The sequence below is a fragment of the Arthrobacter sp. D1-17 genome (genome assembly GCF_054130535.1).
This window is the reverse complement of the sequence record NZ_CP096382.1, coordinates 1,367,869-1,425,539: the sequence shown is the minus strand read 5'-3', so window position 1 is coordinate 1,425,539 and position 57,671 is coordinate 1,367,869. Positions and strand designations below refer to the sequence as shown.

The 57,671-nt window shown below is 65.8% G+C and carries 46 protein-coding genes, 2 tRNA genes and 1 riboswitch (2 of these 49 only partly in view); of the genes, 19 read left to right on the top strand and 29 right to left on the bottom strand.

The annotated features are described in order from the left end of the window. The 3 genes from M1E01_RS06670 to M1E01_RS06660 form a co-directional block, all read left to right on the top strand. On the top strand, positions 1-1,252 hold the 3' portion of the coding sequence (locus M1E01_RS06670; RefSeq protein ID WP_457974284.1) for a TPM domain-containing protein. Its footprint begins 821 nt before the window's first position; 1,252 of the gene's 2,073 nt are visible here — the last part of the coding sequence; its start codon lies off the left edge, out of view; the stop codon is at positions 1,250-1,252. Between the two features lie 111 nt (positions 1,253-1,363). After that, entirely contained in the window at positions 1,364-2,155 is a 792-nt protein-coding gene (locus M1E01_RS06665) for a PspA/IM30 family protein (protein ID WP_457974283.1), read from the top strand. A 123-nt stretch (positions 2,156-2,278) separates the two neighbouring features. Next, positions 2,279-3,703, top strand: coding sequence for a cryptochrome/photolyase family protein (locus M1E01_RS06660; RefSeq protein WP_457974282.1), 1,425 nt, complete (start codon positions 2,279-2,281; stop codon positions 3,701-3,703). A gap of 38 nt (positions 3,704-3,741) precedes the next feature. Here M1E01_RS06660 and M1E01_RS06655 read toward each other — a convergent pair whose 3' ends face one another. The 5 genes from M1E01_RS06655 to M1E01_RS06635 form a co-directional block, all read right to left on the bottom strand. Continuing rightward, positions 3,742-4,677, bottom strand: coding sequence for a cytochrome b/b6 domain-containing protein (locus M1E01_RS06655; RefSeq protein ID WP_457974281.1), 936 nt, complete (start codon positions 4,675-4,677; stop codon positions 3,742-3,744). 166 nt (positions 4,678-4,843) lie between these two features. Further along, positions 4,844-4,917 (bottom strand) — tRNA-Met (locus M1E01_RS06650). A 113-nt stretch (positions 4,918-5,030) separates the two neighbouring features. Next, positions 5,031-5,104 (bottom strand) — tRNA-Met (locus tag M1E01_RS06645). 224 nt (positions 5,105-5,328) lie between these two features. After that, positions 5,329-8,316, bottom strand: a complete 2,988-nt coding sequence (locus M1E01_RS06640) for a UPF0182 family membrane protein (RefSeq protein ID WP_457974280.1) — start codon at positions 8,314-8,316, stop codon at positions 5,329-5,331. Positions 8,317-8,428: 112 nt separating this feature from the next. After that, entirely contained in the window at positions 8,429-9,577 is a 1,149-nt protein-coding gene (locus tag M1E01_RS06635) for a YlbL family protein (RefSeq protein ID WP_457974279.1), read from the bottom strand. Between the two features lie 221 nt (positions 9,578-9,798). Here M1E01_RS06635 and M1E01_RS06630 point away from each other — a divergent pair, with 221 nt between their 5' ends. Continuing rightward, entirely contained in the window at positions 9,799-11,301 is a 1,503-nt protein-coding gene (locus M1E01_RS06630) for a zinc-dependent metalloprotease (RefSeq protein ID WP_457974278.1), read from the top strand. A gap of 12 nt (positions 11,302-11,313) precedes the next feature. On the opposite strand, the gene M1E01_RS06625 is transcribed toward M1E01_RS06630, so the two are convergent. From M1E01_RS06625 to nudC, 3 genes are all read right to left on the bottom strand, one after another. Beyond that, entirely contained in the window at positions 11,314-11,889 is a 576-nt protein-coding gene (locus M1E01_RS06625; protein ID WP_457974277.1) for a M48 metallopeptidase family protein, read from the bottom strand. Then, positions 11,889-14,021, bottom strand: a complete 2,133-nt coding sequence (locus M1E01_RS06620) for an ATP-dependent DNA helicase UvrD2 (RefSeq protein WP_457974276.1) — start codon at positions 14,019-14,021, stop codon at positions 11,889-11,891. Before M1E01_RS06620 ends, M1E01_RS06625 begins: the two co-directional genes overlap by 1 nt. An 88-nt stretch (positions 14,022-14,109) precedes the next feature. After that, the gene (gene nudC, locus M1E01_RS06615) at positions 14,110-15,159 is read right to left on the bottom strand and encodes an NAD(+) diphosphatase (protein WP_457974275.1); all 1,050 of its coding nucleotides are present in this window, start codon (positions 15,157-15,159) and stop codon (positions 14,110-14,112) included. A gap of 179 nt (positions 15,160-15,338) precedes the next feature. Between nudC and M1E01_RS06610 the strand changes: the two genes are divergently transcribed. Beyond that, positions 15,339-16,634, top strand: coding sequence for a phosphotransferase (locus tag M1E01_RS06610; RefSeq protein ID WP_457974274.1), 1,296 nt, complete (start codon positions 15,339-15,341; stop codon positions 16,632-16,634). A gap of 12 nt (positions 16,635-16,646) precedes the next feature. Here the strand turns inward: M1E01_RS06610 and M1E01_RS06605 are convergent, their stop codons facing one another. From M1E01_RS06605 to M1E01_RS06595, 3 genes are read right to left on the bottom strand one after another with little or no spacing between them, the layout of a single operon-like run. Beyond that, a complete protein-coding gene (locus tag M1E01_RS06605; RefSeq protein WP_457974273.1) occupies positions 16,647-20,258 on the bottom strand; it encodes an ATP-dependent helicase in 3,612 nt (1,203 codons plus the stop codon). Then, positions 20,255-23,689, bottom strand: coding sequence for an ATP-dependent helicase (locus tag M1E01_RS06600; protein WP_457974885.1), 3,435 nt, complete (start codon positions 23,687-23,689; stop codon positions 20,255-20,257). The genes M1E01_RS06605 and M1E01_RS06600 overlap by 4 nt, the downstream gene beginning before the upstream one ends. Positions 23,690-23,733: 44 nt before the next feature. After that, positions 23,734-24,150 (bottom strand): MGMT family protein, encoded by a 417-nt coding sequence (locus tag M1E01_RS06595; RefSeq protein WP_457974272.1) that lies wholly within the window; start codon positions 24,148-24,150, stop codon positions 23,734-23,736. Positions 24,151-24,267: 117 nt separating this feature from the next. Here M1E01_RS06595 and M1E01_RS06590 point away from each other — a divergent pair, with 117 nt between their 5' ends. From M1E01_RS06590 to M1E01_RS06575, 4 genes are all read left to right on the top strand, one after another. Beyond that, complete coding sequence (locus M1E01_RS06590) at positions 24,268-24,978, top strand: exonuclease domain-containing protein (RefSeq protein WP_457974271.1); 711 nt, start codon at positions 24,268-24,270, stop codon at positions 24,976-24,978. 287 nt (positions 24,979-25,265) lie between these two features. Continuing rightward, positions 25,266-26,333: a methionine ABC transporter ATP-binding protein gene (locus tag M1E01_RS06585; RefSeq protein ID WP_457974270.1), complete on the top strand. Its 1,068-nt coding sequence runs from the start codon at positions 25,266-25,268 to the stop codon at positions 26,331-26,333. Then, complete coding sequence (locus M1E01_RS06580; protein ID WP_457974269.1) at positions 26,330-27,001, top strand: methionine ABC transporter permease; 672 nt, start codon at positions 26,330-26,332, stop codon at positions 26,999-27,001. Before M1E01_RS06585 ends, M1E01_RS06580 begins: the two co-directional genes overlap by 4 nt. Before the next feature lie 202 nt (positions 27,002-27,203). Beyond that, positions 27,204-28,049 (top strand): MetQ/NlpA family ABC transporter substrate-binding protein, encoded by an 846-nt coding sequence (locus tag M1E01_RS06575; RefSeq protein ID WP_457974268.1) that lies wholly within the window; start codon positions 27,204-27,206, stop codon positions 28,047-28,049. Positions 28,050-28,176: 127 nt separating this feature from the next. Here the strand turns inward: M1E01_RS06575 and hemL are convergent, their stop codons facing one another. The 10 genes from hemL to hemE all read right to left on the bottom strand — a co-directional run bounded on the left by hemL (position 28,177) and on the right by hemE (position 39,547). Further along, the gene (gene hemL / locus M1E01_RS06570; protein ID WP_457974267.1) at positions 28,177-29,508 is read right to left on the bottom strand and encodes a glutamate-1-semialdehyde 2,1-aminomutase; all 1,332 of its coding nucleotides are present in this window, start codon (positions 29,506-29,508) and stop codon (positions 28,177-28,179) included. Between the two features lie 5 nt (positions 29,509-29,513). Next, entirely contained in the window at positions 29,514-30,632 is a 1,119-nt protein-coding gene (locus M1E01_RS06565) for an LLM class flavin-dependent oxidoreductase (protein WP_457974266.1), read from the bottom strand. Continuing rightward, complete coding sequence (gene hemB, locus M1E01_RS06560; protein WP_457974265.1) at positions 30,632-31,612, bottom strand: porphobilinogen synthase; 981 nt, start codon at positions 31,610-31,612, stop codon at positions 30,632-30,634. The genes M1E01_RS06565 and hemB overlap by 1 nt, the downstream gene beginning before the upstream one ends. Positions 31,613-31,622: 10 nt before the next feature. Further along, complete coding sequence (locus M1E01_RS06555) at positions 31,623-32,660, bottom strand: uroporphyrinogen-III synthase (RefSeq protein WP_457974264.1); 1,038 nt, start codon at positions 32,658-32,660, stop codon at positions 31,623-31,625. 22 nt (positions 32,661-32,682) lie between these two features. Next, positions 32,683-33,681, bottom strand: a complete 999-nt coding sequence (gene hemC / locus M1E01_RS06550; protein ID WP_457974263.1) for a hydroxymethylbilane synthase — start codon at positions 33,679-33,681, stop codon at positions 32,683-32,685. Next, the gene (locus M1E01_RS06545; protein ID WP_457974262.1) at positions 33,678-34,919 is read right to left on the bottom strand and encodes a ferrochelatase; all 1,242 of its coding nucleotides are present in this window, start codon (positions 34,917-34,919) and stop codon (positions 33,678-33,680) included. The genes hemC and M1E01_RS06545 overlap by 4 nt, the downstream gene beginning before the upstream one ends. Continuing rightward, entirely contained in the window at positions 34,916-35,617 is a 702-nt protein-coding gene (gene hemQ, locus M1E01_RS06540) for a hydrogen peroxide-dependent heme synthase (protein ID WP_457974261.1), read from the bottom strand. Before hemQ ends, M1E01_RS06545 begins: the two co-directional genes overlap by 4 nt. 94 nt (positions 35,618-35,711) lie before the next feature. After that, on the bottom strand, positions 35,712-36,698 hold the full coding sequence (locus M1E01_RS06535) for a hypothetical protein (protein WP_457974260.1): 987 nt from the start codon (positions 36,696-36,698) through the stop codon (positions 35,712-35,714). Positions 36,699-36,912: 214 nt separating this feature from the next. Beyond that, positions 36,913-38,391 carry a protoporphyrinogen/coproporphyrinogen oxidase gene (locus M1E01_RS06530; RefSeq protein ID WP_457974884.1) on the bottom strand — a complete coding sequence of 493 codons (1,479 nt, stop codon included), beginning with the start codon at positions 38,389-38,391 and terminating at the stop codon, positions 36,913-36,915. A 61-nt stretch (positions 38,392-38,452) separates the two neighbouring features. Further along, complete coding sequence (gene hemE / locus M1E01_RS06525) at positions 38,453-39,547, bottom strand: uroporphyrinogen decarboxylase (protein WP_457974259.1); 1,095 nt, start codon at positions 39,545-39,547, stop codon at positions 38,453-38,455. Between the two features lie 157 nt (positions 39,548-39,704). Here hemE and M1E01_RS06520 point away from each other — a divergent pair, with 157 nt between their 5' ends. Continuing rightward, positions 39,705-41,072, top strand: a complete 1,368-nt coding sequence (locus M1E01_RS06520) for a glutamyl-tRNA reductase (protein WP_457974258.1) — start codon at positions 39,705-39,707, stop codon at positions 41,070-41,072. Between the two features lie 209 nt (positions 41,073-41,281). Further along, the gene (locus tag M1E01_RS06515; protein ID WP_457974257.1) at positions 41,282-41,989 is read left to right on the top strand and encodes a hypothetical protein; all 708 of its coding nucleotides are present in this window, start codon (positions 41,282-41,284) and stop codon (positions 41,987-41,989) included. Positions 41,990-42,085: 96 nt separating this feature from the next. Here M1E01_RS06515 and moeB read toward each other — a convergent pair whose 3' ends face one another. Further along, positions 42,086-43,285 carry a molybdopterin-synthase adenylyltransferase MoeB gene (gene moeB, locus M1E01_RS06510; RefSeq protein ID WP_457974256.1) on the bottom strand — a complete coding sequence of 400 codons (1,200 nt, stop codon included), beginning with the start codon at positions 43,283-43,285 and terminating at the stop codon, positions 42,086-42,088. 84 nt (positions 43,286-43,369) lie between these two features. Between moeB and M1E01_RS06505 the strand changes: the two genes are divergently transcribed. From M1E01_RS06505 to M1E01_RS06495, 3 genes are all read left to right on the top strand, one after another. Then, positions 43,370-44,035 (top strand): TetR/AcrR family transcriptional regulator, encoded by a 666-nt coding sequence (locus tag M1E01_RS06505; protein ID WP_457974255.1) that lies wholly within the window; start codon positions 43,370-43,372, stop codon positions 44,033-44,035. A 61-nt stretch (positions 44,036-44,096) separates the two neighbouring features. Next, a complete protein-coding gene (locus tag M1E01_RS06500; protein WP_457974254.1) occupies positions 44,097-44,321 on the top strand; it encodes a DUF3107 domain-containing protein in 225 nt (74 codons plus the stop codon). A gap of 8 nt (positions 44,322-44,329) precedes the next feature. After that, complete coding sequence (locus M1E01_RS06495) at positions 44,330-44,632, top strand: hypothetical protein (RefSeq protein WP_457974253.1); 303 nt, start codon at positions 44,330-44,332, stop codon at positions 44,630-44,632. 48 nt (positions 44,633-44,680) lie between these two features. Here the strand turns inward: M1E01_RS06495 and M1E01_RS06490 are convergent, their stop codons facing one another. From M1E01_RS06490 to M1E01_RS06475, 4 genes are all read right to left on the bottom strand, one after another. Next, positions 44,681-45,346: a 4a-hydroxytetrahydrobiopterin dehydratase gene (locus M1E01_RS06490; protein ID WP_457974252.1), complete on the bottom strand. Its 666-nt coding sequence runs from the start codon at positions 45,344-45,346 to the stop codon at positions 44,681-44,683. Positions 45,347-45,413: 67 nt separating this feature from the next. Continuing rightward, positions 45,414-46,226 carry a thiazole synthase gene (locus M1E01_RS06485; protein WP_457974251.1) on the bottom strand — a complete coding sequence of 271 codons (813 nt, stop codon included), beginning with the start codon at positions 46,224-46,226 and terminating at the stop codon, positions 45,414-45,416. Between the two features lie 5 nt (positions 46,227-46,231). After that, the gene (gene thiS / locus M1E01_RS06480; RefSeq protein WP_457974250.1) at positions 46,232-46,468 is read right to left on the bottom strand and encodes a sulfur carrier protein ThiS; all 237 of its coding nucleotides are present in this window, start codon (positions 46,466-46,468) and stop codon (positions 46,232-46,234) included. Further along, positions 46,465-47,949 carry an FAD-dependent oxidoreductase gene (locus tag M1E01_RS06475; protein WP_457974249.1) on the bottom strand — a complete coding sequence of 495 codons (1,485 nt, stop codon included), beginning with the start codon at positions 47,947-47,949 and terminating at the stop codon, positions 46,465-46,467. Before M1E01_RS06475 ends, thiS begins: the two co-directional genes overlap by 4 nt. After that, positions 47,941-48,062: riboswitch (TPP riboswitch) on the bottom strand. (Overlaps the previous gene by 9 nt.) Before the next feature lie 27 nt (positions 48,063-48,089). Between M1E01_RS06475 and thiE the strand changes: the two genes are divergently transcribed. Continuing rightward, a complete protein-coding gene (gene thiE, locus M1E01_RS06470; RefSeq protein WP_457974248.1) occupies positions 48,090-48,818 on the top strand; it encodes a thiamine phosphate synthase in 729 nt (242 codons plus the stop codon). Between the two features lie 58 nt (positions 48,819-48,876). On the opposite strand, the gene M1E01_RS06465 is transcribed toward thiE, so the two are convergent. Further along, a complete protein-coding gene (locus M1E01_RS06465; protein WP_457974247.1) occupies positions 48,877-49,563 on the bottom strand; it encodes a ferritin-like fold-containing protein in 687 nt (228 codons plus the stop codon). A 41-nt stretch (positions 49,564-49,604) separates the two neighbouring features. Here M1E01_RS06465 and M1E01_RS06460 point away from each other — a divergent pair, with 41 nt between their 5' ends. The 3 genes from M1E01_RS06460 (at position 49,605) to M1E01_RS06450 (ending at position 54,026) form a co-directional block, all read left to right on the top strand. Further along, entirely contained in the window at positions 49,605-51,218 is a 1,614-nt protein-coding gene (locus tag M1E01_RS06460) for an RNB domain-containing ribonuclease (RefSeq protein WP_457974246.1), read from the top strand. Positions 51,219-51,453: 235 nt separating this feature from the next. Next, positions 51,454-53,145, top strand: coding sequence for a DEAD/DEAH box helicase (locus M1E01_RS06455; RefSeq protein WP_457974245.1), 1,692 nt, complete (start codon positions 51,454-51,456; stop codon positions 53,143-53,145). A gap of 8 nt (positions 53,146-53,153) precedes the next feature. Further along, positions 53,154-54,026 (top strand): DNA-methyltransferase, encoded by an 873-nt coding sequence (locus M1E01_RS06450; RefSeq protein WP_457974244.1) that lies wholly within the window; start codon positions 53,154-53,156, stop codon positions 54,024-54,026. A 61-nt stretch (positions 54,027-54,087) separates the two neighbouring features. On the opposite strand, the gene M1E01_RS06445 is transcribed toward M1E01_RS06450, so the two are convergent. Further along, complete coding sequence (locus M1E01_RS06445; protein ID WP_457974243.1) at positions 54,088-54,933, bottom strand: PHP domain-containing protein; 846 nt, start codon at positions 54,931-54,933, stop codon at positions 54,088-54,090. A gap of 138 nt (positions 54,934-55,071) precedes the next feature. On the opposite strand from M1E01_RS06445, the gene M1E01_RS06440 reads away from it, so the two are divergent. Further along, entirely contained in the window at positions 55,072-56,661 is a 1,590-nt protein-coding gene (locus tag M1E01_RS06440; protein WP_457974242.1) for an aminopeptidase P family protein, read from the top strand. Between the two features lie 132 nt (positions 56,662-56,793). Here M1E01_RS06440 and M1E01_RS06435 read toward each other — a convergent pair whose 3' ends face one another. Next, positions 56,794-57,671, bottom strand: partial view of a general stress protein gene (locus M1E01_RS06435; RefSeq protein WP_457974241.1) — the 3' portion only. It continues 91 nt past the right edge of the window; 878 of the gene's 969 nt are visible here — the last part of the coding sequence; its start codon lies beyond the right edge, outside the window; the stop codon is at positions 56,794-56,796.

Below are 57,671 nucleotides of genomic sequence, written 5' to 3'. Positions count from 1 at the left end.
CATGGCCGAATCGTTCAAGCTGCAGCAGCAGCTGGACGACCACATCCCGGACACGGAAGAGCAGCAGCGCACCTGGCTGGGCGAAATCATCCGCCGGTCGGAAGCGGCCCTGGCATCCCTGCAGGAGCAGAAGGCGGACTTTGACTCCCTGCGTGAGCTCGAAAAGAATGCTCCTCAGGCCCTCGCAGCGGTCGAATCCGGAGCGGCAGCTGCCGACGCGAAGATCACCAACGCCGACCGTACCCTCGATGAGCTGCGCGGCAAGTACGCCGAAAGCGCGCTCATCCAGGTGGCGGACAACATCACGCAGGCGAAGGAGCGGCTGGCTTTCGTGCAGAACGCGGGCAACACCGCGCGGGAGAAGCTTGCCTCTGGCGAAGGAAGCTTGGCCGCTGTTGCCGTCCGCGCTGCCGAAGAGAGCCTGCACCAGACCAACGTGCTGCTCGACGCGATATCGAAGGTCGCGAGCAACCTCGACAAGGCCCGGCAGGGCCTTGAGACGGCGGTGGTGGATACGTCGCAGGATCTCGCCCAGGCCAAGGCCATGATCCAGTCCGGCGCCCACCCGGAGCTTGCCGGTCCCGTGGCAGGCGTCGAGACGGTGCTCGCCCAGGTAAAAGGTGAGATCCAGGACGGCCGGATTGACCCGATCGCCACCCTGGAACGGGTGGAAGCGGCTCACCAGGCTTTGGACCGTGCGCTCAGCGGGATCCGCGACCAGCAGGAACAGGCGCGCCGCGCTCAGGCGTCGCTGCAGCAGACCATCATGGCAGCGCAGGCCCAGATCAGTGCGACATCGGACTACATCACCGCCCGGCGCGGCGGCGTGGGAACAGAGGCCAGAACCCGCCTGGCCGAGGCGCAGCGCAATCTCGATTACGCCCTCTCCATCTCCCGCAACGATCCCGTCACCGCCCTGACCTATGCCCAGCAGTCGCATGCGTTGGCAACGCAGGCAGCCCACCTGGCACAGTCCGACGTCGATAACTTCGGCGGTTACGCCAACCAGGGTTACGGCCGGGGCGGCATGTTCGGAGGCGGCGGAGGCGGCGGCCTCGGAGGCGCAATCCTGGGCGGGATCCTGATCAACTCCATCCTGAACGGCGGTAGCGGTGGAGGCTGGGGCGGCGGCCACAGCGACGGTGGAGGCTGGGGCGGCGGCCACAGCGACGGTGGTGGCTGGGGCGGCGACTCCGGCGGCGACTCCGGCGGAGATTGGGGCGGCGACTTCGGCGGAGGCGGAGACTTCTAGCCGACAGGAAAGACTAGCGCCGGCCGGTACCTTTCGGCGGGCGGGTAGAAGCGGTACATCAACTGATCACCGGATTCAGTGGGAAAACTGAGCAGGACGAAAGGTATCACCATGGTTAAGCAGTCCATTTTCGGCCGCATGGCACAGCTCGCGAAGGCGAACATCAACTCCTTGCTCGATCAGGCCGAGGACCCGCAGAAGATGCTCGACCAGATGGTGCGGGACTACACCAACAACATTGCCGAGGCCGAGTCGGCTGTGGCCCAAACCATCGGCAACCTTCGCATGCTGCAGGCGGACTATAACGAAGATGTGAAAAACGCGCAGGACTGGGGCAACAAGGCACTGGCAGCATCCCGCAAGGCCGATGAATACCGCAGCGCCGGCGACCTGGCCGACGCCCAGAAATTCGACAACTTGGCCAAGGTGGCGCTGCAGCGCCAGATCGCTTCTGAGAACGAAGCGAAGGCCGCTGAGCCGAGCATTGCCTCCCAGACTGAGGTTGTGGAACGTCTGAAGTCCGGCTTGGACCAGATGAAGGGCAAGTTGAACCAGCTCACTAGCAAGCGCAACGAGCTTGTTGCCCGCTCCAAGACAGCGGCCGCTCAGTCCCAGGTTCACGACGCCCTCAAGAGCATCGACATCATGGATCCCACCAGCGAAGTGGGCCGCTTTGAAGAGAAGATCCGGCGCGAGGAAGCAAAGGTGCTCGGCCAGCAGGAGCTTGCGGCGTCGAGCCTCGACGCGCAGTTCAACCAGCTGGAAGACCTCGGCGAGCAGACGGAGATCGAGGCCCGCCTGGCCGCGCTGAAGTCCGGCGGGAGCCCCCGCCCGGCCCTTGGGACCTCCGGTTCCGCAGCCTCGGAGTCCACGGTGGACGAAGCGGACTTTGACAAGCTCTAGCAGGTCATAGCTTCAGGAGGCGGGACTACCCGAGCAGACGGCGCTACCAGAACCGGCGCCAGACAGACAGGGCCGGGATCCGAGGGGTCCCGGCCCTGTCTGTGCGGCCTGTAGCGTGGCATCATGCCCTCAACGATTGTCTGGCTCCGGGATGACCTACGCCTCGACGATAACCCAGCCCTTGCGGCTGCAGCCTCCGGGCCTGATCCGGTGACTGTGGTGTACATCCTTGATGAGGACTCCCCCGGCATGCGTCCGTTGGGCGGAGCTGCCAGATGGTGGCTGCACCATTCACTGGCCGCACTTTCGGCCGACCTCGAATCCCGCGGATCGCGCCTGCTGCTGCGCCGGGGTGCCGCCCAGGACGTCCTCCGCGGCCTCGCGGAGGAAACAGCGGCCGGGTCAATCCTCTGGAACAGGCGCTACGCGCTGCCCGAACGGACGGTCGACGCCAAGATCAAGGAATGGGCCACGGAACACGGCATCGATGCGGCCAGCTTCCAGGCAAACCTTCTTTTCGAACCGTGGACGGTCCGGACTGGCTCGGGCGGGCTGTACAAGGTCTTCACTCCCTTCTGGCGGACGTGTCTGGCCGGCACGGAGCCGAGAATGCCCCCCGATACTCCGGTGGATCTCCCGCGGCCGGCAAGTGCTTCCGGCGGGTCATTGCCGGCCAGTGACAACCTCGACAGCTGGGGACTGCTCCCCCGCCGGCCCGATTGGAGCAGCGGGCTCGCGGGCAGCTGGACGCCCGGCGAACGCGGCGGGAACCGGCGGCTCGAAGAATTCCTGGACGGACCAATCGAGGAGTACGGGACGGGCCGGGATCTGCCTGCAGTGGAAGGCACCAGCAGGCTCTCCCCGCACCTTCGCTTTGGCGAGATCAGCCCGTTCCGGGTCTGGCACGCACTCCGGGAACGCTTTCCGCAAAACGCTCCTGCCGACGTCGGGATTTTCCGCAGCGAGCTCGGCTGGCGGGAATTCTGCTGGCACCTGCTGTACGGGAACCCGGAACTTGCCACAGTCAATTACCGCCGTGAATTCGACCGGTTCGCCTGGCAGAGTCCGTCGCGCACAGAACTGGAGGCGTGGCGGCGGGGCCGCACGGGCTATCCGCTTGTGGATGCCGGTATGCGCCAGCTATGGCAGACCGGATGGATGCACAACCGCGTGCGCATGGCCGCCGCATCGTTCCTGGTGAAAAACCTGCTCGCAGACTGGCGGCTGGGCGAGGCATGGTTTTGGGACACGCTGGTGGACGCCGACGCCGCCAGCAACCCGGCCAACTGGCAGTGGGTGGCAGGCTCAGGAGCAGATGCATCCCCCTACTTCAGAATCTTCAATCCAGTAACCCAGAGCAAGAAGTTCGATGCAGCAGGACATTACCTGCGGCGCTTCATCCCTGAACTCGCCGGGCTGGACGGCAAGACAGTCCATGAGCCCTGGAAGAAGTCCTCTGCCGCGCCTGCGTACCCTGCTCCCCTCGTAGGGCTGCAGGAGTCACGTGAACGTGCCCTGGATGCGTACCGGCAGCTGAAGGACGGCTGAGAGTTGCCGCTGCCGTAGGCGCGCGCCGGACGGGAGGGTCAGCGGCTCGTGACCTTGCCCATCAGGGAGGCGATGGGGCGCAGGAACAGCGGCCGGGCCAGGAACCAGGCGGCCACCATGACGCCCACCGAAGCAGCGAAGATCCAGAACCCGGCCCAACCTGCGTCGTCGCTTGCCGCGTACATGTGGTTGAGGTTCCGCAAGGCACCGGTGGCCAGTACCAGGAACACGTGGACCACGATGAACGCAACGAAGTAGATCATCACGGGAAAGTGGATGGCACGGGCTGCTTCAATCGGGAACGCCCGGTTCAGCGCGGAGGCTTTTTTGGGCCACGCCGCAGACATGCGCAGCCCTGTGATGAAGGACAGCGGGCCGGCAATGAAGACCGTTGCGAAATACGCCAGCAGCTGCAGGGCGTTGTAGTTCACCCAGCCGTTCTCGGTGGGCCAGTTCAGCGACGCGTACTGCAGCGCGGCCGAAAGGGCATTCGGGAAGACGTCCCAGCTCGTCGGAACGATGCGCATCCACTGGCCGGTGGCGAAGATCAGGACCGCGAAGACCAGACCGTTCAAAACCCAGAGAGCGTCAAGGGTGAGGTGGAACCAAAGCTCGAGGGAAATTTTCGTCGGCGGAGTCTTGGTTTTGATGAGGCCCTTGTTGTTCCGCGTCCAGTAGCCGCCCGGGCGGGTGGTTGTCCGCACCTGCCAGCCCGTGCGGATGATGAGCAGCAGCAGGAAGGCATTGAGGAAGTGCTGCCAGCCCAGCCACGCCGGGAAACCGACGGGCGCGCCTTCAGGCAGCTCGGAATGTCCCGGGTACTCCTTCAGGAACGACTGGATGCCCGGGAGCCCCACAGCCCACTTCGCGAGCAGAACCACCAGCACCGCAGCCACGAGGACCGCAGGCACCGCCCAGTAGAGCCTGGACCGCTTGCCTTTCGCAGTGCCGGATTTGTTCTTCGTTGTGGACATCGAAACTACATTCCTCTCGAGAATGACGGAGACGGGCAACTGCCCCGGGCCGAACACTCCGGGGGCCCTGCGAAGAGAATACTAGGAAGAGCCACAACGTGAACAAAAGCTACCGGGAATGCAAGAGGCCCCGGCCGGTTTATCACCGGCCGGGGCCTCTTCTCAGTTGCGGGGACAGGATTTGAACCTGTGACCTCTGGGTTATGAGCCCAGCGAGCTACCGAACTGCTCCACCCCGCGTCGCTTGATCAACTCTACCCTACTTTTCGGGCCGCCCGCGCCACTCGCTCACGCAGCAGGGCTGGACAGCAAAAAGCCCGGACCACCTGACAGTGATCCGGGCCCCTTCTCAGTTGCGGGGACAGGATTTGAACCTGTGACCTCTGGGTTATGAGCCCAGCGAGCTACCGAACTGCTCCACCCCGCGTCGCAATATCAACTCTACCGGCACGTGAACAGCAGGCCAAATCGTGGGGGCGTGACCTTCATCTCCCCTCGGCGGTACCGGGGCTGACGTGGCGGCGCCGGGGCTATGCCCCGAGCGCCAGGAGCGATGGCCGCCTGCCACCGAAAAGCCCGCCGTCGCTCTTGGAGAACGACGGCGGGCCCTTGGTGCCGCTGTCGGCTGTGCCGCTGCCGGGCGGCGGCTGCTTAGCTGCTGGGGGTGGGGGCCGGCGTCCCCGAGGGGGACGGCTCCGATGCCGGAGTCGTCGCCGCGATCTTCGCCTCGGCGTCAATGGCCTTCTGGAGTGCCGCGTTCAGCTTCTTCTGCTGCTCGCCGTAACCGGCGAAGTCACCCTTGCCCAGCGCTTCCTGCCCTGCCTTGATGGCGGCATTGGCTTCGGCCAGCGCAGCCTTCAGATCGGCACGGGCATCGGTTGTACCCGGGGCAGGGGTTCCGCCTCCGCCCGGCGCCGGAGGAGTCTGCCCGTTGTTGGCAGAGTCACCGGCCGCGGCCCCGGAGTCACCCCCGAAGAGCTGGTTGAGAGCCTCATCCAGGGTCGGTGCGAAGCCGATCTTGTCGCCGAAGGCCACCAGCACGCGCTGCAGCGTCGGGTACGACGTTTCACCGGTCGAGCGCAGGTACACCGGCTGGACATACAGCAGGCCGCCACCGGCAGGGAGCGTGAGGAGGTTGCCGTTCAAAACATCCGAGGCGCCCTGGCGGAGCAGGTTAAGTGCCTGTGACACGGTCGGATCGGAGTTGAACTTGTTCTGCGCCTGGCCGGGGCCGGGTACCTGGGCTTCCGGCGGAACCTGCAGGAGCCTGAGCTTTCCATAGGACTCTGCCTTCACGCCCTTCTGGCCGCCAGCATCCGAATCGGCCGCCAGGAAGCCGTACAGGACGTTCCTGGCGTTGCCGTCCACCACCTGCGGGATGAACGACGACGTCAACTGGAATGCCGGCTTCTGCTGGCCGGGCATCTGCAGCGACATGTAGAACGGAGGCTGCTTGACCTCCTCCGACACGGTGGGGTCGTTGGGAACGCTCCACGCGTCGTCGTTCTTGTAGAAGCTGACGGGGTCCGTGACGTGGTAGCGCCCCAGCAGCTCGCGCTGGACCTTGAAGAGGTCTTCCGGGTAGCGGACGTGGCTCATGACAGCGCCGGACATCTCCGAGTAGGGCTTGAGCGAGGTTGGGAAGACCTTCTGCCATGCCTTCAGCAGCGGGTCCTGATCGTCCCAGGCATAGAGCGTGACCGAACCGTCATACGCATCCACGGTGGCCTTCACGGAGTTACGGATGTAGTTCACCGTGCTGTTGGGCAGCGCGACACTGCGGCCGGCCGTGGTCTGCGAATCAGCGGTGGCGTCCGAGAGCTGCGCCTGCTGGGAGTAGGGGTAGTACTGGCTGGTGGTGTAGCCGTCCACAATCCACTTGACGCGTCCGTCAACAACTGCCGGGTAGACGTTGCCGTCCACGGTCAGGTAGGGGGCGACCTTTTCCACGCGGTCGCGGGGGTTGCGATCGTAGAGGATCTGGGACGCCTCGTTGACGGCGTCGGAAAGCAGGAGGTCGGAGGACTGGAATTTGATCGAGTACAGGACCCGGTTCAAAAAGCTGCCGACGTTCGGGCCGCCGTTGCCGGTGAATGTGTACTGGGTTTCGCCACCGGTGTCCTTGCCCGAGGGGCGGTCCTGCTCACGGTGCGGTGCTCCTTCCGGGGCGCCCACGATCGAATATTCCGGCGAGTCCTCACCGAAGTAGATACGGGGCTCGTACGTTTCGTCCGTGCCGAGCACCCCGGTGGAGGGGATGCCTGACTGCAGGAACTCGGGCTTGCCGTCCGCCGTGAACTTGTTTCCCTTCGCCGCGACCACACCGTAGCCGTGAGTGTAAACGGCGTGGCGGTTCAGCCATGACTGCTGCTGGGGACTGAGCCCGTCCGGGTTCAGTTCACGCACGGCGATGACGGTGTCCTGGACCTTGCCGTCAACGAGATACCGGTCCACGTTCAGTGACTTGGGGAACTGGTAGTAGGGCCGGTACTGCTCCAGCTGGGAGAACGCATCGGAGATCAGGTTCGGGTCCAGCAGTCGGATGTTGGCCGTGGTCTGGGCATCCTTTGCCAGCGCGCCGCTGGTGGTTGTGGTGGTGGCGTTGTACCGCTCAACATTCACCTGGTCCAGTCCATAGGCAGCCCGGGTCATGCCGATGTTGCGCTTGATGTACTCATTTTCGAGGGTCTGCTCGGAAGGACGGACCTGGAACTGCTGAATGACCCAGGGGTAGACGCCCCCGGCGAGGATCGAGGTGATCACCAGCATGGCGGTTCCGATGAGCGGAAGCCGCCATCTGCCGATCACTGCCGCAACGACAAAGAGGATCGCAACGAGAACGGCCGCGACGGCCAGGATCGCCTTCGTGGGAATGACGGCGTTAACGTCGGTGTACAGGGCACCGGCCCACCGGCCGTTGTTGTTCTGGACTGCGGCGAAGCGGTCCAGCCAGAAGTTGATGCCCATCAGCACCAGGAACGAGGCGCCGGTGACGGCGAGATGGATCTGCGCTGCCCGGCTGGTGAAGATGCCGCGTTCCATGATGCGGATGCTGCCATACAGGTAGTGCGTCAGGATCCCTGCGATACCGGCAATGACGGCCACGCTGATGAGGAATCCGACGACGAAGCCCAGGAACGGGAGCGTCATGAGGTAGAAGCTGATGTCCAGCCCGAACTCAGGATCATTCTGGCCGAACGGTACCTGGTTGAAGAACAGCATCACTTTCTGCCACTGGCTGGACGCCGCGCTTCCGGCGAACAGGCCGAACATCACGGGCAGGCCGATCATCACGACACGCCGCACGGGTTCCAGCTGCGCCTGGTACCTGTTGAGGTTGTCACGGATTTCCGAGTCTGGCGCGTAAACCGGGCGGGCGTGGTAAGCGATGCGGATCGCGAAGAAGACGCCGGCGAACATGAGGGCGAAGCCCGCTGCGAAGATGGCGATCCGCGCCAGGTTTTCTGTCAGGAAGACTTCAAAGAAGCCCAACTGCTGGTACCAGAGGACATCCGTCCACACATTGGCGAAGAAGATGAACCCGACGACAACAAGCGCAACAACAATGAGCGTCGGCGTCAGGGCACCGCGCTTTGGCTGGAGTCTTCCGGGCGGGGTGGGGCTGGCAGGTCGGGACAAACTCTGTACCTCATAGCTTGGTTAATTGCTGTTCGTATTTACTTGTTTCCAAGAACAGGCGGCTGTCATTAAGTGCCACGAGCGGCGGTAGGCCTTAGTTCCTGTATTTAGTCTAGTTGTTGGCGCAGGACGGAAGGCCCGATGTATCCGCTCCGCTCGCAGCCATTTCCACTGCACGTTTGGCCTCTTTAAGGTTCTCCACTTTCACGACCTGCAGGCCTTCGGGAACGTTGCCCGTAACCTGGGGGCAGTTGGCGGCAGGCGCAAGGAACATCGTCGCACCGTCGGCCCGGGCCCCGTGCATCTTCACGGCCACTCCCCCGATGGGCCCGACAGCGCCGTCAGGAGTGATGGTTCCGGTGCCGGCGATGTGTTTGCCGCCCGTGAGGTCACCGGGGGTTACCGTGTCGATGATGCCAAGGGCAAACATCATTCCGGCGCTCGGTCCGCCAACCTTTTCCAGCGAGATCCTGACGTCGAACGGGAATGTAAACCGGTATTTGAGGAGGACGCCGAGGATGAACCTGCCCGTCTCGCTCCGTTGCGGCACCACCGTTTCGGTGACGGGTTTGCCGCCCCGGTCCACGACCACGGTCACTGCTTTGCCGTTTCCGGCGGCCAGTTCCTTTTGAACGACTGCCAGGGAGCTGATGGGCTTGCCGTTGATCGAGGTGAAGACGTCGCCGGGCCGCAGCTTTCCTTCCGACGGCGAGCCATCCGACAGGTCGGCGACTTCCAGCTTCTGCCCGAAGGGTATGCCGAGTTCCTTCAGCGCAGAGGCCATGGCATTTTCCTGCGACGTGGTCATGGCGACCGCGCTTTCCTGCTGGGACTGCTCCCTGGTGACGCCCTCGGGGAATATCAGCTCCTGCGGGTAGACCGCCTTGGAATCGTCGAGCCAAGCGGAAAACGCTTCGAAAACGCTGACCGTGGAGTTGGGTCCGCCGTCGACATAGACGGTGGTGAGGTTCAGGTTTCCCTTGGCGGGGTAGGTGTCGTGTCCCGTGACGCTGATGACCGGCTTGCCCCCGTCCCTGCCGAGCGTGTTGTACGTCGGCCCCGGCGACTCGACCACGTAAGGAACCGGCAATATTGCGGCTGTCACGCCGAGTACGAGGGCGGTGAGCCCCGACAGCATCGTGGCCGAAATCTGCAGATCACGCGCCCCCGCGGGACGTGGCCCGCCGGCCCCAGGCGCCTCACCGCTGGCATCGGGAGCAGCGGACTCCTCTGCGGGCTGATTGCCCTTGGTTATCGTCACTTAAAGGACCTCTCCGCGCCGCAGCAGACCAAGGCGGCGCTGGGGCTGCGCACGCGGACAGCCCGCTGCAGCCTGCAAACATTCCGAGAACTAACAGTACGCTTCCGGGCGCGGTGATGGATCTTTGCCTACAGCGAACGAATCGTCTTTCGGCAGACAGCCGCTCGCGCACAGGGGTAGCGTGAAGATGATTAGTAGTCACACCGACGATCGGCGGGATCATGACCTCCAACCCACTCAATCCGTCCAACGGCGACGACAATCCGAAGGATCCGTTGGCAGAGATGCTGCAGAACCTCATGGGCGGTAAGGGCATGGGCAACATCGACCCCGCGGAGCTGGCCAAGGCCGCTGGCCTGCCTGACGATCCAAACCTCCTGGCGCAGATGTTCTCGCAGGTCCAGGCCATGATGAGTGCCCCGTCCGAGGGCCCTGTGAACTGGAAGCTGGCCCATGACAACGCCCGGCGGGTGGCTGCCAGCAGCTCTGATCCGTCCGTCACGGCGGCGCAATCCCGCGAAGTGGACGAGGCCCTGAGGCTGGCCGAGCTGTGGCTGGACCAGGTTACCGATCTTCCGGCGACCGGCCTGATCGGCAAAGCCTGGTCCCGTGCGGAGTGGGTCGAGGAGACCCTGGGGACGTGGAAGCGGCTCACTGAGCCCGTGGCCAACAGCGTTGCCAACGCCCTGTCCTCCGCTATGACGGAGCAAATGCCCGAGGAGATGAAGTCCATGATGGGCGGTGCTTCGTCCATGCTGCAGAACATGGGCGGCGCCATCTTCGGCATGCAGCTGGGACAGGCCATCGGGGCACTTTCCGCTGACGTGGTCAGCTCCACTGACATCGGCGTTCCGCTCGCCGACCTGGAAATGGCCCTGCTCCCGAGCAACGTGGCGAAGTTCGGCGAAGGACTCAGCCTTCCGGAAAGCGACATCCGGCTGTTCCTGGCGGTCCGGGAAGCCGCCCACGCCCGGCTGTTCGTCCAGGTTCCCTGGCTCCGCGGCCACCTGCTGGGCGCGATTGAGGCATACGCCCGCGGCATCCACATCGACACTTCCCGAATTGAGGAACTTGCCCGGGACCTGGATCCGAGCAACCCGGAGGGCATCCAGGAAGCCCTGTCCCAGGGTGTCTTCATGCCCCAGCGGACCCCGGCCCAGGAGCAGGCCCTCCAAAAGCTGGAAACCGCGTTGGCCCTCGTTGAGGGTTGGGTTGATGAACTCACGGCCGCGGCAACTGAAAAGGTCCTGCCGTCGGCCGGGGCGCTCCGTGAAACGGTCCGGCGGCGCCGGGCGACGGGAGGCCCTGCCGAGCACGCGTTCGCCTCGCTTGTGGGACTGGAGCTGCGCCCCCGCCGGCTCCGGGAAGCTGCGACGCTGTGGGCTTCCCTGAAGCAGGAACGCGGCATCGAGGGCCGGGACGCCATCTGGAAGCATCCAGACCTCCTGCCCACGGCAGAAGACCTGGATGATCCCAAGGGATTCAGTGAGCGCCGGAAGCTGGCCGAGGCCAGCGACAGTGAAGTTGACGACGCCCTGCTAAAGCTCCTGGACGGCGGGTTCGACACGCCTGAGGCTTCCACCGAGGAAGGTGGCGCTGCAGGCGACGAGAGTTCAAGCGACGACCGCGCAAGCGAGGGCGGGGCAAGCGACGACGGGGCAAGCGACGACGGTCCTGCCGGTGGCCGCACGAGGGACGGCGATAAGAACGACGGCGGGGCCTAGTCCGCGGTTCGGTCAGTCCTGCCGGCTGGCGTCATCTGCCGGCAGGCCCCTCGATGTCGCGAAAGACACCCCTTCCAGGAAAGCCTTGGCCCGCTCCGTTTCGGGGTAGGCCTCCAGCAGCTTCCAGAAGGCGGCATTGTGCCCGGCGACCAGCAGGTGCGCCAGTTCGTGGAGCAGAACGTAGTCAATCACCCACTGGGGCATCGGCCGGAGCTTGTCCGAAAGCCGGATGGACCCGTCAGCCGGTGTGGCCGAACCCCAGCGGGAGTTCTGGTTGCTGACCCAGCGCACCGACGTGGGAACTGCCCTGCCTCCGAGGTAACGTGCCGAGAGTCCGGCGGCGTGACCGGCGAGCGCGGCATCGGACGCAGGACGCCGCCCGCCTTTCGCATGCCGTTCCCCCTGCACTTTCAGCTTGTCGAGCATTCGGTGCACCCATTCAGCTTCCTGCGCCCTGCTGAAGTTCGCGGGAATCGCGACGACGGCGGTACCGTTCTCCCAAAACGCCGCCACCGTGCGGCGGCGCCTCGCGGAGCGGCGGACGACCACGGGTGCGCCGTCGTGCGTTGTCAGCTGCGTGCCCGTCATCAGTGGCTGCCACTTTCCACGAGGACTGCCAGTACGGCTTCCCCGTACTTCTCCAGCTTGGCGGGGCCAACGCCCGCCAGCCCGGCGAGCTCTTCCAGCGAGGAAGGCCGGGCTTCGGCGATGGCGGTGAGGGTGGCGTCGGTGAAGACAACGAAAGCGGGAACGTCGGCGGTCTTGGCAGCGTCCTTGCGCCATTCCCGCAGGGCGTTGAACGTCTGTTCCTCGTACGTCGGCGCGCACTGGCTGCAGCGGCCGATCTTCCGTTCGGCGCCGGTGGACAGCATGCTGCCGCACACCCTGCATGATGCGGGAACGGCAGCCTTGCGGCGCGGCGCCGGACCCTTGCTCCTGGCAGAAGACCCTGCCACCGAATCCGGCCTGAGCCCGTCCAGGAAGCGGGACGGCTTACGGTTGGCCCGGCCTCCGGGTGTGCGCGCGGTGGACCACGAGAGCGCCAAATGCTCCCTGGCCCGTGTGATGCCCACGTAGAGAAGCCGCCGCTCCTCATCCACCGCTTCTGGAGAATCCGCAAAGGATATGGGCATCAGTCCCTCGCTGAGGCCCACGAGGAAGACTGCATCCCACTCCAGTCCCTTCGCCGCATGCAGTGATGCCAGCGTCACGCCCTGCACCGTCGGTGCGTGCTGGGCGAGCGAACGTTCCTGCAGTTCGTTCACGAAATCTGCAAGGCTGAACTCCGGTCCCCGGCTTTGCACGAGTTCATCCGCCAGCGCCACCAGCGCCGCCAGGGACTCCCAACGTTCCCGCAGCGCGCCGCCGCTGTGCGGGGCCGAGTCCGTGTATCCAAGGGATGCCACGATGTCCCGGACCAGCTGGCCCAGGGGCTGAGGAGATGACTCCGCGGCCGCCCGGGTGGCAGCCCGCAGCTGGAGAATGGCGTCGCGGACTTCCTTGCGTGCGAAGAAGCGCTCGCCGCCGCGCAGCTGGTACCCGATGCCCGCCGAGGCCAGGGCCTGTTCGTAGGCTTCCGACTGGCCGTTGGTGCGGAAGAGCACCGCTATTTCGCTCGCCAGGACGCCGGCGTCCAGCAGCAACCGGATCTTCTGCGCCACGGTGGCCGCCTCGGCTTCATCGTCGGAGCACTCGGTAAATTGCGGCAGGGGTCCGGCGTCCCGCTGGGCGACGAGCTTCAGGGGTGCCGCCCAGGCAGCGTCAGCTACCGGGCCGCCGCTGCGGCGGCCCGCAAGCAGGTCGTTGGCCAACTGGACCACCTGCGGCGTCGAGCGGTAATCGCGGACCAGCTTCACCACGTTCGCAGTGGGATACCTGGCCTTGAACCCCAGCAGATGCTTGGGCGATGCGCCCGTGAAGGAGTAGATGGTCTGGCTCGCGTCGCCCACGACGCAAAGCTCGTCGCGGCCGCCGAGCCAGAGTTCCAGGAGCCGCTGCTGCAGCGGCGAGACGTCCTGGTATTCGTCCACCACGAAGTGCCGGTACTGCTCCCGCACTGTGGCGGCCACTTTGGGATCCTCCTGCAGGATTCCAACAGTGATCAGGAGGACGTCCTCGAAGTCGATGACGTTCCGGTCAGTCTTGACGTCCTCATAGGCCTGGAACACCCTGGACACTGCGGTGAGATCGAACCCGCCGGGGTTGCCCCTGTCCTGTGCATTCTCCAGATAGTTGGCCGGGGTAAGCATGGACACCTTGGCCCATTCGATCTCGGAGGCCAGGTCCCTGATGGACGCCCGGTCGGTGCTGAGCCGGAGTCGGCGGGCGGCCTCGGCGATCATCGGTGCCTTGTGGTCCAGGAGATTCGGAAGCGACCCGCCCACCGCTTGGGGCCAGAAGAACTGAAGCTGGCGCAGCGCCGCGGCGTGGAAGGTACGGGCCTGGACGTTGCCGACTCCCAGGTCGCGCAGCCTGCTGCGCATTTCCGCGGCGGCCCGCGCAGTAAAGGTCACGGCGAGAAGCCGCTGTGGAGAGTAGACCCCGGAGTGCACCCCATAGGCGATCCGGTGGGTGATGGCCCGGGTCTTTCCCGTTCCGGCTCCCGCCAGGACGCACATGGGCCCGGTAAGGGTGCTGGCCACCTCACGCTGCTCAGCGTCAAGACCGCCCAGGATGCGGTCTTCCAGGGACGTCTCGCCGTCAGGAATTTCTGTAATCACTTCTGCTGCTTAGTCGAAAGGATGGATGATGTGCTGCAGGACCGGCCCCGGAAGGCGGGTGCCGGGGTCGTTTGTTCCACGCGGGGCCTTACTCATCGGCGGGCCGGTCCTGGATGATCCCGCCGTACCAGTGTTCAATGAGGGACCGGGCAATGGACAGCCGCGTGGAAATAACGATCTCCCCGCTCAGCACAGCCGCCTGCAGTTCTTCCCGGCTGAACCAGCGCGCCCTGGTGACTTCGACGCCGTCGGGTTTGGCTTCGGCGTCGTCCGTGACGGCAGTGAAGCCGAGCATGAGCGAGGCGGGGAACGGCCAGGACTGGGAACCAAGATATTGGCACGCCTTGACCCGTACCCCCACCTCCTCGTGGATTTCGCGGACCACCGCCTGTTCAAGGGACTCCCCCGGCTCAACAAAACCTGCCAGCGTGGAGTAGTTCTTGGCGTCTGCCGACCCGCCGCCGCCCAGCAGCAGGCGTCCGTCCGGTCCCACCACGGTAACGATGATGGCGGGATCGGTGCGGGGATAGTGTTCGGAATCATCGGCCGGGCAACGCCTGACCCAGCCGCCTGCCTCGACGTCGGTGGGCGTGCCGCAACGGGGGCAGTGCGTATGGCTGGCGTGCCAGTTTGCAATGGCGCTTGCTTCGACGAACAGGGCGGTGTGTGTGGCATCCAGCCCTGCCGCGACGTCCCTGAACCCTTCCCACGAGGCACCGGCGGGCAGGCCTACAGCGGCTGGCTGCACCGGCGCAGAGAGGATGAACAGCAGGAGTTCGGTCCCGGCGGGGAGGTCGCTGGAAGCGAGCGCAGTTCCCAGGTAGACGATGAGGGACGGGTCCGATCCTTCCGCCCGCAGCCCCTCATGTAGCCGCGTGGCCTCGGCCAATACAAGGGCACCGTCATGGATGAGCGCCTGCCGGCCAGAAAGCACCATGGCGCGTGCGCTGCCGGCAGTGAGCAGCCTGTCCACCAGCCCTGGCTTCATCCGCTCCACAGACCCGCGGTTAACCAAGGCGGGAGGCGCGGGAAGCACGGTGTCAAAGAGGTGGTTGGCTGGCACAGGCGTGGGCGGTTGATTTCCCGCGCCCGCGACCGCTGGCTTAGTGACCGGCGCAGCGGCCTCCGCATGACTCATGTATCCACCGTACTGACTCAGGGTGACAATTTACATTTCGCCAGGCTGTCCCACGGTGCCGCCGGCGCGCACTGGACGGGGATCCATCCGCGTCGGGCAGTCTGGTATTTCGGCCGGATCTCGAGACTCGCCGGGGACACAGCAGCCTCTTGGAGGGGAGTCAATCTACCGTGGGGAGGGTGAGAAGAGAACCGATCGAATTGGCAGCTGTGGCAACCGCGGCAGTCCCAGGACTGAGCCCCACCGCAGTGAGTTCCGCGCCCGACGACCCGGCGGACTTCGACTCGGCACTCCTCCTCGACTCCGAAGGCAAGCGCTGGCGGGTCAGGTCTCCCCGCCACGCAGAAGCCAGCACCAGGCTGGAAACGGAGTTCCTGGTTCTGCGCGCGTTTTCCCCTGCTATCCGGGCCGAGCTTCCCTTCCTGATGCCGACGGTGGCCGGAACGGTGCGGCAGAATAACCTGACGACGTTTGTGTATTCACACCTGGTTGGCGCGACGCGCTCGGTTGAAGAGCTTACTGCAGGCTCCCAGGAACTGGCGAAGGAGATCGGCATGGCGCTGGCCGCCATCCACGACCTTCCCCGCGCGCTGGTGAGCAATGCTGATCTGCCCAGCTACACGCCCAACGAATTCCGGCAGCGCAGGCTCAATGAACTGGACATGGCGGCGACCACGGGCAAGATTCCCTCGCTGCTCCTTCGCCGATGGGAACATGCCATGGAGGACGTATCGCTGTGGCGGTTCAATCCCTCCGTGGTCCATGGCGACTTGCACGAAGACAATCTGCTGATTGAGGGGAGCCGGGTCACAGCCGTCACCGGCTGGACTGATCTCAGGATCGGTGACCCCGCCGATGATCTGGCCTGGCTTGTGGCTTCAAATGAGCAGGATTTCGTCGATGCCGTGGTGCGCCACTACACGAAGCAGCGTCGTGACGTTCCGGACAGCCACCTGTTGCGGCGGGCGGCCCTTTCTGCTGAATTCGCCCTGGCACAGTACCTCGTCAAGGGAATTGCCACCGAGGACCGCGAGATGGTATCGGAGGCCGAAGAGATGCTGGCCACGCTGGCGGACGATATAGCTGAGCACGGCGGGCAGCCCATCAGCGTGGAACCCCTGCCGCAGCCGGCGGCGCCGCCTCTGCCCCCGGCGCCTGCCGGAGCACCCGCAGCTAACGGGGCCCCTGCCGCCTCCCCCGGACTGATTCCCGTGCCTGCCGCAACTGACATTTCCGAGCAGATGCCTGCGGTGCACGTCATGCCCATCCCCACCGCTGACTCCGAGCCTGCCGGCAGGCGGCCGGACAGCGACACTGCAGCGGACACCGACACTGCAGGAGACACAGACCCTGTAGGGGATACCGGCACTGCCGAGGAGAGCAACACTGACGCGGACAGCAAAGCGGAGTCCAAGGCTGCACCGGATGACACGTCCACTACCACGCTCACGATCGTTGACGCCAAGGCGCACTAGGGGCCAGCGCCGCTACTGCGCCGGACGTGCCAGGGCGCCCGTCACGATGGCCTCAAGTTCCTCGCCCGACGCGAGGTCATGTGGCCTGACGACCTGATTGTCCGCTACGTAGTAAAAAGCAGCGCGGACCTCGTCGAGCGGAACGCCCTTGAGTCTTGCCCAGGCAAGCCGGTACAGCGCGAGCTGGACACTCTTCGTCTTCAGCTGCCCGGAAGAGGGCTTGCGGCCGGTCTTCCAGTCAATGAGGTCCCAGCCGCCGTCGGCGTCCCGGAAGACTGCGTCGATGCGGCCCCGAACCACGACATCACCGATGCGCGTTTCGACAGGCACTTCAACGTGCGCCGGTGAGCGGTGGGCCCACTCCGAGTCCCTGAAGGTGGAGACCATGTCGTCGAGGCCATACGCCTCGTCAATATGGTCATCAGATCCCGGAGCCTCGTCGAGGTCGAGCATCCCGGCTGACCCGTAGTATTCCTCTACCCAGGCATGGAAGACGGTGCCTTTCCTGGCGGACATGCCCGGCTCCCGCGGGACGGGCCGCCTGAGCCGCTGGACAACGGCTGCGGGGTCTTCGTCAAGGGCCACCAAGGTGGAAGCGGAAATGTGCCCCGGCAGGTGCACGTCCCGGCTGCGGGCGCGGCGACCGCGGCGCTCAAGCAGCAATGCTGCCTCCTCCGCCCATCTGGCGGCAAAGGGGCGAAGCGTCCGGACATCCCCGCTTCCGTTTTCAGCTCCGCCAGCGGGCGGGATGTCTCCGGCTTGGACTGCGTCCCCCTGGACTGCTTCGGCCTGGATGGAACCTCCATCGGCTCCCTCGGCCTGAGTTGCACCGTTTTGGACGGCAGCGTGACGCTGACGCCCAATTTCTTCCAGGAGCCTTCCGGCTGCCTGATCCATGGATGCCCGCCTTCCCGGCACAAGCCGCAGCCGCTTCCCGGTCCGCGGGTCAACCGGGCCTTCCAGGGGATCGTAAGGCCAGGATGCCACCTCGAGTTCCTTCGTCAGCGGACTGGTTTCCGGCAGCGCCGCCTCTGCCACCGAATCCGGATGGATCTGGGCAACCGTTCGGCCATCCGGGGTGAGCAGACCAGGGGCCTCCTCAACGCCAGCCACGGGTTCCAGCTCTGCCAGGAACGGGGACATCTCCGCCATGCTGCCGCGGCCGCCGACCCATGCTGCGCTGGAAACCCACAGAACGTGTTTGGCCCGCGTGTAGGCCACGTAGGCAAGACGGCGTTCTTCGGCCTCCCCGTGGGCCTGGACGTCGGCCTTGAAGTCCTTTTCGGCGTCGAGCCATCCTTTCTGGTCCGGCTGGTCCAGATCCCACTGGGGCAGGTCTGCCCGGTCGCCGCGCAGGGGCCACGGCAGGGCCGCCGATCCGCTGCTCCATCGGGAGTCACGACTGCTCGGGAAAGCCCCGGCGTTCAGTCCCGGCACAAAGACCACGTCCCACTCGAGTCCCTTCGAGGCGTGCACCGTGAGCAGCTGGACCGCTTCGTGGTTGACGTCAGGCGGCGGCACTTCCAGGCCGCCCTCTTCAGCCGCAGCTGCTTCGAGCCAGGCGAGGAAGGCCAGGACGTCCACGCGCTGGGCAGTCTGCAGAAAACCCGCAGCGGCGTCCTGAAAGGCATCCAGATTGCGCCGTGCCTGGTGGATGCTGATGCCAGGCCGGGCAGCGACCTCAATGTCCAAAAACATGGCCCGCTCCACTTCACCCAAGAGCGTGGTCAGGTCATCGCCCAGCAGCCCCCGGAGGTGCCGCAGTTCCGTGGCGAGCTGATGCAGGCGTTCCAGCGCCGCTGGCGTCAGCGATCGTCCGTGTGCCGACATCCACCCCTCTCTGGGCAGCCAGTCCAGGGCTTCCACGAGGCTGGCGGCATCTGTCAGGTCCCCTTCGATGACCACTTCCGCCGATTCAGCACTTTCATCGGCAACGGCAGCATCGGCCGGGTTCCGGGCCCGTCGGCGTGCTAGATAGGACGACCAGTCGCGGAAGGCCATGAGGTCTGCGGGGCCGATCCGCCACCTGGCCCCCGCCAGCAACCTCATCAGGGAATCCGACCGGCCAGGATCAGCGAGGACGCGGAGCGTCGAAACAAGGTCCACGATTTCCGGGGTGTCGAGCAAACCGCCCAACCCGACAATCTCGTAGGGGATGCCGTTGGCTTCAAATTCCCGCCTGATGCATTCCATCTGGGCCCGCCGCCGGCACAGCACGGCCATGGCCGGTGATACAGGCGTGGCTGCCGCCTGCATCTCGAAATCCGTTACCCGGAATTTAAGCACGTCCCGGGCGATAGCTGCCGCTTCTTCCTCATCGGTGGCGAACCGGCCCATGACCACCCGCCCCTTGCCGGCGGCGGGGCTCGCCTGCAAGGAAGGTACTTCAACGCCAGCCGCAGAGGCGCGCTGGCCGGCTGGCCCGGCTGCCGATGCGGCCGCATTCAGCGGAGCAGCGATGAGGTTAGCCGCCGCGAGAATATTCTGCCCGTTCCGCCATGCCGTGGTCAGGTAGGAAACGGGGGCCGGCTTGAACATGTCGGTTCCGTCACGCGGTTCCTCGACTCGGACGGGGAACTCCTTGACGAAATGGAACAGTTGGCCGGCTGACGCTCCCCGGAAGCCGTAAATGGACTGGTTCGGGTCGCCCACCGCAGTTACCGCGTGCCCTTCAGCAAACAGCCTGGAGAACAGCACCAACTGCGCATGGGAGGTGTCCTGGAATTCATCCAGCAGAACAACCCTGTAGCGCTGGCGCTCCGTGTCGGCCGCGAGCGGCACCTCCCGGGCCACCTTCGCGGCCAAGGCGACGAGATCGCCGAAGTCCAGCGCTCCCCTGGCCCGCTTTGCGTCGGCATAGCGCCCCACTAGGTCAGCCACGCTGGCCCTCGTCCGCAGCATCCCGGCGAGTTCGCCGGCAGCCTGCGTGGAGTTTTTCTTCGCCCCGGCCACGTACGGGAGGCCCTCATAGGCGGACAGCCGCTCCATCAGCCAGCCCTGGACCTCGGCCGGCTCCCGAAGGTGCTCCGCGCACTCTCCCGCGAGCTGGATGACTGCGTTGACGAGCGTGGACTTGGCCACGCGGAAGTGGGCGTACTCGCCGTCGTACGCTTCGACCACTTCGCTTGCGAGCTGCCAGGCCTGCGCGCCGCCCAGCAGTACGACGTCACGCTCGATGCCCAGCCGGAGGCCGTAGTCGGACACGATTCCGCTGGCGAACGAGTGGTAAGTGGACACCTTCGGTTCGAGGGCGTCGGTGCTGAGTAGTCCGGCAGGAAACACCTTGTGGCCCGTGTCGGCGGCTGCGATGCGCTGAAGGGCACTGAGCTTCGCCCTGATGCGGCTCGCCAGTTCACCGGCCGCCTTCCTCGTGAACGTCACCCCCAGGATCTCTTCAGGCCTGACCCAGCCGTTGGCGACCAGCCACACGACACGGTCGGCCATGGTGGCAGTCTTGCCTGATCCCGCACCGGCAATGACCAGCCTGGGTGTCAACGACGAGGAGATAATGGCGGATTGCTCCGCGGTGGGAAGATGTTTTTCCCCCAGGAGGACGGACAGCTCTTCCGGGCTGAAACTCGGCATAGGGAGATCAGGCACCGTGACATGGGAGTCTCTGCTCATTCTGTAATCTGCTTTCCGCGTGCGCACAGCGGGCATACCTCCGGCAGGCGGCAGCCGTGGCCGCCGAACCCGGCCTTGGACGGATCGTGCCGGGCTTCGAATCCGCTCCCGGACATAACGCGGGCGGCTTCCATTACGAGGTCCATCGCCCAGTTGTCGCCGGCCTCGAGAGGGTCCTGGTGTTGGATACCGGGACTCTTGGCGGTAGTGCCCAGCTGCGCAAGGACTGCACCGCCCGGCTCCGCGTGGGCAGGCACCCCTGGTCCTTGGAATCCTCCGGCCAGGACCGCAGCCTGGTACGCCCCGAGCTGCGGGTGCCGGCCGAGCTCGGCTTTCCCTGGCTGCCGTTTGCCCGTCTTTAGGTCAACGATCACCAGGCGGCCGCGGGAGTCGATCTCCAGCCGGTCCACCTGGCCGCGCAGGACAGCGGTCCGCGCATCGTGTTCCGCTGCGGAATCGACGGCGGCACCAGCCGCAGGGGCAGCAACGGCTGCGGGGTCGGATCCTGGCACCTGCGTCAGCTGCACTTCGAAGTCCTGTTCGACGCCAACCAACCGTCTGCCTTCGCTGCGCATCACCAGGATGTACTGGGCCAGTTTGCGGACCATGGATTCAGCCCGTTGAAAGTCCAGTTTGCCTTCCCAGTTGTCCTTCATGCCCAAAGCGGGCCAGCGCCGGACAAGCTCGGCGAGGTACTCGGCCCCCGAACCATCGGGGATATCCTGGGCGATGGAGTGCACCAGCGTGCCGAGGCTTCTGGCGAAGTCGGTGGCTGCCTCACCGCCGGCAGCCTGGATAAACCAGTCAAGCGGTGACTTTTGTACGGACTCCACCTTTGATGGCGAGACAAAGACGGTCCCGCCGGGCGGCACGATGGGTTCCTCAGAAGTCAACGGCGCCAGTCCCCACCAGGAACCAGGGTGCGCCCCGGGAACCGGAGGATCCGCCGTGGCAAGGCGGGCGAGGACACGGACGGCCTCGTCCGCTTCTGCTGCAAACCTGCTGCCATCGAGCTGGGCGTATTGACGCAGCTCTGCGACGAGGGCACGGAGCGTCAGCGGCCGTTCGACCGGTGTGAAGCCTCTGGATTCCTGGCCCGGCTGAAGCGGTGCCACGTAATCCAGGAAAGAAGACGGTTGCTCGTCCTCTGAGGCGACGGCGGTGCAGATCAGCACTTCCTTCGCCCTCGACACCGCAGTTGAGAAACTGCGCAGTTCGTCGTACCGGATCTCGCGCAGCCGGCTCAGCGGGCCGAGCTGGAGTGCGTACTCCACGCCATGCTCAACGGCGTCTGCGAATAGCGTGCTTCCCAGCAGTTCTCCGCGAAGCCGCGTGTTCGGCCACACACCTTCCTGGAGTCCCGCGACGATGACCAGCGGCCATTCCCGGCCTGCAGCGCTGGCCGGAGTCATGAGTTCCACGGCGTCATCTACCTGCGCCCGCGCCGCCAAGGTGTCCATGGGGAGCTCCTGGTTGAGCAGGTATTCGAGGAACTGCCCCGGGCTGGAACCGGGCATCTGGTCGACGTAGCGTTCCGCGGTGTGAAAGAGCGCCATCATCGCGTCAAGGTCGCGGTCGGCCCTCGCCCCTACGAGTCCGCCGGCCAAGGCAGCAGCCGTCCAGGTCCCTGCCAGGCCTGTGGAGTTCCACAGCGCCCAGAGCACTGTTTCGGCATTCGCTCCGGGCTCCGCAGCAGCACGCCGTCCCGCCTGAATCATCCTTGCGATCCGCCGTGCCGAGCGCCCCTCGATTCCCAGGACCGCGAGCGCACCGGGTTCAGTCAAGGCTTCCACAAGCAGCGAATCACTTGAGCGTCCTCCGCCTCCAAGGATCTCCTCCCGGCGCAAGGACTGGCGGAGCCTGCGCAGTTCAAGGGATGTAGCTCCTCCGATCCGTGAGGTCAGCAGGCTGACCGCGGATTCCGGGGTCAACAGGGCCGGATCAAGGGCGATCGCGTACGCGTCGAGCAGCGGCCGCACGGCAACTTCGTCCCGCACGGCGGACTCGGCCACCGGGATCCGCACCGGAATACCCTGCCCGGAAAGATAGCGCTGGAGCTGGCTTAGCTGGCCGCCGTTGCGGACGAGGACTGCCATGTCGGCTAGGTCGCGGCCGTCGGCGATGTGGGCTTCCAGAATCCGCTGGGCCACATACCGCAGCTCGTGGACCGGCGACGGCAACAGATGCGCCTCGACCGTGCCGCCGGCCCTGCTCTCCTGGGCGGCCGGCCCATGTCCTGAAAGCTCCTGCCCGCCCGGCTGCAGCTCAGCAGGCTTCTCATCCGGGTTCTGCCGGGTTACAGGGTCAGGATTGCCGGGGTCGGGATCGACGGAGTCAGGGTCATCGAGACGACGGGCGAATTGCCCGCCGGCACGCAGGGAAATCCGGTCGGCTACTCCCAGCCAGGCCTTCGCCAGTGCAGGGTGCTGTCTATGCGCGTACCGGAGTGGCCGCTCGCAAACTTCATCGGAGCCGTCACCGGCCAGCAGACGCGGCAGTTCGGCCACGAGGTCCGGACGCGCGCCGCGGAACCCTTGGACAACGGTGTCGGGTGAGGAGGTGACGAAGGAATCCTTGCCTGCGGCGATGTCGGCCAGCAGCTCGAAGACAGCCGGGTTGGCTTCCTGAATATCGTCGACGAGGATCAGTTGGAGCCGTTCCCGTTCGGCCGCCAGGAAGTCCGGCGAATCCTGAAACAACTGGCGGGCGGCAGTGATGATACCGGCGGGATCAAAGGCCTCCGGCATGCGCAGGTCAAGGACGTCGCGGTATTCGGCATACAGAGCGGCGGCTGTGACCCAGTCCGGACGGCCGCATTCGTTTCCCAGCCTTGCCAGGTCCTGCGGAGTCCGGCCGGATTCGATAATGCGGTCGAACAGCTGCCGGACTTCCTGCCGGAAGCCACGGGTGGGCAGGGCCGCAGCAAGATCCTCTGGCCACGGCAGGCCGAGTCCGGGGAGTGCATGGCCGTCCAGGAGCTCTTTGATAATGAGGTCCTGCTCGGGCCCGGACAGCAGGCGTGGAGCGCGGGGCATCGGCAGGATCCCTTCCGCTTTTGCCCGGCGGATGAGGTCAAAACCGTAGGAGGCCCACGTCCGGGCGGGCGTGGTGCTCAGGCTGCGGTTCAGGCGGGCAGTGAACCTGTCGCGCAACGCGTCTGCGGCCAGGCGTCCCGGGGCAAGGATCAGAATCCGCTCCGGATCTGTGCCAGCCGTTTCCACGCGGTGTACCGCTGCCTCTACCAGGACTGTGGATTTGCCGGTGCCCGGCGCACCCGGGACCAGCACCGGGCCCGTGCCCGCAGGTACTTGGACTGCGGCGAGCTGGTCAGCCGACAGGACCGGACCAGCGGTGTGAATCTGTCGGGGCGCTAAAAGCCGGAGACCTGCCCCGGGCGCCGGCTGGCCGGCTGCGAGGGACTCCCCGGGCACCCCGCTCTCGGAGAACAGCGGTGGGGTCTGCTGGATAGTTGCGGTCACTCAGTCATTCCATCATTTGCCACGGACAATTTACGCACCGACGTCTCGAGGTGCTCAGCAATCGAGTCCAGTGCGTCAAAGTCAGCCTCCGATGGCGCCCAGCGCGCCGCCGCCAAATCCACACGCCACCTGCCCTCACCCGATTCGGCGAACCGCAGGTAGTCTCCGCGCAACGGCGTTCCTTCCTGCAGATAATGGGCCAGGGCTTCCGCCTCGAGCCCTTTCGGAGCGTAGCCTCCCGCCCGGAGGACACGCCACCAGGGAACCGTGCTTCCATAACGGCTCATGGCCGTGCCGACCTGCCGCGCCCCTCCGGCGCCCAGCAGCTCTGCCACGTCGCCATAGGACAGCACCGCACCGAACGGGATGCGTTCCACTACCTCCAGCACCGCCTCGACATACTTCACCCGCATTGCTACAGACTATCGGCGCGGCACTGGGGCGCGCGGCGCAGAACGATGGTGCGTCACATCGGTTGGACACGCGCAGCGCTGCCCGAAACTGTCGGTGGCACCGGATAGCGTGAAGCCATGAGCACCTGGAACACCCTCCCGCGGGCAGCCTTCGACCTCGAAACCACCGGCCGCAATTCCCGTGCGGCGAGAATCGTGACTGCGTCAGTGACCGTAGTGGATGGCGCCGGAGAAGTCATGCAGGAACATGAGTGGCTGGCTGACCCGGGGGTCGAGATTCCGACTGAGGCAAGCGACATTCACGGGATTACCACGGAACATGCCCGCAGTAGCGGCAGGCCCGCCGCGGAGGTAACGCGGGAAGTTGCCGCGGTGCTTCAGGGCCTGTTTGACTCGGGTGTGCCGGTGATTGCCTTCAACGCCAGCTATGACTTCACGGTACTGGCCGCCGAGTCGGCCCGCTATGGGGTTCCCCAGCTCACCAGGTTCCCGGTGCTGGATCCCTACATCATGAACAAGCAGGTGGACCGGTACCGCAAGGGCAAGCGGACGCTCACGGCACTGTGCGAGGAATACGGCGTGAATCTGGAGAATGCCCACACGTCCGCTGCAGACGCGTTAGCCACCCTCCGCGTGCTCGATGCGATGGCTGGTAAGTTCCCAAAGCTGCAGGTGCCGGCAAGCCAGCTGCACCAACTCCAGGTCGACTGGGCGGTCAGTCAGGCAGCGGACTTCCAGCAATATCTCCGCAAGACGAAACCAGCCGCAGTCATCGAGGGCGATTGGCCGGTGCTGCCTCCGGAAGACGCCAGCCGGGGAGATTTTTAGTCGTATTGCCGCGCCGGAACAAGGATTCCGGCGCAGCTGGGACAAAGATCACAACTAACCGGCGGAGAGCTGCGGCCAGGAGGGCGCGCTCCGATTCAATCTTCACGCCGATCCGGCCACCAACGCACGCGTTGGTAAAGGATATCACCCCAAAAAATGCGTAGATCGTCCCCTTTCTTCGAACTTAGTTCGGAAGTGACTCGCATATCCCGGCGCTGACATAATTTAGTTCAAAAGCGCGCCTGTGCTATGCCCTGCCCCGCCCGGCCCCTACCGCCTGAGGATACATGATCACAGTTACTGACCTGCGCAAGGTCTACCGTCAGGGGAAGAAGGAAGTTGTGGCCCTTGACGGGGTATCACTCTCCGTCCCCAAAGGCTCCATCCATGGCATCATCGGCCATTCCGGAGCGGGTAAGTCCACGCTGGTCCGGTGCCTCACGTTGCTCGACCGCCCAACGTCGGGTTCTGTCAGCATCGACGGCACTGAGCTCAGCTCGGTTAAGGACTCCGAGATCCGCGCGGCGCGGCGCCGGATCGGCATGGTGTTCCAGCACGCCAACCTCATGGATTCCCGCACTGCAGCAGGCAACGTGGCGCATCCGCTCGAGCTGGTCAAGACCCCTAAGGACAAAGTCCGGACCAAGGTTGCGGAGCTGCTGAAGCTCGTCGGCCTGGAGGGTTTCGAAAACGCGTACCCGTCCCAGCTATCCGGCGGCCAGCGCCAGCGCGTGGGTATTGCCCGTGCCTTGGCGTCCGACCCCGACGTCCTGCTGTGTGACGAACCGACGTCCGCGCTGGACCCGGCTACAACCGACGAAATTCTGGACCTCATCCAGGACCTGACCCGGCGCCTACAGCTCACCGTGCTGATCATCACCCATGAGATGCACGTCGTTAAGCGTGTTTGTGGTTCGGTGTCGCTGCTGGCCAAGGGCCGCGTCGTGGAGGCGGGCAGGCTGGAAGATGTAGCAGCCGAGCTCGACAGCAAGCTGGCCCGCGCCCTGCTGCCGCTGCCGGCGTCGGAGACTATTAAGGGAGACCTCCAGAACGGTCCCGTGCTGGAGATTCTGTTCTCGGGCGACAGCGCCAAGGAACCGGTTCTCACGAGCGTAGCGAGGCATTTCGATATCGATCTGAATGTCCTGGCCGGGAGCGTGGAGACGCTCGGCGGCCACCAGTTCGGACACCTGCGGGTCCAGTTGGCGGACCACGCAGACTACGACGCAGTGCTTGCGTATCTCCATGACCGCGGGATCAGTGCGAAACTGGCCTCCGGCGATGGCCGCCAGTCCCGGCAGGATGAATTCGCCGAAATATCCGACCTCGCCGCTGAGACGGGAGACTTCAAGTGAACGAGATATTCAGCAACCCCGTCCTGGCCAAAGCCCTGCCCGAAGCAATTGTTGAGACGCTTCAGATGGTCGCCATCTCCGGTTTCTTCACGGTGCTCATAGGATTGCCGCTGGGGGTCTTCCTGCACACCACGGCGCCGGGCGGGCTGCGGCCCATGCCCGTGATTAACCGCATCGTCAGCGACGTCGTCGTCAACATCACCCGCTCCATCCCCTTCGCCATCCTCATGGTGGCTCTGATCCCGCTGGCCCGATTGCTCGTGGGGACCAGCCTGGGCCCGGTGGCAGCTTCGGTTTCACTCTCCATCGGCACCATCCCCTTCTTTGCCCGTCTGGTTGAAGCCTGTCTGCGCGATGTCCACCATGGGAAAATCGACGCCGCGCAGGTGATGGGCTCCACGAAGATGCAGGTTATTAACAAGGTGATGTTGCCGGAGTCCCTTCCGGCCCTCGTGGCGGCCACAACCACTACCGTGGTTACCTTGGTCGGCTACAGCGCCATGGCCGGCCTTGTCGGCGGCGGCGGGCTGGGAAAGCTCGCGTACAACTATGGATTCCAACGCTTCGACGTCACGGTCATGCTCGTTACCATCGTGCTGATCATCGTGCTGGTTCAGGTCATCCAGCTGACGGGTGAACGGATCGCCCGCAGCCTTGACCACCGCTGACCAGGCCACCGCTGACCAGACGACAGTCGACCGCATCCATCGCTGGTCAGGCCACGGCTGGCCTGGTCTGACCAGCCGGAGGCCGCAGCAACACAACGGTTCTCCGCCACCTCCTCACATCAGCGAGTAGCCGCTCGCTGCATCTGATCCGGATTCCCGGTCCACCGGATGAATCCAGGCTATTTCGAAAGGAACGCATCCGATGCGTAAGAAACTCACCCTCCTCGCCACCGGCATTGCCGCTGCCTTGGCACTGACCGGCTGCGGCGGCGGATCCTCCGCCCCGAGTGCAGAGACCCAAACGCTGGACCCGGCAAAGCCGGCTACCCTCAGCGTCGGTGCAAGCCCGGTGCCCCAGGCCAAGATCCTTGAGTTCATCAACCAGGACCTCGCTCCCAAGGCCGGCCTCAAGCTGGACATCAAGGAGATCGAGGACTACCAGACGCCGAATACCGCACTGAGCGACGGCTCGCTGGACGCGAACTACTACCAGCACCTGCCGTGGTTCGAAGACCAGGTCAAGACCAAGGGGTACAAGTTCGGCCACGGCGAAGGCGTGCACATCGAGCCTTACGCCGCGTTCTCTGAGAAGGTCAAGGACATCAGCGAGATCAAGGATGGCGCCAAGATCGCCATCACCAATGATCCCTCCAACCAGGTCCGCGCCCTTCGTGTCCTCGAAAAGGCCGGCCTCGTGAAGGACATTAAGGACGACAGCTCCGTCATCACACTGACCGATGAGCAGAATCCGAAGAAGCTCAAGTTCTCCGAGAACCAGCCGGAACTGCTGATCAACGACCTCAAGGACCCGTCTGTGGACCTGGCGCTCATCAACGGCAACTTCATCTTGAAGGCAGGCCTCAGCACCCAGGACGCCCTGGCCGTGGAGTCCACCGAGAACAACCCTTACGCGAACTTCCTGGCATGGCGCGAGGAGTCCAAGGACGATCCCCGCATTAAGAAGCTTGAGGAACTCCTGCACTCCCCCGAGGTCAAGGCCTTCATCGAGAAGGAATGGCCCAACGGTGACGTGACCGTGGCCTTCTAGGCCACCGGGACTGAAACCAAAAAACTCTGGCACCCGCCGATGCGGGTGCCAGAGTTTTTTCTTGCCTCGTGTCAGCGCCGGGGGGCCCGGCGCCGGGATGATGAGCGCCGGGGCGCCCGACGGCGGGTCAGGCCTTTGCTGCTGCAGCCGCCTTCGCGGCGGCCGGCAGCGCGTCGAAAATCCTGTTCATCGCGGCGTCGTCGTGGGCGGCCGAGAGGAACCAGGCTTCGAAGACGGACGGCGGGAGGTAGACCCCGGACTCCAGCATGGAGTGGAAGAACGGTGCGTAGCGGAATGCCTCCTGCTTCTGGGCGTCGCTGTAGTTGTGGACACCGTGCTCGGAGGTGCCGAACGCCACCGAGAACAGGTTGCCGGCGCGCTGGATCGAGTGGTCCACACCTGCCGCGTCCAAGGCTGCGGACAGCGCGGAGGACAGCTCCAGCGACCGTGCGTCGACGAAGGAGTAGACCTCGCGGGTGGCGTTCGTCAGTGTGGCCACGCCCGCGGCCATGGCCACCGGGTTACCGGACAAGGTCCCCGCCTGGTAGACCGGGCCGACGGGCGCGAGGTAGTCCATGACGTCGGCACGGCCGCCGAGGGCCGCCGTCGGCATTCCGCCGCCAATCACTTTTCCAAAGGTGAGGAGGTCCGGGATCCACTGCTCCCCGGAGTCCGCTGCCCCGCCAGTGAGGCCCCAGTAGCCGGCGTAGCCGGTGCGGAAACCGGTGAGCACCTCGTCAACGATGAGCAGCGCCCCGTGGGCAGCGGTGATGCGGGACAGCCCCGCGTTGAAACCTTCACCCGGAGTGACGACGCCCATGTTGGCCGGGGCGGCCTCGGTGATGACGGCAGCAATGTTGGGGCCGTGCTCGGCGAACGCAGCTTCGACGGCGTCGAGGTCGTTGTATGGGAGGACCAGCGTCTCGGCGGCGGTGGCGGCCGTGACTCCTGCGGACCCGGGCAGGGCGAGGGTGGCGACACCCGAGCCGGCAGAGGCAAGCAGTCCGTCGAGGTGGCCGTGATAGCAGCCTGCGAACTTGATCACGAGGTTGCGGCCAGTGAAACCCCGGGCCAGCCGGATCGCCGTCATTGTCGCTTCGGTGCCCGTGGACACCATGCGGATGCGTTCGACGGCCGAAACGCGTTCCATCACGATGGACGCCAGGTTGGCCTCGTCAGGCGTGGAGGCGCCGAACGACAGGCCCCGGTCCACCGCCGCGTGGACGGCCTCAAGGACGGCAGGGTGCGCGTGACCGAGCAGCGCCGGGCCCCAAGAGCAGACAAGGTCAACGTATTCGTTGCCGTCGGCGTCCGTCAGGTAAGGGCCCCGGGCTGCGACCATAAAGCGGGGGGTGCCGCCAACAGAGCCGAAAGCACGGACCGGGGAATTGACGCCGCCCGGCATGAGCTGGCGGGCGCGGGCGAAAAGTTCATCGTTGTGAGGCAGGCTGGAAGTCATGCGTCCTATTCTTTCAGGAGTTCGTTGACGCGCGGTGCCACGGCCGTACCAAACAGCTCGATGGAGCGCATCATGGCGGAGTGTGGCAGGGACCCGCTGCTGTATTTCAGGTCGAACCGGTCCACGCCAAGACTGTGCTTGAGCCGGACAATCTTCCGGGCCACCGTTTCGGGCGAGCCCACGTACAGGGCACCTTCAGGCAGGCACATGGCGTCGAACTCGCTCCTGCTGGCCGGGCCCCAGCCCCGCTCGGCGCCGATCCTATTCCGCAGTTCGAGCCAGTGCGGGAAGTACTCCTCGCGTGCTTCCTCATCGGTGGCAGCGACGTGTCCGGGAGAGTGTGTGGCCATCTGCTGCAGTGGGTGGCCGTACTTGGCCATAGCCTCCCGGTAGAGATTGGCCAGCGGCACGAAGGACCTCGGCTGCCCGCCGATGATCGCAAAGATGATGGGATAGCCGTATTCGGCGCAGCGCAGCACGGATTCGGGCGTGCCGCCCACTCCGATCCAAGTGGGCAGCAGATGGTGTTCCAGATGCGGATAGACGTTCAGTCCATTCAGCGCCGGCCGGGTGCGGCCCTCCCAGTGCACGGGCTTCTGCGACCGGACCCGGTGGAACAGTTCAAGCTTCTCCTCGAAGAGCAGCTCGTAGTCGGCGAGGTCGAAGCCGAACAGGGGAAAGGATTCGATAAAGGAACCCCGTCCCAGCATCACTTCGGCGCGTCCATTGGACAGGGCATCCAGGGTGGAGAAGCGTTGGAAGACGCGGATGGGATCATCGGAGCTCAGGACGGTCACGGCGGAACCGAGTCTGATCTGCCGGGTCCTGGCGGCCGCGGCCGCCAGAAAGACCTCGGGTGCGGAGACCGCGAAATCCCGGCGGTGGTGCTCCCCCACGGCAAATGCGTGAAGCCCGACAGTGTCAGCCAGCTCCGCCTGTTCAAGCAGCTGCCGCAGGACGACAGCGTGCGCCAGCGGCTGCCCATCCGGACCGGTTCCGGTGTCCCCGAAGGTGTTCAGCCCCAGGAGGATCCGCTCGGGCCCCTCCGGCCGGGTGGGGTTCCCACTTGCAGGGCCGTTCGCCGGGGAATTATGCGGCGGGGAATCCTGCGGCGCTTCGCCCATCAGGCCTCCCGCAGCCAGCCGGCGAGCTCGCTCGCCCAGTAGGTGAGGACCATGTTGGCGCCTGCGCGGCGGATGCCCAGGACTGATTCGGTGACGGCGGCGCGGCGGTCGATCCAACCGTTTGCCGCTGCCGCCTCGATCATGGCGTACTCCCCGGAGATCTGGTAGGCGGCCACAGGGACCGGGCTCATCTCTGCGACGTCCCGCAGGATGTCCAGATAGCTCATGGCGGGTTTGACCATCACCATGTCCGCGCCTTCGGCAAGGTCCAGTTCCACTTCCTGGATGGCCTCCCGGCGGTTGGCCGCGTCCATCTGGTAGGTCCGGCGGTCCCCCTTCAGCTGCGAATCCACCGCCTCCCGAAAGGGCCCGTAGAACGCCGATGCGTATTTTGCCGCGTACGCAATGACGGCCGTGTTGACATGTCCTGCATCCTCGAGAGCATGTCGGATGACGCCGATCTGACCGTCCATCATGCCCGAGGGACCCAGGACGTGGGCACCAGCGTCGGCCTGGGCCACCGCCATCTTGGCGTAGATGTCCAGGGTGGCGTCGTTGTCCACATAACCGTCGCGACCCAGCACGCCGCAGTGCCCGTGGTCAGTGAATTCGTCCAGGCAGACATCGCTCATGATCACGAGGTCTTCACCGACCTCGGCGCGGACGTCGCGGATGGCTTTGTTGAGGACCCCGTCGGGGTCGAGGGATGCCGTGCCCTCAGCATCACGGCGTGCGGGGATACCGAACAGCATGATGCCCCCCACGCCGAGTTCCACGGCTTCAGAGGCCGCCCTTTTCAGCGTGTCCGTGGTGTGCTGCACCACCCCGGGCATGGACCCGATCGGGTTGGGTTCGGAGAGCCCCTCCCGGATGAAGGCGGGGAGGATCAGCTCTGCGGCGGTGAGACGGTTCTCTGCGGCGAGCCTGCGCATGGCTGGGGTGGTGCGGAGCCGCCGGGGGCGGTGGTTCGGAAAGCTCATATCCTGTCCTTCACTGGGGGCCTGATGCTGATGAATCGTCCGGACTTTCCGGGAGGTCTGTGTTTTCTGGTGCGACCGGCTGCACGGCCCTTAAGACAGCGGCCACGAGCTCCTCAGGAGTGGCCTCGCGGGCGGTGGCGGCAACAGTGAGGCCCAGCGTCTCTGCTGCTGCGGCGGTGGCCTTGCCGATGGCGACAAAGCGGCAAACTCCCAGAGGGGAAAGGGCTGCGCTAATCCGGCGGGCGGCGCTGGGTGAAGCGGCGACGACGGCGGCAATCCCGCCGTCGGTGATGGCGGCCTTGGCCTCGGCAGGCGTGAGCGTCCTCACAGCTCCTGCATCGGCTGCGCCGGGAAACGCACCGCCGGGAAACGCCTGACCGGAAAACGCCTGACCGGAGAGCTCTTTGCCGGGTAACGCCTGGTCGGCAGTGGCTGCGGCCAGGCGCCGGTCCGGATCTGCCGGGTAGTCGACGGTGTGATACGCCACCACGGTTTGAACTTCCGCCCCCTTGGCGCTGAGCCCGGCGGCGAGGGCGGGTGCGGCGATGTCCGCCTGTGGCAGCAACACCAAGGCATGGCCCTCGGGCCATTCCCTGATCAGGCCCGCCGCCGAGTGCTCGTGTGGCGGCATGACGTGCACGCTGATGCCGGCGGCCTCAAGAGCCCTGCGGGTAGCCGGGCCCACCGCAGCCACGCAGGTTGACCCCGGAATCCATTCATTCAGGGATGCCCGGCGGGCGGCAGCCTGGTCCTGCAGCGCCAGGACCGTGGTGACGCTGCTGACCACGAGCCATTGATAGCGCCCTGCGCCGAGGGCTTCAAAGGCATCACCAAGCGCTGCCTGGTCCCGGGCCCGTTCGAAGTCCTTGAGCGGAAGCAGGAGAGGCTCGGCGCCGGCCTGCCGAAGCTGGGCGGCCAGCGGTCCCGCACGGTCCGGGCTGCGGGTGACCAGGACGCGCTGGCCCTCAAGGGGGCGATGGCCGGCAGGGCGCTGGCCATGCCGGGCCATGGCACGGCCAGCGGCCGGATCCTCGTCCCTTCGTTCCATGTACCGGTTCCCGCCGTCCCTGTCAGGACGCGGTGAGGTCCGCGATGTCACCGGCCCCGGCGGCAAGGAGGACCTCGGCCAGCTCGATGCCCAGCAGTGTGGCACCGACCTCGGTCAGTCCGTCCGTAGCACGCTTGTCCCGTACTGTAGCGGTCCCGTCAACGGCGCAGACCACGGCCTCAAGGTGCAGCATGCTGCCCTTGCGGTAGGCGTAGGCTCCCACGGGCGCGGCACAGCCGGCCTCGAGCCGGGCAAGGAGCGCACGCTCAGCTGTGACAGCCAGTCGTGTGTCCTGGTCATTGACAGCGGCCAGCGCCTGCGCCAGGGCGCCCTGCGATCCCTCGGCGGACCCTGCCCGGGCGGGGGCGTCAGCGGTCCGGCACTCGATCGCCAGGGACCCCTGCCCGGCGGCGGGGAGCATGACATCGGTTTCCAGAAATTCGGTCACCGTGTCCAGGCGGCCGATGCGCTCCAGGCCGGCGGCAGCCAGAATCACGGCGTCCAGGTCACCCGTTTTACCCTCCACCACGGCATCCGTAGTGTTCCCGGGCAGGCCGGGAACACGTCCAAGGCGCGTGTCCACATTGCCTCGGATGTCCACGATTTCCAGGTCCGGGCGGACAGCACGCAGCTGCGCGGCCCGCCGCGGCGAACCGGTCCCCACCCGTGCACCACGGGGAAGATCGGCCAGCTTGAATCCGTCGCGTGCGCAGAGGACGTCGCGGACATCCACCCGTGGTGGTGTCGCCGCCAGCACCAGGCCGGCAGCCGGACCCGTGGGAAGGTCCTTCAGTGAGTGCACGGCAACGTCGCACTCGTCCCGCAGCAGGGCGTCGCGGAGCGCCGCTACGAAGACTCCCGTGCCGCCCATTTGCGACAGGGACCCCCTAAGGACGTCGCCCTCTGTCCTGATGTGCACCAGTTCCACGGCAAAACCGCCGACGCCGGCCAGCAGGTCGGCGGTCTGCTGAGTCTGAGTGAGCGCCAGTTTGCTGGCCCGCGTGCCGATACGGACAGTCACTTCGCGCCCTGCCCCGAGGCCGGGTAGGGGTCATGGCCTGTGCCCACGTTGGTATCGGCGCCGGCGATAGTCGGCTTTTCACCGCGGAAGTTCTCGCAGCAGCCAGGACGGCAGACGTCGTACCAGGGCCCCAGGTCAGTGACAGCCAGGCGGTCGGCGATGTTGTTCGCCACGGTACGTTCGCAAATGAGATCCACGAGTCCGTTGACGAAGCTGCGGTGCGTGCCGGGAGTCGGGACACGGGTCGCTGCAAGTCCAAGGTTTGCGCAGGTCTCCAGCGCTTCCGTGTCAAGGTCCCAGACGACCTCCATGTGGTCGCTGACGAAGCCCAGCGGGACAATCACCACGCCTTTGACACCTTGGGCAGAGAGTTCTTCGATGGCGTCGTTGATGTCGGGTTCGAGCCAGGGAATGTGCGGCGCGCCGGACCGCGACTGGTAGACCAGGGACCAAGGCGCCGAAAGGCCCGATACTTCTTCCACGCGGCTCATCACTTCCGCGCCCGTGGCCAGGTGCTGGGCAACGTAGGCCGAGCCCTCGGCGAATTCGCGGGGTTCCTCCGGCGACTTTCCGGCGGCCTCGGCATCCCTGGTAGGGATGGAGTGCGTGGCAAAGATGACGTGAAGGGGAGCCTCGGGAGATCCTGCGGCCGCCAGCTGGGCCCGCACATCCGCGATCCCGGCGGCAGTGCCTTCCACGAAGGGTTCCACGAACCCGGGGTGGTCGAAGTACTGGCGCACCTTGTCCACCTCGAGCCGGCCATCCAGGCCCGTCTCCGTCAACGCCATGCCGATATCCTCTCGGTACTGACGGCAGCTGGAGTAACAGGAGTACGCGCTCGTGGTGATCATCAGCAGCCTGCGGTGCCCGGCGTCGTACGCGTCCCGGAGGGCCTGCGGGATGTAGGGGTCCCAGTTCCTGTTGCCCCACAGCACCGGCATGTCGATCCCGCGTGCGGCGAGCTCGGCTTCCAGCGCCGCCTTGAGTTCGCGGTTCTGCTGGTTGATCGGGCTGATGCCGCCGTTGGCCCGGTAATGGTGGGAAACCTCTTCCAGCCGCTCATCCGGGATGCCCCGGCCGCGGGTGACATTGCGCAGGAAGGGAATGACGTCCTCCTGGCCTTCCGGTCCCCCGAAGGAGGCGAGAAGAACGGCGTCGTATTCCTTCGGCGCCATCCTGCCGGCTTCCGTCACGGGGTTCACCGCTGCAAAGGATTCCTGGGGGTCCAGCAGGCTCACGTCAGGACCTCGGCGATCTCCTTGGCCGTGATGCGGCGGCCGGTGTAGAACGGAATTTCCTCCCGGACATGGTTGCGCGCCTCAGTGGCGCGCAGGTGGCGCATCAGGTCCACCAGGTCCACGAGCTCGGGGGCTTCCAGTCCCAGGATCCATTCCCAATCGCCCAGCGCGAACGACGAGACCGTGTTGGAGATGACCTGCGGGAAGTCACGGCCGAGCAGGCCGTGGTCACGCAGCATCTTGCCGCGTTCTTCCTCCGGCAGCAGGTACCACTCGTAGGAGCGGACGAACGGGTACACGCAGAGCCACTCTGCCGGCGCCACATTGCGGGAGAATGCAGGGGTGTGGTTCTTTGCGAACTCAGCTTCACGGTGGACACCCATGGCAGACCAGACGAGTTCTGTTCCCGCGAACAGCTTGCTGCGGCGAATGTCCCGGATGGCCTGCTGCAGCGCCTCGGGCTTGGGCCCGTGCAGCCACACCATCACGTCGGCGTCAGCACGCATGGCGGAAACGTCGTAGCTTCCGCGGTGGGTTACGCCGCCCTCGGCCAGGCGTGCGAGCAGGGCGTCGAAGTCCGCGGCGGCATCGGGGCTGCGGAGGACCTCGGCGGAGCGCTTGAAGACGGACCAGAGGGTGAAGAACTGCTCGGCTGATTCTTCAGTTTTGGTGACAGATTCGGCAGGAGTGTGGCTCATGGATACCAGTCTGCCCGTTCCATGCCTGCAAGTCGAAAAAGCCCACTTCTACAACATGTAGAAGTGGGCTAATTCACGGGTATTACCGGGGCTGTCAGAGCGCGCGGCGAAGTTTGTAGGCCACCAAACCAGCTGCCCCTGCCAGGAGCACGAGCCCGGCTCCGGCCCAGACCATGGGGGAAATGGGCCCGGACTGTGTGCTGCTGAGAACCGCGCTGCTTGGCCGGCTTATGGAGTACCGGGAATTCACCGTCCCCATGTTCATGGGACTGGACAGGCGGCCCGAGCCCCAGACTTCGGAGGTGATGCCAGCGGCTCCGGGGCGCGAGGTCGCTGTGTCCAGCTTGCTCTGGGCGCTGCGGTCCGGCGTTTCGGCTGCTGAACCTGTTGCCGGAACCGGGACCCCCGCCGGCGCCTCGGCCGGCTGCGCCGGTGCCGGCTGGACGGCAGGTCCGAGCCGGCTTACGCCGGACTGCGCTGCCGGCGCCTGCCGGGTCGCCGGCGCGGGAACGCCAGCCGCCGGCGAGTAGCCTGGCCGGGGCGCTGCAGGGGCCGGCGCCGACGTCTGAGACGGGGACGTCCCGGACGCGGCTGCGCTGGTGGGCGGCGGAGCGGGCGCGGGAGCCGGCGACGTCGTGGGCGACGTCGTAGGAGTCACAGGAAGGGGCGTTGCAGGCGGCGTCGGCGCGGGCGCAGTGGGAACGGGCACAGGCGTGCTGGAGGGCGAGACGGACGGTGCGGGTGAGGCGGAAGACCCGTCGTCGTCCTCATCATCACCAAGGATGGCGCCTGCCCAGGCTTCAAGACTCACCGTCCCGTCCACCGTGGTTTTGACCTCGCTTGTGGCCTTGACCTGGCTCACGGCCACAGCCGCCTGCGGGGCGGCACCCGGAACAGCCTCGGCGTCGGACCGTACTCTGTCCCCTGCGTCTGTCAGCGACGCCGGCGCAGCGGCGTTGGATGCAGGCACACCTGCGGATAAGACCAGAACCGCTCCGAGCGCAGCGGCTGCCGTGCCGCGTCGAAGTCCCCCATGGTTACCGGCCAGCGTACGAATGTTCTCGGACTTCTGATCGACCATAGTTATCGACCCTAAACACAAAACGCCGTCTGGGAAAACTTGCAGACAGCACGTCCAGCAGCTATCGCGGGCGGTATTAAAGGACGGACCGGGGCAACAAGCCGCCCGGGATTCCGGCCGGTTTGTTACCGTCTTGTTACCGTAGTTTGGTTACCAGGGACGCTGCGTTGCCGGGCAGCGAGCCTTGCCGCGGCTGGTGCTTGATCTCCGCAAGCTACTTCCCGAGGAAGGTTCGCAGCTGCTGCCTGGTGTCTGCCACCACGGCTGCCAGTCCGTTCCCGGCGAGCCACCCGCCCACCAGCACGGGCGCATCGCTGCCCCCGCAGATCCGGCGGACCTCGGCCACCCGCTGCCGGTGCCCGACCGCGGCGAACGGCAGGGCACCGGCCCACGAGACCACGTCCCAGTCCACAAGGACGTCCGCGCTGACGGACACCGTCAGCAGCGCCGAGGCATCCCGGAGTGCAAGCTCCAGCAGCGCCGCATCCGGCAAGGCAGCAATGTTGGGCGAACCCTGGTCGCTCCTGCCGGGCGCGGTACCGTCGCGGCGGCCGTACGACAGCCTGACAACGTGCCGGCCAGGTCCGGCTTCCGCCGCCAGCCAGTCCCACTTGGCCGTCGCGTGGGTGAGGGCCTTGGCGTGAATGCCCTGGGTCTGCGGAGCGACGAGGACGCCCGTTCCCCGCGGCCGGCTGTCCAGCTCCGGGAGGTCAACCACGAGCGTCACCAGTTTGACCTCGGGACCGGGCGCCGGCCGGTGACCGGCAAGGGCCGGCACCGCTGACCCAAGCAGCCCGACGGCGGCGGGACCGTCGAGCGCGACCACCAGCACCCCGGCGTCGTACGTCTGTTCACTTTCTTCGGTGCCGTCACCTGCGCCGCCCGTGCCGTCGCCGGCTGCGGCCGCGGTGACCCTCCACCCGGCCGGGGTCCGTGCCGCGGAGCGGGCCCGGATCCCGCTGATGAGGTTCACTCCACGTTGCTGAAGGTCAGCGACGAGGGCGGCCACCAGGGTGTGCATGCCGCCTTTCAGGCCGGCGACGGCGGACCCGGCCTTGGCTGCACCGGCACGCTCACCGCCGGCACCTTCGCCACCATCCTGGGCAGGCGTGCGGCGCTGCGCCGCTACGGCGGCGGCCAGCGAGCCGTGTCTACTAATTCCGGCGCGCAGCCCCGGCGCCACCATGTCCACGTCCAAAAGGGCGGGGTCGGCCGAATGCACGCCGCCAACCACCGGCTCCACAAGCCGGGAGAGGACGCGCTGTCCCATTCTTGTCCGGACCAGGGCCGAGACGCTCGTGACGTCTGCGGCAGTTCCCAGGGATGCCGGCAAGAACCTGTCCAGCGACGCGCGCAGCGACCCCGCGAATCCCAGCGAGCGGCGCACCTCCGGATCCCACGGGTTTGCCGGAATTCCGAGGATGCCGGTCCGGGGAAGTTCACGTGCGCCGTCCGGCAGCTGCACCCACGCGCCGCCGGGGTGCGGGGACACGATCGCGTCGGAGAGACCCAGTTCGCGGGTCAGGTCGGCCACCGCGCTGGATCGTGTGGCGAACGATTCCGCGCCGCTGTCCAGGGTGAGCCCGGCAACCTCATGCCGGCCCACGCAGCCGCCCCAGGAGTCGGTGGCTTCCAGCAGCGTGACCGCCAGTCCGGCCTGCGCCAGCTCGCGGGCGGCAAGGAGACCGGACATGCCGCCGCCCACTACCAGAGCCGTCCGGCCGCCCGTTACGGGGCTTGCCCCCTCCACCGCCTTACTCCGGAGAAATGGAGTGGATCAGCGTAACGACGCGGGTCAGCACGTCGGGGTCCGTTTCCGGGGGAACGCCGTGGCCGAGGTTCAGGACATGGCCGGGCGCCGATGCACCGGAGGCAATGACCTCACGGACGTGGGCCTCAAGCACCTCCCAGGGGGCCGAGAGGAGGGCGGGGTCGATGTTGCCCTGCAGGGGCACTGCGCCGCCCAGGCGCCGGTTCGCTTCCTCCAGCGGCAACCGGTAGTCCACGCCCACCACATCGACGCCGATGTCGCGCATCGCGACGAGGAGTTCGGAGGTTCCCGTGCCGAAATGGATCAGGGGCGCGCCGAGGTGCCGCACGTGGTCCAGCGCCCGGGCAGACGCCGGCGCAACGAAGCGCTTGTAGTCGGCCAGCCCAAGGGAGCCTGCCCAGGAATCGAACAGCTGCCCGGCCGACGCGCCTGCTTCGAGCTGTGCCCGCAGGAACAGCCCCGAGGCGTCTGCGGCCCAGTTGGCCAGGGCATTCCATGTTTCCGGGTCCGCGTGCATCATCGTGCGCGGGCCGAGGTGGTCGCGGGACGGCTTCCCCTCGACCATGTAGGCGGCGAGCGTAAAAGGTGCTCCGGCGAAACCGATGAGCGGGGTCTTGCCCAGCTGGGCCACCGTCAGGCGGACGGCTTCGCGAATGGGCTCCAAGGCCTCCCAGGTGAGCTTGGGAAGGGCAGCGACGTCGGCTGCGGTGCGAACTGGCTTGCCCAGGACCGGACCCACACCCGGCACGATGTCCACGGCGACGCCGGCCAGCTTAAGCGGGATGACGATGTCGGAGAAAAATATTGCCGCATCGACGTCGTGGCGGCGCACAGGCTGCAGCGTGATCTCTGCGGCAAGCTCAGGGCGCAGGCACGAGTCCAGCATGGCCACACCCTCGCGCACCTTCAGGTACTCGGGCAGGGACCGGCCGGCCTGGCGCATGAACCACACCGGACGGCGGCTGGGCTTTTCACCCCGGTAGGCGGTGATAAGCGGCGAGTCGGCAGTGCGCCCGTCCATGAGCGGATGACCGGCGTCAAGGGCCGTGCCATCTGAAGTTGCAGCGCTAGAAGTCATGCCTTGATTGTGCCGAAAATCGCCCTCAAAAGATAACGACAGCCTGTCACGCCGGGCCTTGGGTAAGTGGCCGTGGCAGGAATCACAGTGCAACAGGCCGTGCTTCCGGGCAGGGGGTTGTTCTACGCCTTTACGAAAAAGCTATGATTGTCCTGCTGTGGTTCTTTTCTCATTGGTGGCTACTCACGCCGACATCGACCTCGAAACCGTCGCTCAACTAAGCAACGGTTCCTCAGGCATTGCCACATCCGCCCTCGCCGAGTCGCCGGCAGTGACGGGTGCGGTGGTCCTTGCCACCTGCAACCGTTATGAAATTTACGGCGAAGCATCGCATGTGGATGACGTCGAAGCCGCCCGCGCCGCCCTGGTGGGCCAGATCAGTGAAATGAGCGGCCTCAGCGAACAGCTCGTATCCCGCTCCTTCAGCACCCGGACGGGTCCCGATGTCAGCCAGCACCTCTTTGCTGTCAGCTCAGGACTGGATTCGGCGGTTGTCGGAGAACGCGAAATTGCGGGCCAGGTGCGCCGTGCCCTGATCACTGCGCAGCACGAAGGCACGGCTAGTCCGGGCCTGGTCCGGCTCTTCCAAGCCGCGTCCAAGACGGCCAAGGATGTCGGAGCCCAGACGGCCCTGGGCTCCCGCGGGCTGTCTATCGTTTCTGTTGCGCTGGACCTCGCCACTGATCTCTCCGAAAATCCCGACTGGTCCGCCAAGAAGGTCGTGGTGTTCGGCACCGGCGCCTACGCGGGCGCCACCATGGCCCTGCTGCGCGAACGCGGCTGCAGTGACATTTCCGTTTATTCTTCGTCAGGCCGCGCCGCCACCTTCGTGGCTACCCGCGGCGGCACCGCCCTCGACGGCGACACCCTCCGGTCTGCCGTCGCCGCGGCCGACGTCATGATCGGCTGCAGCGGATCTGACAACCGGGTTGATGCTGCAGAACTCGCCGAGGTCCGCTCCGGAACCGACCGTCCCCTGATTGCCATCGACCTCGCCCTGACCCATGACTTTGATCCCGCCGTGGGAGAGCTCGATGGCGTTGAGCTCCTGACGCTGGAATCCGTGCGGCTGGCAGCTCCGGAAGAGCAGGCAGAATCCCTCGCCCAGGCCAGCAGCATCGTCTCCGGTGCCGCGCAGGCCTTCGAGCAGCAACGGGAAGCACGGGCCGTGGATTCAGCCATCGTGGCACTGCGCCGGCACACCATGAACGTGCTGGACGCCGAAATGGAGAAGGTCCGCGCCCGCCACGGCTGCACTGCCGCGGCTGAGGAAGTGGAGTTCGCCTTGCGCCGTATGGTGAAGCAGCTGCTCCACGTGCCCACCGTCAGGGCCCGGGAGCTGGCCGCCAACGGCCAGCAGGACGATTATGTTGCCGCGCTGGAAACCCTGTACGGGATTACTGTGGAACAGCCGGCTGCTGCAGCAAAGGCAGAGTGCCCTGTGGACCACGGGCAGCTTGCCCCCGCATCCGTGTCCAAGCCATTGCCGCTGTCCGAGACTGCGGCCCGGAGGAACTCGGCCTAAACCGGCCTCTCTGTGCGCTCCCAAGACAGCGTCGCGCTCCTAAGACAGCGTCACCTCCTGGGGAGCTGTCTCCCTTTGACACCTCCTTGTGTGGCGTCTCATTCCCCGCTGCAGTTCCTGCACGGCCCTTCCAGCTGCGCCCCAAGAATTCTGCAAGGTTTCCATAGGCTGGCTGCGGAGCATGGGTTGCAGTAAGAAAACTATTGGGGGTGCGAGCCGTGATTCCTGACTACCGCACGTTTTCTGTGCCAGTCCTAAGCCGTCGCCAGTTCGGCCTGCTTGTGGGCAGCGGCGCCGTCCTGCTGATGGCAGGCGGGACGTATGGCGCGGTTTCCCGGAGCGCCCCCGGGGCCGGCACACGGCAGGACACCGCCTTCGGCTTCCTGGCAGTGACCCAGGCTGGCAGGCTCGCCAGGCTCGACGAGCAGGGACGCCCTGCCTTCCGGTCGGTAGAAGCGGCAGCCGCCGCCCTCACCGGTCCCGCAGCTTTGGCCGCATACTCCGGACGCGACTCCCGCCGCCCCCAGGCGGCCGGTGCTGAGGGCACTGCCGCAGATTCCCATGGCCACGATGCCGAAATACCACAGAACCCTACATCTCCGCAGCCGGTAAACCTCACCTGGAGCGAGGTGGTTCTGGTTGAAGTTGAACTGCACAACTCGACTCCGGAACCGGTGCTGTTCAGTCCCGGACAGCTTCGCCTGCGGCTGGCGCCGTCATCCACAACCGTCACGCCGCAGGGCTACGGTCACGGTGGCGGCACCCTGGCAGCAGGTGCAACAGAGCACCACTGGATCAGTTACCTCGCTCCGTCCGGCTCCTCCCGGCTGGAACTTGAGTACACCGACCCGGTCCAGGACCGGGTCTTGGGGCTGCCGCTGCCCGCTCTGGCAGCCAGCGGGCTGCAGCGGCCGTGAGCACTTGGCGCCTCGACGCCAGCCCCTGCAGCAACGGCTGGCAGCATGAGATCCGCTGATGGGCGCAGGGCAACTTCGGGCGGGAGGCCGCTCCTGTCAGTAAACGGGCTTGTGCGGCTCCACATCCCGGACCCAGGCGAGGATGCCGCCGTCGAGATGGCTCACGCGCTGGTATCCGGCCTTCCTGGCTGCGCTGAGCACCGCGGCGGACCGCGAGCCGGCCTTGCAGTGGAAGATGATATCCCGGTCCTGCGGCAGCTCTGCCCAAGCCTCGCCGGAAAGAATCCTGCCCTGCGGGATGAGGACGGAACCGTTGATGCTGACGATGTCGTGCTCCCCCGGCTCCCGGACATCCACGAGTTCGAAATCCTTCAGCCCGGCCTCGCGGGACGCCAGCATGGTGGCCAGCTGCGTCGCAGTAACGGTGTGTTCCGTGTCCGTGGCTGCCGGCGGCGCAATGCCACAGAATGCCTCGTAGTCCGTCAGCTCGGTGATGGACGGGGCCGCAGGATCCTTGGCAACCCTGATTTCACGCCAGCTACCACCCAGAGCGTCGTACAGCGCCACGCGGCCGAGCAGGGAGCGTCCGACGCCGGTGATCAGCTTGACGGCCTCTGTCACCATCAGGGATCCGACGGCGGCGCACAGCATTCCGAAGACGCCGCCTTCGCCGCAGGACGGCACGGACCCTGCCGGCGGGGCCTCCGGATACAGGTCACGGTACGTCGGGCCGTACTTCTCCCAAAACACGCTGACCTGCCCGTCGAATCGGAAGATCGATCCCCACACATACGGCTTCCCGAGGATGGCTGCGGCATCGTTGACCAGGTAGCGGGTGGCGAAGTTGTCGGCTCCATCAAGGATCAGATCATAGCCGGAGAACAGTTCCAAGGCGTTGAAAGCGTCCAGGCGGACATTGTGCAGGCGCACGTCCACCAAGGGGTTCAGGGCGGCTATTGCGTCACGCGCCGATTCAATCTTTGGCCGGCCCACGTCTGCTACGCCATGGATGATCTGGCGCTGCAGGTTGCTCAGGTCGACGGCGTCATCGTCGATGATCCCGATGGTTCCTACGCCGGCAGCGGCAAGGTAGAGCAGGGCCGGGGAACCCAGCCCGCCGGCCCCGATCACGAGCACCCGGGCGTTTTTCAGGCGCCTTTGGCCAAGCGCGCCGATCTCCGGAATGATGAGGTGCCGGGAGTACCGCTCCACCTCTTCCGGCGAGAGCTCGGCTGCCGGTTCGACAAGGGGGTGCAGTGAGGTGCGTGCTGCATTTGCAGTGGACGAAAAAGCCATACTTCAATGTATGCCTGAAGATACCGTGCGGTCATATTACCTCCGGGTAAAGTGAAGTTAACTGAGATGGAAAGAAGGCCAACAGTGGTTCACGATGCACCGGCTGATCAACCTCCGGCCGCGCCCTCCTTTGCTGGAGGCCGCGTCCCCGGCCAGCGTTCTGCCCGGCTGCCACGTGATGAGCGCCGCGCCCAGCTGTTGAGGGCCGCCCAGGAAGTCTTCGTGGCCAACGGATATCACGGCGCCGCCATGGACGAGATCGCTGAGACCGCCCACGTCAGCAAGCCGGTCCTGTACCAGCACTTTCCTTCGAAGCGCGAGCTCTATCTCGCACTCCTGGACAACCACCTCAGCTCCCTGACAGACCTCATGATGGGCGCGCTTAACTCCACCACGGACAACAAAGAACGGGTCAAGGCTGTCATGAGGGCGTACTACCGCTTCATCGACAGCGACGATCAGGCGCACCGCCTTGTCTTTGAGTCGGACCTGATCAACGATGCCGACGTCAGCGCCCGCCTCGAGACGTTCAATAAGGCATTTGCCGACGCCATCGCGCACGTGATTGCCGAAGACACCAAGCTGCCACACCTGGAAGCGCAGCTGCTGGGGCGGGCCCTCGCCGGGATGGCGCACGTGAGCGCGCGCTACTGGCTCGAAACGGGCGGGAACCTGGACATCGATGTGGCCAGCGACTTGATCTACCGTTTAGCTTGGCGCGGAATCTCGCGCTTTCCCAAAGAGACCTAGACTACAAAGGGAGAACACCCTTTGACATCTAATCAACATTGACTGGCTGGGAGGCCTTGCTGTGGAAGTAAAGATCGGCATTCAAAACATCGGCCGCGAACTCGTGCTGGAATCGGCCCAGGATGCTGACGCCGTAGCCAAGGTCGTAGCAGAATCCCTCGCAAAGGGCACCGAGCTGCGCCTGACGGATGAGAAGGGCCGGCAGATCATCGTGCCGGCGAGCGTGCTGGGCTATGTCGAGATCGGTGCGGAAGAAGTCCGCCGGGTCGGCTTCGGCGCACTCTAGGGCTGACAATGCTGTCCCTCGTCATCGTCGTGCTGGTCAATGTCGCCTCGGGCTTCATCGTCTGGGCGAATGACAGGCGCCACGCCAAATACGGCATGTTCCTGCCAGCTGGCGTGGGGACCGCGGCGGGCATGGCCGCCTGGATGATCTGCATGGCGGCTGGCCTTGGCTACCAGCCGGGCCTGACCTGGATTCCATGGATAGCCCCCATGATTGCAGGCGCGGCAGCGGCTCTGGCCGCCGCCGCCTTCCTCGGCCGGAGCAGGACCAAACAGGACACACAGCGCCTCACAGAGGCCCTCAAGATGTAGCAAAACGGCAGACTGGCCGTGCCCCAAACAGGCGCCTTTCGCGCAGCATCAGCTGCGGGGCTGCTCGCCTTCTTCGGTGCACAGGCACAGTCGGTTCCCTTGAGCATCAGTGACCACCACCCAGTTGGGTGTGTGGTCACTGTCCATTGATGCGCCAGTGGCAGCCACCTTCTCCAGCACGGGACCGGATTCGGCCTTGGAGCGGTGGATGTCTACATGGAGCCGGTTGTCATTGGGCGTCCGGGTCTCCTGGAACCAGAGTCCCGGACCCCGGCCGAAGGGATCCTGCAGGCTGCCTCCCCGGCCCTGTTTGTAGGCCAGAGCAACACGCCAGACGTCGGCTATCGCCGAGGGCTCCGGCGTGTCGATACCGATTTCCACTGTCCGGTACAGCCCCGGCTCCGCGGCTGCGCCAGCGTCTGCGGCTGCATGGGTAACGGCCGCGGCGGCGGCGATGTCACGCGGGGTCACTTCGCCGCCCGCGTCGTGAGAGGTGAACCGAATAAACACACGGTTGTACCGCCAGTCCAGGTCCGGATGGTGGTCCTTCTCCTCGGCAAGACGCCCGACGCCGGCAATCAGCTCAAGCGCGCCGGCCGCCGTCGGCGTCTTGTAGACAGTGACCAGGCCGCCCAGGCGGTAGCGCCAGTCAGGCAGGCCCGACAGGGCCTCATCTATCTGGGAGCGGGTGAGGATCTCGTCCTTGGGTCCCACGTCTGACTCCTTGACGGGTAGCGGGTGAGCCTGCCCTTCCGTGCGCCCGCACACTCAGGACCCGGCCCTAGAGGAATTCGGCCCGGCCTTCCATCGCAGAAGACGCCAGCGCATGCTCGCGGCGCGGAATCCGCCCGGCCGCTTTCGCCAGCCTACCGGCGATAACAGCGTGTTTGAAGGCTTGGCCCATGAGCGCAGGGTTCTGTGCCCGGGTCACGGCCGTCGCCAGCAGCACGGCGTCACAGCCCAGTTCCATGGCCAAGGCGGCGTCCGAGGCGGTGCCGATGCCCGCGTCCAGCACCACAGGCACAGAGGCACGGGACACGATCAGCTCGATGTTGTGCGGGTTGAGGATTCCCAATCCGGTCCCGATCGGAGCGCCGAGCGGCATGACGGCGGTGGCTCCGAGGTTCTCCAGACGCAGCGCCAGAACCGGATCGTCGTTGGTGTACGCGAAGACTTTGAACCCCCGGTTGACGAGCTGCTCGGTGGCATCGACGAGTTCCACCGCGTCAGGCAGGAGAGTGTGCTCATCGGCAATGACTTCCAGTTTCACCCAGTCCGTCTCCAACGCCTCACGGGCCAGCTCCGCCGTCATGACCGCGTCCCTGGCAGTGAAGCAGCCGGCTGTATTCGGCAGGACCCGGATGTTGTTATCCAAGAGCAGCTGGAACAGGGAACCCGTTTCGGCGGGCGAATAGCGTCGCATGGCGACCGTGGTCAGTTCCGTGCCGGAGGCCAGCAGCGCCGCACCGAGGCCGTCCAGGCTGGGCGCTCCGCCTGTGCCCATGATGAGCCGGGAACTCAATTCCACTCCGTCGATAACCAGGGGGTCACTGTCTGTTCCGGGCACGGCCGGAAGCGCAGTTGTTTCAGTCATCGTCCTCATCCTCCCTGAACTGCAGTAACGAGCTCGATGTCATCGCCCTCGGTGAGCGCCGTGCTGTGCCACTGGCTGCGGGGCACCACCTCGGAATTGCGCGCCACCGCAACACCCAGACGCTGGCCGTCCGCGGCCTGCCCGTCTGAGGCAAGTTCCCGCCCCGTGATCTGGCTGACGAGCGTCGTCACGGAGGCTTCTGTCCCCACGGCGTGGGGTTTGCCGTTCAATGTGATGTTCATGCGGATTCCTTGGTTCGGTCAAATGTGACTGGGTTTGATGCGGCTGGGCCTGATACAGCCGGGCCAGGGGGCGCAGTGCCTTGTGCGGCAGCGGCCAACAGCTCCGATTGCCCGGCCGGGAACCGGCCGGGACTGAAGGCGCCCCAGCGGCTGTCCTCTACACCGTCCATCAGCTCTCGGCAGATGACGGCCGCGGCAGGCGTCAGCAGGACCCCGTGCCGGAAAAAGCCGGTAGCGATGATGAGCCCCGGAACGTGCGCTCCAAGCCCGCGGTCCGCCGTTCCGGATTCGCAGTCTGCCGCTCCGTACCCGCTCTCCTTCGCTGCGGGGACGCGGCCCAGCAGCGGCGCGTTGTCCGGCGTGCCCGGACGAGCCCGGGCGGTTGCCTCGAGAAGTTCCAGCTCCGCGATCGCCGGCACAAGGGCCTGCGCGTCCCTGAGCAGCTGGTAGACCCCTCCCGCGCTGGGAGCACCCTGCCCGTCTTCACGCTGGGTGGCGCCGACAACGACTGTCCCGTCCTGCCGCGGAACCAGATAGACCGGAACTCCTCGCACGATGCCCCGCACTGTTGCCGTCAGCAAGGGACGGAGCCGGTCCGGGACCCGCAGCCGGAGAATATCGCCGTACACCGGCCGGAGGGGAAGATTCAGGTTCTCCGGAAGACCGTCCAGCGACGCAGCCGCGAGACCATTGGCTACCACGGTTTCCGCGGCCAGCACCGTGCCGCCGCCAGCAAGCCGGACACCGCTGACCCGCCCCGCGTCCCACAGCAATGCCACGGCGTTGTCCCGTACCGCATAGCCGCTTTCCGCGCCGGCCACGGCAGTCCGCGCACCGGGAGAGTGGCGGGACAGCGCAGTTGCGCAGCTCTTTACGAGTTTTCGCGGATCAACCTGGTGGTCCGTCGGAATCTCCAGGGCACAGGAAATGCCTGGGCTTAGCAGCGGTTCACGCAGCCGGGCTGCGCGGATGGTCAGCGGTTCGACGATCAGGCCATGCGCCTGCTGCACCTGGCGAAGATCCATCAGGGTGCGCCGGTCAGCCTGGTCGACGCCGACCGCAATGGTGGGTGACGCAAGGTAGCCTGTGTCCTCCCTGCCATGGTCTGGCTTGAGGGGGTCTGGCCGCATGGCATCGAGCGTCGCTACGAAGCCAGGCCACAGCGCGGAGGATTCGAGCATGAGCTCGAGGAGTTCCTCCTCCTGGTAATGCAGTTCGCTCACAGGGGCGAGCATGCCCGCTGCTGCCCAGCTGGCACCGGTTCCGGGCGCCTCATCGATGAGGACCACCGAGCGTCCTGAGCGTTTGGCCTCCCAGGCTATCCCGTGGCCGATCACACCGCCGCCAATGACGGCGACGTCGGCGTGCAGAGGTTCGATGCTGTGCAAAGGTTTAGTGGCGTACGGGCTGCCAGCGGCAGATGTCCTGGCATCGCCGGACGTGAGGTCAATGGCAGATGCGCCACCGGTTCCAGGCTTCATGCAATTCCTTCCCTACGCCGGTACTAACCGGATCAGGTCAAGCGGTCGGCTCTGACGCCCTCTCAGCCCTGCGCCGTTTATGACAGCTGCAGCGGGCTCCCGCGGTACGGACCCAGTTTAGAGGAACTAGGCTGGTTGCCATGACCGCGCATGAACTCACCGATTCCGCCCGCCTGTACCTTTGCACGGACGCCCGCAAGGACCGCGGCGACTTCGCAGACTTCGTCAACGCCGCCTTCTCCGGCGGCGTGGATATCATTCAGCTCAGGGACAAGACTATTGAGGCAGCCGAGGAACTGGAGCTCCTCGAGGTTCTCCGCGAGATCGCCGGACGGCACGGCCGGCTCTGGGCCGTCAACGACCGGGCCGACATCGCCGCCTTGGCCGGCGCTCCCGTGTTCCACATCGGACAGAAGGACCTGCCCCTGCGCGCGGCCCGGCAGGTGCTGCCCGGTTCTCCGGCAATCGGTCTCTCCACCCACTCCCCCGACCAAATTGATGACGCCATCGCCACAGCGCAGGCGCCGGAAGGCCTCGACTACTTCTGCGTCGGCCCCGTGTGGGCAACCCCCACGAAACCCGGAAGGACCGCCGTCGGACTTGACCTCGTGCGTTATGCCGCCGAGGCTGCCCACAGGGCCCGTGGCGAAAGCGGCCGGCGGCTTCCGTGGTTCGCTATCGGCGGGATCGATCTCAGCAACGTGGAACAGGTGGTGGCGGCGGGCGCCGAGCGCATCGTCGTGGTCAGGGCCATCACCGAGGCCCCGGACCCGGCGGCTGCCGCGGCACAACTCATTGCCGCCCTCGACGCCGGAGCGGCTGGTGCCGCGGGAGCCGCACCCAGGGCCTCCGGCGCCGTCAGGGCCTAGGGCGCATTACGCGCGGGAGCCCCGGCCACTGCTCAGGGCGCACAAAGGAGACACAACGTCAGCTGCTCAGTCCCAGCTCCACCATGCGCTTCGAGTGGTTTTCGGCAAGTTCCGCGGTCAGCGCGCGCACTGCCTCCCGGACTGAGGCATCGTCAGCTCCGCTGTCCGCGGCCGCGATCAAATCGGGCAGGAACGCGTGTTCGTACCCCACCCGCTGCGCCTGGGTCAGGGCTTCGCCCAGTAGCCGCCGTCCCCACAGCGCGAGTCTGGAGGCGAGCCGCGGATCATCCGCAAGGGCCCCGCGCAGACGTTCGCGGAGGACTATTGTTGCTTCCTCGGTTGCTTGGACCTGGGCAATCAGGTCACGGCTCCCCGGATCCACATACCGGGCTACTGCCTGGTAAAAGTCTGCCGAGACGGTATCGACGACGTAGGCCTTCATTAGCGACTCGTACCAGTCAGCGGGCCGGGTTCGTTCATGGAAATGGTCCACGGCGGCCTGGAACGGGAGCATCGCGTCCTCGACGTCCACTCCCATCTCAGCCAGCTTTGCGCTGACCAGCTCGTAGTGCTGGAACTCGATGACCGCGATGCGGCCAAGCACGGCGCGGTCGTGAAGCGTAGGAGAATAGCGGGCGTCCGACGAAAGCCGCTCGAAAGCGGAAAGCTCACCATATGCCATGACGCCGTACAGGTCGGCCACGAAACGGTCATACCGAGCAGTGCCAGTCGAGGTTGTGCCCATAATCCAAGACTAACCGCGGAAATCCGACTAACCTGATTTTCGTGCCACATCATCGTCTCTCTCCCAGCGTCCACGAACAGACCAACGCCCTGGCGGAGGCCCTGAGTGCGCTGCGGACGGAACTGGAGCTGCCCGGGCCGTTCCCTGAGGACGTCCTTAAAGAAGCCGAAGCGGCTGTGGCTCAGCTGCAGCTTCCCGGGCTGGACCTCACCGACGTCGAATTCCTGACTATCGACCCGCCATCGTCAACGGATCTGGACCAGGCACTCTTCATCGAGCGAACCGGGGACGGCTACCGGATTCTGTACGCCATCGCCGACGTACCGTCCTTCGTCGCCCCCGGCGGCGCGCTCGACGCCGAAACCCGCCGCCGCGGCCAGACCTTCTACGCCCCGGACGGCCGGATTCCCCTGCACCCCGAAGTCATCAGCGAAAACGCGGGCAGCCTGCTGGCAGGTCAGCTGTGTTCGGCGTTCGTGTGGGAGTTCGCGCTCGACGCCGCTGCCGAGGTAGTCTCCGTATCGGTGCGGCGCGCCTCGGTCCGCAGCCGGGCGAAGCTGAGCTACAAGGGCGCGCAGGAAGCGCTGGACGCGGGAACCGCGTCGCCCGTGCTGCAGCTCCTCCGCGAGGTGGGGATCAAGCGCGTGGAACTGGAAAGGGCCCGGGACGGCGCCAGCCTGAATATGCCGGACCAGGAGATCGTACAGCTACCCGACGGCGGCTATGAGATTGTCGCGGCGCCGCAGCTTCCAGTGGAGGACTGGAACGCCCAGATCTCGCTGATGACCGGCATGGCCGCCGCCTCCCTGATGCTTGACGGCAAGGTAGGCATCCTGCGCACGATGCCCGCCCCTGACGAACGGTCGCTGGCGCATTTCAGGCGTCAGACGGCGGCGTTGGGAAAGCCTTGGGACGGAACGGTCAGCTACGGCGAGTACCTGCGGACACTGGATCCGACGGACCACCGGCAGCTGGCCATCCTGCACTCTGCCGGCATGCTCTTCCGCGGAGCCGGCTACACCTATTTCGATGGCACTGTTCCCGAGGACGCCATCCAGGCTGCCATCGGCACAGCCTACGCCCACACCACAGCTCCGCTGCGCCGTCTGGTCGACCGGTTCGTCCTTGTCATCTGCGAGGCGCTGAGCAACAACAGAGCTGTGCCCTCCTGGGCCCGGGAGGCTCTGCCGTCGCTGCCGGAAATAATGGCTGCTTCAGATCAGCTGGCGTCCAAAATGGAGCGGCTCGCGCTTGACACCGTGGAGGCTGCGCTGCTCAGCAACCACATCGGCCAGGAGTTCGACGCTGTCGTGATCTCCGGATCCAAACCCGCCAAGAACAACGGCAACGGCGCCGGCGCTGGCGCTCCTAGCGGCAGCGGCAACGGCCATAACAGCAACAGCACAGTCACTGCGAACGTCATCGGGAACGGGAAGGGTACTAACGGAAAGTCCAACGGCAAGGGTTCCAACGGCGGCCCGTGGGGCACGGTCCAGATCGCCGAACCGGCGGTCACGGCGCGGTGTGAGGGCGAAATGGAGTCCGGCACCAGGGTCCGGGTACGGCTGGTTTCCGCGGACATCGCCACACGCGAAGTGCACCTCGAACTGGTCGGGGAACAGGCGCCCGTCAGGGAATCCGGTTTTGCCGGTTAGACTTAAGGGGTAGAAATGGATGCCCGGTCGTTGATTTCCAGTATTTTTGAATTCAACAAGCCCGCCCCTACGCGATCTTGAGACAGACCCGCTGGTCCCCAGTGCCAGCATTTGATAGCCCGCGATCGGCTTCCACTGGAATTGCTCGCGCGCCTGAGCGTGCTCCGGAGCGGCTTTCCCGGCCGGCCCGTTGAGCAGGCGGCGCCAATGCCTAAATGAATAAGGAAACTCCCCTGTGAGTGAATTGCATACCCACCAGCTTCTCTCCGACGACACCGGAACCGAGACCATCGAGCCGGAAGAAACCATTATCTCGGATGAGAAACCCCACGAGATCGCGGAAAAGTCCTTCTCCGACTACAACGTGCGCGCGGACATCGTCGAGTCCCTCGCCGACGCCGGCATCACGCACCCCTTCCCCATCCAGGCGATGACACTGCCCGTGGCGCTATCCGGTCACGACATCATCGGACAGGCCAAGACCGGGACCGGCAAGACCCTCGGTTTCGGCATTCCTGCGCTGCAGCGCGTCGTGGGACAGGGTGATCCCGGCTTCGACAAGCTGCCGGCTCCCGGCGCCCCGCAGGCGCTGGTGATCGTCCCCACCCGTGAACTGGCCGTGCAGGTTGCCAATGATCTGCAGAACGCTTCGCGCAAGCGCAACGCCCGGATCACCACGATCTACGGCGGCCGCGCCTATGAGCCGCAGGTTGAGGCCCTTCAGAAGGGCGTGGAAGTGGTCGTCGGCACACCCGGACGCCTGATCGACCTCTACAAGCAGAAGCACCTGGTGCTGAAGAACGTCAAGATCGTGGTGCTCGACGAGGCCGACGAGATGCTGGACCTCGGCTTCCTCCCCGACGTCGAAACCCTGATCGCCGGCACACCCCCGGTCCGCCAGACCCTCCTGTTCTCGGCAACGATGCCCGGCCCCGTCATCGCCATGGCCCGCCGGTACATGACGCAACCGACACACATCCGCGCTGCAGACCCGGATGACGAAGGCCTCACCAAGCGCGACATCCGCCAGCTCATCTACCGTGCGCACAGCATGGACAAGATCGAGGTTGTTGCCCGCATCCTGCAGGCCCGCGGCCGCGGCCGCACCATCATCTTCACGAAGACCAAGCGCACCGCCGCCAAAGTTGCCGAGGAACTCGTGGACCGCGGATTCGCCGCAGCCGCCATCCACGGTGACCTCGGCCAGGGAGCCCGCGAGCAGGCCCTCCGGGCCTTCCGCAACAACAAGGTGGACGTCCTTGTGGCCACCGACGTCGCCGCCCGCGGGATCGACGTTGACGACGTCACGCACGTCATCAACTACCAGTGCGTCGAGGACGAGAAGATCTACCTGCACCGCGTGGGCCGCACCGGGCGTGCCGGCAACAAGGGCACGGCCGTGACCTTCGTGGACTGGGATGACATGCCGCGCTGGGGCCTCATCAACAAGGCCCTGGGCCTGAGCGTTCCCGAGCCCGTCGAAACGTACTCCTCCTCGCCGCACCTGTACGAGGACCTGGACATTCCGGAAGGCACCAAGGGCAGGCTTCCGCGCAGCAAGCGCACCCTGGCCGGCGTCGACGCCGAAGTCCTGGAGGACCTGGGCGAGACCGGCAAGAAGAACAGCCGATCCGGCGGGCGGGATTCCGGCCTTTCAGGCGGGCGTTCCGGCAGCCGGGAAGACAGCCGCCGCAGCGGCAACGAAAGCGGCGGACGTTCGGGAGACCGCCGTCGTCGTTCCTCTGATGTCTCTGCTGAGACCGGAAGCGGACCCGCGGCCTCAGAAGGCGGCACCGCCGCAGCCGGTGCCGAGCAGCCGGCACGTCCGCGGCGCAACCGGACCCGCACCCGCCGCCGCAACGGCGAAGTGGTGGCCGGCGGCGAATCGGCGGCTACCGGCTCGCAGCCGGGCGGCACAGAGGCCTGAAAGCCTAGATGACTGAACCTGTCTGGGCGCCGGACGGCAGCAACCTGGTGGTGCACGCGGATAACGCGGAGTTCCTCCCCACGCTGCCGGACGGCGCCTTCACACTGATTTACGTGGACCCGCCCTTTAACACGGGCCGGGCCCAGCAGCGCCAGGAAACGAAGATGGTGCTCAATGCCGAAGGCGACGGCGACCGGGTGGGCTTCAAGGGCCGCTCGTACGACACCATCAAAGGCGCTTTGCACCGCTACGACGATGCCTTCAGCGACTACTGGTCGTTCCTGGAACCGCGACTGGTCGAGGCCTGGCGCCTGCTTGCCGAGGACGGCACCCTGTACCTGCATCTGGACTACCGCGAGGTGCACTACGCGAAGGTCATGCTGGACGCGATCTTCGGCCGTGAGTGCTTCCTCAACGAAATCATTTGGGCCTACGACTACGGGGCGCGTGCCAAGTTCCGCTGGCCCACCAAGCACGACAACATCCTGGTCTATGTCAAGAACCCGGCCAAGTACCACTTCAACAGCGCCGAAGTGGACCGGGAACCGTACATGGCCCCGGGGCTCGTGACTCCGGCGAAACGCGAACTGGGCAAGCTGCCCACCGACGTCTGGTGGCACACCATCGTCTCCCCCACCGGCAAGGAAAAAACCGGTTACCCCACGCAGAAGCCCGAAGGCCTGGTACGGCGCGTCGTTGCCGCGTCCAGCCGGCCAGGCGACTGGTGCCTGGACTTCTTTGCCGGGTCCGGCACGCTGGGAGCGGTGGCCGCAAAGCTGGGGCGCCGGTTTGTGTGCGTCGACCAGAACCAGCCGGCTATTGACGTCATGGCCAAACGGCTGGGCGGCCATGCGGACTTCACGGCCTACCCGCCCAATTAAACCCCTATTAGTAACGTTTTGACGCCCCGGAACGACAACAACTGCCGGCCAGTTGGGGCGGTCAGCGGACGACGGCGGACCCGGTTCCGAGTTCTTCAATGCGCGCAAACGCCTCCGGCGTCGTGAGGTTTTCGCCCAGCCTGTTGGGCTTGCCTTTTCCGTGGTAATCGGAGGAGCCCGTCATCAGCAGCCCGTGCCGGGCTGCGAGGCCGCGCAGGAACTCGCGGCCCTCGTCAGAATTGTCGCGGTGGTCGACTTCAAGGCCCGCGAGGCCGGCATCGATCATGTCGTGGTAGGTCCGCTCCCCCACCACCCGTCCGCGCGACGATGCGACCGGGTGGGCAAAAACGGGCACGCCTCCGGCCGCGCGGACAAGCTCGACGGCGAGCGCCGGCTCGGGCGCATAATGCTGCACGAAGTACCGCGAATGTGAGGTCAGGATGGAGGTGAAGGCCTCCGACCGGTCCGCGACCACGCCCGCGGCCACGAGCGCATCAGCTATATGAGGCCGTCCGAGGGTGGCTCCGGGGGCCACGTGGTGAATGACGTCGTCCCATGTCAGCGGATAGTCCTCGGACAGCAGCGTAACCATCCGCTCGGCACGTGTGAGCCGGGCATCCCTGGCCTTGGTGATTTCCTCGAGAAGGCCTTCATGGCTGGGATCATGCAGGTAGCTGAGGAGATGCACGCTGATGCCCTGCTCCGTGCGGCATGAAATTTCCATGCCGGGAACGAGTGCCACGCCGCTGTTGGCTGCGGCGCTGGAGGCCTCGTCCCAGCCGTCAGTGGAGTCGTGGTCGGTCAGTGCGACAACGTCCAGCCCCGCGGCGGCAGCGGCAGCCACCACCGCTGCCGGCGGTTCGGTGCCGTCTGAAACGTTCGAATGGGCGTGCAGATCGATCCTCACCCGTCCAGCCTAGTAGATACGGGGTGCAGGCCGCCGGGTCCCCCGCCGCTAGAAGCCGGTGCGTACTCTCTGCCGGCAGCGGATCCGGCCCCTGCCGGGTGTTGGCCTAAGCCGCAGGGCTGGTGAGACTATGGGACGGTGAACCATGCAGAAACCGCCCAGAACGGTACAAACACAGCCTCCCAGCCCCTCGAGGAGCGGGTCAACAACCGCTCGCAGCGGCCCAGTTCTGAAGCCTTCAAGGCATTCATGGCCGCCAACTGGGCTCCGGCCCCGCAGGTCACTCCTGCGCGCGACGCCGTGGCCGACCACGCCGCCCGGCGCCGGCGCATCATCTCGGGGAAGTTCAAAGGCGAACGCCTGGTGGTTCCGGCCGGTCCGCTGAAGGTCCGCTCCAACGACTGCGACTACCGCTTCCGTCCGCACTCCGGCTTCGCGCATCTGACCGGTCTCGGGTTGGATCATGAGCCTGACGCGGCACTCATCTTCGAACCGGTTGGAGAGGGCAAAGGTGACGACGGCGGCAATCACCGCGCCACGCTCTACTTCCGTCCGCTGGCCGGGCGCGATACTGAGCAGTTCTACGCCGACGCGCGCTCAGGGGAATTCTGGATCGGCCCGCGCCCCACGCTGGCGGAGTTCGAAGCCCGCCTCGGCCTCCCAGCGGCTCACATCGACGAACTCGAAATGGCAATCACCAAAAACGTGGGCGCCCCTGAAATCGGAGGCATTTCAATCCGCCTGGTGCGCAAAGTCGACGAGAACATCGACGCCCTCGTGGACACCGCCCGCTACAACACCGCCAAGGACCCGGACAACCTGGACCTAGGCGTGCTGGACGCCTTGGATGACAAGCTTTCCGAGGCCCTCTCCGAGCTGCGCCTGATCAAGGATGACTGGGAAGTAGAGCAGATGCAGACCGCCGTGGCCGCCACGGTTGAAGGCTTCACCGAAGTAGTTAAGGTCCTGCCCCGGGCACTGACCCATGTTCGCGGCGAGCGCGTGGTCGAGGGTGCGTTCTTCGCCCGCGCGCGCGAGGAGGGCAACGATCTCGGCTACGATACCATCGCCGCCTCGGGCAATAACGCCACCGTGCTGCACTGGACCCGGAACACTGGCAAGATCCACGCGGGCGACCTGCTGCTGCTGGACGCCGGCGTTGAGGCCGATTCCCTGTACACCGCAGACATCACCCGGACACTGCCGGCCAACGGGACATTCTCCGAGGTACAGCGCAAGATTTACGACGCCGTCCTCGACGCAGCTGACGCAGGTTTTGCGGCGGCTCAGCTCGGCGCCCGCTTCCGGGACATTCACAGGGCCGCTACTACTGTCCTGGCCGAGCGCCTCGCGGAATGGGGCTTGCTGCCCGTGTCCGTGGAGGAAGCCGTCAGCGAGGACGGGCAGCAGCACCGGCGATGGATGCCGCACGGCACCAGCCACCATTTGGGCCTGGACGTCCACGACTGTGCGCAGGCCAAGCGCGAGCTCTACCTTGACGGAGTGCTGACGGAGGGCATGGTTTTCACCATCGAGCCCGGCCTGTACTTCAAGAAGGAGGACCTCGCCATTCCTGAGGAATACCGGGGAATCGGTGTGCGCATCGAGGATGACATCCTGATGACCGCTGAGGGCCCCATGAACCTGAGCGCGGCTTTGCCCCGGACGGCTGGGGACGTGGAAGCCTGGATGGCGGGCATCTGGCAGGAAGCCGGCGGCCACGCCTAGCCCCAGGTTCAGTACCGTGCGTTTATGAATCTTGCATCAGTAAGAGAGGGAAGGGCCCCGGATTTTCTCCGGGGCCCTTCCCTCTCTTACGTTCACCTGCCGGCGAGGACTTGCTTCTTTGGAGTTTCAGCTTTAGCGCTGGGTCTCGTCCGGGCCTTGCTGGGGCTGGTTCGCGTGCGGCTGATTCTCGTCGTTCACGCGCACACCGTACTGCGGACGCCCGTCCGGCAGATCGGGATAACGGACGGACCGCCGGACGGGCGGCTGGCCGCCGTCGGGAGTCCGCTCGTCGGAAGGCCCCTGTCCCTGGGGCTGCGGACCCTGGGGCTGCGGACCCTGGGGCTGCGGACCCTCGGGGTGTGGGAACTGCTGCTGGGGGCCCTGCGACTCTTGCCCGCGGCCATCCTGCGCGCGCTGCCCGTAGGGATCGTTCCAGCCTGCAGGGCGCTGCGGCGCCTGTCCCTGGTAGGGACCCTGCTGCTGGCCGGGCTGCTGATACGGCTGGTTGTAGTAGTCGCGCTGTGAGTAATTCGAAGGTCCGCTGTAGTTGGCCGGCCCGCCGTAGTTGGAGGGCCGGGTTCCTGCCGAGGCGGCCGACGGCGTCATCGGCAGCTGCTGCAGCAACCGGCGGGCTTCGTGGGCGGCCTCGAAGGACACCACAACGTCATAATTGGTGGCCACCACCTGACTGGTGGACGTGAAGTCCCGTTTGCCTTTCTGCATGGCATAGGTGACGATGCCAAACAGCATAAAGAAGGCCGCACCCATCAGCACCGAGCTGATGATGGAAAACGTTCCACCGGCCGGGGTGAAGAAGGAAAGCATGACGCCGACGAAGAGGCCGAACCACATGCCGCTTAGGGCTCCCGAGAGCGCAACGCGGGGGTAGCTGAGCCTGCCCGTCACCCGCTCCACCATCTTCAGGTCGTTGCCCACGATCGACACCATGTGCACCGGGAACTGCTGGTCGGCCAAATAGTCGACAGCCTTCTGGGCGTCCAGGTAGGAGG

What these genes read in the sequence shown, in the direction of transcription:
- M1E01_RS06605 (WP_457974273.1), bottom strand. Translation starts at nt 20,258, where the DNA reads ATGAGCAGAGACTCCCATGTCACGGTGCCTGATCTCCCTATGCCGAGT.
- hemB (WP_457974265.1), bottom strand. Translation starts at nt 31,612, where the DNA reads ATGAGCTTTCCGAACCACCGCCCCCGGCGGCTCCGCACCACCCCAGCC.
- M1E01_RS06495 (WP_457974253.1), top strand. Translation starts at nt 44,330, where the DNA reads ATGCTGTCCCTCGTCATCGTCGTGCTGGTCAATGTCGCCTCGGGCTTC.
- hemL (WP_457974267.1), bottom strand. Translation starts at nt 29,508, where the DNA reads ATGACTTCCAGCCTGCCTCACAACGATGAACTTTTCGCCCGCGCCCGC.
- M1E01_RS06575 (WP_457974268.1), top strand. Translation starts at nt 27,204, where the DNA reads ATGCGTAAGAAACTCACCCTCCTCGCCACCGGCATTGCCGCTGCCTTG.
- M1E01_RS06565 (WP_457974266.1), bottom strand. Translation starts at nt 30,632, where the DNA reads ATGGGCGAAGCGCCGCAGGATTCCCCGCCGCATAATTCCCCGGCGAAC.
- M1E01_RS06585 (WP_457974270.1), top strand. Translation starts at nt 25,266, where the DNA reads ATGATCACAGTTACTGACCTGCGCAAGGTCTACCGTCAGGGGAAGAAG.
- M1E01_RS06590 (WP_457974271.1), top strand. Translation starts at nt 24,268, where the DNA reads ATGAGCACCTGGAACACCCTCCCGCGGGCAGCCTTCGACCTCGAAACC.
- M1E01_RS06630 (WP_457974278.1), top strand. Translation starts at nt 9,799, where the DNA reads ATGACCTCCAACCCACTCAATCCGTCCAACGGCGACGACAATCCGAAG.
- M1E01_RS06485 (WP_457974251.1), bottom strand. Translation starts at nt 46,226, where the DNA reads ATGACTGAAACAACTGCGCTTCCGGCCGTGCCCGGAACAGACAGTGAC.
- thiE (WP_457974248.1), top strand. Translation starts at nt 48,090, where the DNA reads ATGACCGCGCATGAACTCACCGATTCCGCCCGCCTGTACCTTTGCACG.
- M1E01_RS06530 (WP_457974884.1), bottom strand. Translation starts at nt 38,391, where the DNA reads ATGTCCGGTCTCCTTGCCGCCCGCGAGCTGGCGCAGGCCGGACTGGCG.
- nudC (WP_457974275.1), bottom strand. Translation starts at nt 15,159, where the DNA reads ATGAGTCATGCGGAGGCCGCTGCGCCGGTCACTAAGCCAGCGGTCGCG.
- M1E01_RS06655 (WP_457974281.1), bottom strand. Translation starts at nt 4,677, where the DNA reads ATGTCCACAACGAAGAACAAATCCGGCACTGCGAAAGGCAAGCGGTCC.
- M1E01_RS06465 (WP_457974247.1), bottom strand. Translation starts at nt 49,563, where the DNA reads ATGGGCACAACCTCGACTGGCACTGCTCGGTATGACCGTTTCGTGGCC.
- hemE (WP_457974259.1), bottom strand. Translation starts at nt 39,547, where the DNA reads ATGACTTCTAGCGCTGCAACTTCAGATGGCACGGCCCTTGACGCCGGT.
- M1E01_RS06595 (WP_457974272.1), bottom strand. Translation starts at nt 24,150, where the DNA reads ATGCGGGTGAAGTATGTCGAGGCGGTGCTGGAGGTAGTGGAACGCATC.
- M1E01_RS06555 (WP_457974264.1), bottom strand. Translation starts at nt 32,660, where the DNA reads ATGGAACGAAGGGACGAGGATCCGGCCGCTGGCCGTGCCATGGCCCGG.
- thiS (WP_457974250.1), bottom strand. Translation starts at nt 46,468, where the DNA reads ATGAACATCACATTGAACGGCAAACCCCACGCCGTGGGGACAGAAGCC.
- M1E01_RS06625 (WP_457974277.1), bottom strand. Translation starts at nt 11,889, where the DNA reads ATGACGGGCACGCAGCTGACAACGCACGACGGCGCACCCGTGGTCGTC.
- M1E01_RS06450 (WP_457974244.1), top strand. Translation starts at nt 53,154, where the DNA reads ATGACTGAACCTGTCTGGGCGCCGGACGGCAGCAACCTGGTGGTGCAC.
- moeB (WP_457974256.1), bottom strand. Translation starts at nt 43,285, where the DNA reads ATGGCTTTTTCGTCCACTGCAAATGCAGCACGCACCTCACTGCACCCC.
- M1E01_RS06475 (WP_457974249.1), bottom strand. Translation starts at nt 47,949, where the DNA reads ATGAAGCCTGGAACCGGTGGCGCATCTGCCATTGACCTCACGTCCGGC.
- hemQ (WP_457974261.1), bottom strand. Translation starts at nt 35,617, where the DNA reads ATGAGCCACACTCCTGCCGAATCTGTCACCAAAACTGAAGAATCAGCC.
- M1E01_RS06665 (WP_457974283.1), top strand. Translation starts at nt 1,364, where the DNA reads ATGGTTAAGCAGTCCATTTTCGGCCGCATGGCACAGCTCGCGAAGGCG.
- M1E01_RS06660 (WP_457974282.1), top strand. Translation starts at nt 2,279, where the DNA reads ATGCCCTCAACGATTGTCTGGCTCCGGGATGACCTACGCCTCGACGAT.
- M1E01_RS06535 (WP_457974260.1), bottom strand. Translation starts at nt 36,698, where the DNA reads ATGGTCGATCAGAAGTCCGAGAACATTCGTACGCTGGCCGGTAACCAT.